The sequence below is a fragment of the Luteibacter sp. genome, from assembly GCF_036500425.1.
In the GTDB taxonomy this organism is placed as follows: domain Bacteria; phylum Pseudomonadota; class Gammaproteobacteria; order Xanthomonadales; family Rhodanobacteraceae; genus Luteibacter.
The window spans coordinates 1-57671 of sequence record NZ_DASYCB010000039.1; the positions used below are offsets into that span (position 1 = coordinate 1).

At 65.5% G+C, this 57671-nt stretch carries 40 protein-coding genes and 1 pseudogene (1 of these 41 running past the window's edge); 21 read left to right on the plus strand and 20 right to left on the minus strand.

Annotated features, from left to right (window positions below):
• Nucleotides 1-99: 99 nt before the first annotated feature.
• The 4 genes and pseudogenes from VGN46_RS20340 to VGN46_RS09655 form a co-directional block, all read right to left on the minus strand.
• Nucleotides 100-519, minus strand: a complete 420-nt coding sequence (locus VGN46_RS20340; protein WP_414675244.1) for a methyl-accepting chemotaxis protein — start codon at nucleotides 517-519, stop codon at nucleotides 100-102.
• A 123-nt stretch (nucleotides 520-642) separates the two neighbouring features.
• Nucleotides 643-1422: pseudogene (locus VGN46_RS20345) on the minus strand (PAS domain-containing protein); the annotation flags it as partial.
• Between the two features lie 115 nt (nucleotides 1423-1537).
• A complete protein-coding gene (pbpC, locus tag VGN46_RS09650; protein ID WP_331643137.1) occupies nucleotides 1538-3895 on the minus strand; it encodes a penicillin-binding protein 1C in 2358 nt (785 codons plus the stop codon).
• A 13-nt stretch (nucleotides 3896-3908) separates the two neighbouring features.
• Nucleotides 3909-9920 (minus strand): alpha-2-macroglobulin, encoded by a 6012-nt coding sequence (locus VGN46_RS09655; RefSeq protein ID WP_331643138.1) that lies wholly within the window; start codon nucleotides 9918-9920, stop codon nucleotides 3909-3911.
• A 432-nt stretch (nucleotides 9921-10352) separates the two neighbouring features.
• On the opposite strand from VGN46_RS09655, the gene VGN46_RS09660 reads away from it, so the two are divergent.
• From VGN46_RS09660 to VGN46_RS09680, 5 genes are read left to right on the plus strand one after another with little or no spacing between them, the layout of a single operon-like run.
• Nucleotides 10353-11363: a sensor histidine kinase gene (locus tag VGN46_RS09660; RefSeq protein WP_331643139.1), complete on the plus strand. Its 1011-nt coding sequence runs from the start codon at nucleotides 10353-10355 to the stop codon at nucleotides 11361-11363.
• Nucleotides 11364-11423: 60 nt separating this feature from the next.
• The gene (locus VGN46_RS09665) at nucleotides 11424-11852 is read left to right on the plus strand and encodes a YciI family protein (protein ID WP_331643141.1); all 429 of its coding nucleotides are present in this window, start codon (nucleotides 11424-11426) and stop codon (nucleotides 11850-11852) included.
• Nucleotides 11853-11877: 25 nt separating this feature from the next.
• Nucleotides 11878-12339, plus strand: coding sequence for a VOC family protein (locus VGN46_RS09670; RefSeq protein ID WP_331643144.1), 462 nt, complete (start codon nucleotides 11878-11880; stop codon nucleotides 12337-12339).
• Nucleotides 12340-12351: 12 nt separating this feature from the next.
• Entirely contained in the window at nucleotides 12352-13122 is a 771-nt protein-coding gene (locus tag VGN46_RS09675) for a YciI family protein (RefSeq protein WP_331643146.1), read from the plus strand.
• 51 nt (nucleotides 13123-13173) lie between these two features.
• Nucleotides 13174-14439: an RNA polymerase sigma factor gene (locus VGN46_RS09680; protein ID WP_331643148.1), complete on the plus strand. Its 1266-nt coding sequence runs from the start codon at nucleotides 13174-13176 to the stop codon at nucleotides 14437-14439.
• 12 nt (nucleotides 14440-14451) lie between these two features.
• On the opposite strand, the gene VGN46_RS09685 is transcribed toward VGN46_RS09680, so the two are convergent.
• The 6 genes from VGN46_RS09685 to modA all read right to left on the minus strand — a co-directional run bounded on the left by VGN46_RS09685 (nucleotide 14452) and on the right by modA (nucleotide 19207).
• A complete protein-coding gene (locus VGN46_RS09685) occupies nucleotides 14452-14928 on the minus strand; it encodes a T6SS immunity protein Tdi1 domain-containing protein (RefSeq protein WP_331643150.1) in 477 nt (158 codons plus the stop codon).
• A gap of 38 nt (nucleotides 14929-14966) precedes the next feature.
• A complete protein-coding gene (locus VGN46_RS09690) occupies nucleotides 14967-16112 on the minus strand; it encodes a serine hydrolase (RefSeq protein ID WP_331643152.1) in 1146 nt (381 codons plus the stop codon).
• The gene (locus tag VGN46_RS09695) at nucleotides 16109-17053 is read right to left on the minus strand and encodes a YbhN family protein (protein ID WP_331643154.1); all 945 of its coding nucleotides are present in this window, start codon (nucleotides 17051-17053) and stop codon (nucleotides 16109-16111) included. Before VGN46_RS09695 ends, VGN46_RS09690 begins: the two co-directional genes overlap by 4 nt.
• 66 nt (nucleotides 17054-17119) lie before the next feature.
• Nucleotides 17120-17782, minus strand: a complete 663-nt coding sequence (locus tag VGN46_RS09700; RefSeq protein ID WP_331643155.1) for an ATP-binding cassette domain-containing protein — start codon at nucleotides 17780-17782, stop codon at nucleotides 17120-17122.
• Nucleotides 17779-18453 carry a molybdate ABC transporter permease subunit gene (gene modB / locus VGN46_RS09705; RefSeq protein WP_331643157.1) on the minus strand — a complete coding sequence of 225 codons (675 nt, stop codon included), beginning with the start codon at nucleotides 18451-18453 and terminating at the stop codon, nucleotides 17779-17781. The genes VGN46_RS09700 and modB overlap by 4 nt, the downstream gene beginning before the upstream one ends.
• Before the next feature lie 7 nt (nucleotides 18454-18460).
• Entirely contained in the window at nucleotides 18461-19207 is a 747-nt protein-coding gene (gene modA, locus VGN46_RS09710) for a molybdate ABC transporter substrate-binding protein (RefSeq protein ID WP_331643159.1), read from the minus strand.
• 142 nt (nucleotides 19208-19349) lie between these two features.
• Here modA and VGN46_RS09715 point away from each other — a divergent pair, with 142 nt between their 5' ends.
• The 5 genes from VGN46_RS09715 to VGN46_RS09735 all read left to right on the plus strand — a co-directional run bounded on the left by VGN46_RS09715 (nucleotide 19350) and on the right by VGN46_RS09735 (nucleotide 26188).
• Nucleotides 19350-20339, plus strand: a complete 990-nt coding sequence (locus VGN46_RS09715; protein WP_331643161.1) for an HlyD family secretion protein — start codon at nucleotides 19350-19352, stop codon at nucleotides 20337-20339.
• The gene (locus tag VGN46_RS09720; RefSeq protein WP_331643163.1) at nucleotides 20336-21763 is read left to right on the plus strand and encodes an efflux transporter outer membrane subunit; all 1428 of its coding nucleotides are present in this window, start codon (nucleotides 20336-20338) and stop codon (nucleotides 21761-21763) included. The genes VGN46_RS09715 and VGN46_RS09720 overlap by 4 nt, the downstream gene beginning before the upstream one ends.
• Complete coding sequence (locus tag VGN46_RS09725; protein ID WP_331643166.1) at nucleotides 21760-23367, plus strand: MFS transporter; 1608 nt, start codon at nucleotides 21760-21762, stop codon at nucleotides 23365-23367. Before VGN46_RS09720 ends, VGN46_RS09725 begins: the two co-directional genes overlap by 4 nt.
• Nucleotides 23368-23510: 143 nt before the next feature.
• Complete coding sequence (locus VGN46_RS09730; protein WP_331643168.1) at nucleotides 23511-23840, plus strand: DUF2946 domain-containing protein; 330 nt, start codon at nucleotides 23511-23513, stop codon at nucleotides 23838-23840.
• A 47-nt stretch (nucleotides 23841-23887) separates the two neighbouring features.
• Nucleotides 23888-26188: a TonB-dependent receptor gene (locus VGN46_RS09735; protein WP_331643170.1), complete on the plus strand. Its 2301-nt coding sequence runs from the start codon at nucleotides 23888-23890 to the stop codon at nucleotides 26186-26188.
• Between the two features lie 3 nt (nucleotides 26189-26191).
• Here VGN46_RS09735 and lanKC read toward each other — a convergent pair whose 3' ends face one another.
• The 6 genes from lanKC to VGN46_RS09765 form a co-directional block, all read right to left on the minus strand.
• Nucleotides 26192-28870, minus strand: coding sequence for a class III lanthionine synthetase LanKC (gene lanKC / locus VGN46_RS09740; RefSeq protein WP_331643172.1), 2679 nt, complete (start codon nucleotides 28868-28870; stop codon nucleotides 26192-26194).
• 152 nt (nucleotides 28871-29022) lie between these two features.
• Complete coding sequence (locus VGN46_RS09745) at nucleotides 29023-29151, minus strand: hypothetical protein (RefSeq protein WP_331643174.1); 129 nt, start codon at nucleotides 29149-29151, stop codon at nucleotides 29023-29025.
• 203 nt (nucleotides 29152-29354) lie between these two features.
• On the minus strand, nucleotides 29355-30644 hold the full coding sequence (locus tag VGN46_RS09750; RefSeq protein ID WP_331643176.1) for a sensor histidine kinase: 1290 nt from the start codon (nucleotides 30642-30644) through the stop codon (nucleotides 29355-29357).
• Nucleotides 30645-30707: 63 nt separating this feature from the next.
• Nucleotides 30708-32078 (minus strand): sigma-54 dependent transcriptional regulator, encoded by a 1371-nt coding sequence (locus VGN46_RS09755; protein ID WP_331643178.1) that lies wholly within the window; start codon nucleotides 32076-32078, stop codon nucleotides 30708-30710.
• Nucleotides 32079-32088: 10 nt separating this feature from the next.
• Nucleotides 32089-34473 (minus strand): ABC transporter permease, encoded by a 2385-nt coding sequence (locus VGN46_RS09760; RefSeq protein ID WP_331643180.1) that lies wholly within the window; start codon nucleotides 34471-34473, stop codon nucleotides 32089-32091.
• On the minus strand, nucleotides 34470-35234 hold the full coding sequence (locus tag VGN46_RS09765; RefSeq protein ID WP_331643182.1) for an ABC transporter ATP-binding protein: 765 nt from the start codon (nucleotides 35232-35234) through the stop codon (nucleotides 34470-34472). Before VGN46_RS09765 ends, VGN46_RS09760 begins: the two co-directional genes overlap by 4 nt.
• A 423-nt stretch (nucleotides 35235-35657) precedes the next feature.
• On the opposite strand from VGN46_RS09765, the gene VGN46_RS09770 reads away from it, so the two are divergent.
• The 4 genes from VGN46_RS09770 (at nucleotide 35658) to VGN46_RS09785 (ending at nucleotide 42216) form a co-directional block, all read left to right on the plus strand.
• Nucleotides 35658-37835, plus strand: coding sequence for a glycoside hydrolase family 3 N-terminal domain-containing protein (locus VGN46_RS09770; protein ID WP_331643184.1), 2178 nt, complete (start codon nucleotides 35658-35660; stop codon nucleotides 37833-37835).
• 72 nt (nucleotides 37836-37907) lie between these two features.
• Complete coding sequence (locus tag VGN46_RS09775; RefSeq protein WP_331643186.1) at nucleotides 37908-38684, plus strand: 3-hydroxybutyrate dehydrogenase; 777 nt, start codon at nucleotides 37908-37910, stop codon at nucleotides 38682-38684.
• 140 nt (nucleotides 38685-38824) lie between these two features.
• A complete protein-coding gene (locus VGN46_RS09780; RefSeq protein WP_331643189.1) occupies nucleotides 38825-40450 on the plus strand; it encodes an alpha/beta fold hydrolase in 1626 nt (541 codons plus the stop codon).
• A gap of 20 nt (nucleotides 40451-40470) precedes the next feature.
• A complete protein-coding gene (locus VGN46_RS09785) occupies nucleotides 40471-42216 on the plus strand; it encodes an alpha/beta hydrolase (protein ID WP_331643191.1) in 1746 nt (581 codons plus the stop codon).
• Between the two features lie 6 nt (nucleotides 42217-42222).
• Here VGN46_RS09785 and VGN46_RS09790 read toward each other — a convergent pair whose 3' ends face one another.
• Nucleotides 42223-43380 carry an OprO/OprP family phosphate-selective porin gene (locus VGN46_RS09790; protein WP_414675245.1) on the minus strand — a complete coding sequence of 386 codons (1158 nt, stop codon included), beginning with the start codon at nucleotides 43378-43380 and terminating at the stop codon, nucleotides 42223-42225.
• A gap of 618 nt (nucleotides 43381-43998) precedes the next feature.
• On the minus strand, nucleotides 43999-45411 hold the full coding sequence (glnA, locus tag VGN46_RS09795; protein ID WP_331643195.1) for a type I glutamate--ammonia ligase: 1413 nt from the start codon (nucleotides 45409-45411) through the stop codon (nucleotides 43999-44001).
• A 217-nt stretch (nucleotides 45412-45628) separates the two neighbouring features.
• On the opposite strand from glnA, the gene VGN46_RS09800 reads away from it, so the two are divergent.
• The 5 genes from VGN46_RS09800 to VGN46_RS09820 all read left to right on the plus strand — a co-directional run bounded on the left by VGN46_RS09800 (nucleotide 45629) and on the right by VGN46_RS09820 (nucleotide 52334).
• Nucleotides 45629-46009 (plus strand): hypothetical protein, encoded by a 381-nt coding sequence (locus VGN46_RS09800; protein WP_331643197.1) that lies wholly within the window; start codon nucleotides 45629-45631, stop codon nucleotides 46007-46009.
• A gap of 119 nt (nucleotides 46010-46128) precedes the next feature.
• Nucleotides 46129-47949: a family 43 glycosylhydrolase gene (locus tag VGN46_RS09805; RefSeq protein ID WP_331643199.1), complete on the plus strand. Its 1821-nt coding sequence runs from the start codon at nucleotides 46129-46131 to the stop codon at nucleotides 47947-47949.
• A gap of 23 nt (nucleotides 47950-47972) precedes the next feature.
• Nucleotides 47973-49655, plus strand: a complete 1683-nt coding sequence (gene acpA / locus VGN46_RS09810; protein WP_331643201.1) for an acid phosphatase — start codon at nucleotides 47973-47975, stop codon at nucleotides 49653-49655.
• 203 nt (nucleotides 49656-49858) lie between these two features.
• Entirely contained in the window at nucleotides 49859-50653 is a 795-nt protein-coding gene (locus tag VGN46_RS09815) for an undecaprenyl-diphosphate phosphatase (protein WP_331643203.1), read from the plus strand.
• A gap of 13 nt (nucleotides 50654-50666) precedes the next feature.
• On the plus strand, nucleotides 50667-52334 hold the full coding sequence (locus tag VGN46_RS09820; protein ID WP_331643205.1) for a winged helix-turn-helix domain-containing protein: 1668 nt from the start codon (nucleotides 50667-50669) through the stop codon (nucleotides 52332-52334).
• 18 nt (nucleotides 52335-52352) lie between these two features.
• On the opposite strand, the gene VGN46_RS09825 is transcribed toward VGN46_RS09820, so the two are convergent.
• Complete coding sequence (locus tag VGN46_RS09825; RefSeq protein ID WP_331643207.1) at nucleotides 52353-53471, minus strand: serine hydrolase; 1119 nt, start codon at nucleotides 53469-53471, stop codon at nucleotides 52353-52355.
• Nucleotides 53472-53560: 89 nt separating this feature from the next.
• Nucleotides 53561-54544, minus strand: coding sequence for a LysR family transcriptional regulator (locus VGN46_RS09830; protein WP_331643209.1), 984 nt, complete (start codon nucleotides 54542-54544; stop codon nucleotides 53561-53563).
• Nucleotides 54545-54741: 197 nt separating this feature from the next.
• Between VGN46_RS09830 and VGN46_RS09835 the strand changes: the two genes are divergently transcribed.
• On the plus strand, nucleotides 54742-55944 hold the full coding sequence (locus VGN46_RS09835) for an efflux RND transporter periplasmic adaptor subunit (protein WP_331643211.1): 1203 nt from the start codon (nucleotides 54742-54744) through the stop codon (nucleotides 55942-55944).
• A gap of 6 nt (nucleotides 55945-55950) precedes the next feature.
• Nucleotides 55951-57671, plus strand: partial view of an efflux RND transporter permease subunit gene (locus tag VGN46_RS09840; RefSeq protein WP_331643213.1) — the 5' portion only. 1468 nt of this gene lie beyond the right edge of the window; the window shows 1721 of its 3189 coding nt (coding positions 1-1721); its start codon is at nucleotides 55951-55953; its stop codon lies off the right edge, out of view.

Sequence of the window (57671 nt, forward strand, 5' to 3'; positions counted from 1 at the left end):
CGGCTGGGGTGCCTGGGGTGGGGGGGTGGGGCAAGCCCCCATCGCGCGCAAGCGCGCTCCTACAGGGCGGGGTAAGGACACGGCAAGCACGCTCCTACCTCAGGCTAGTTCGGCGACGGCGCGGCGGACGGAGTCGATGCCGCCCGCCTGGGTGTTGGTGGCCTGGGCGACGTCGGAGACACGGTCTAGCAACGTGGTGACGGAGCCGAGGATGGTGCGCATCGCGTCGCCGGCCTCACCGCTGCGCTCGCTGCCTTCACGGACACGATCCAGCGTGTTTTCGATCAGGGTGCGGATATCGCGCGCGGAATCGGCACTGCGTTGGGAAAGCATGCGGACTTCCTGCGCCACCACGGCGAAGCCCTTGCCGTGCACACCCGATCGAGCGGCTTCGATCGATGCGTTCAACGCGAGGATGTTGGTCTGGAAGGCGATCGAATCGATCAGGCTCACGATGTCGGCAATGTCGCGCGCGCCATCCTGGATCGCGCCCATGGTGGCGATCACGGCATCGACCATGGCGCCGCCATCCGCAGCGGAGCGGCTGGCCTGGGTGGCGAGCGCATTGGTCGCGCGGGCCTGCTCGGCGATCGCCGGCACGGTATCGGCCAGTTCGGTCAGCGAAGCGTGGAGCGCACGCGTGGCGCGGGTCTGCGCGGTCACGTCCGTCGCGTATTTCACCACCTTGAACGGTCGGCCGGCCATGTCGAAGATCGGGTTGTAGCTGCCCTGGATCCACACCTCGCGGCCCTGGCGATCCATGCGATGGTAAAGGCCCGAATCGTATTCACCGCGGCCGAGCTTTTCCCAGAACGCCCGGTACGCCTGGCTCTCGCGCTGGGCGCGATCGACGAACATGCGGTGGTGCTCGCCGACCACTTCATCGCGTGTGTAACCCATGGTGTCCAGGAAGTTGTCATTCGCCTCGAGGATGTGCCCATCCAGGCTGAAACTGATCACTGCCTGCGCCTTGTCGATCGCCGCCAGACGCCCTTCCATATCCGCGGCGCGCAGGCGCTGCTCGGTGACATCGGTGGCGAATTTCACGACGCGTACGGGGTGGCCGCGGCGGTCGAGCACCGGGTTGTAACTGGCCTGGATCCAGACCTCACGGCCGCCTGCGCCGAGGCGGCGGTACAGCCCCATGTCCGGCTCACCCGAACCCAGGCGCTTCCAGAACGCGGCGTATTCGGGGGTCTCTGCTTCGGCGGGATCCAGGAACAGGCGATGGTGCCGCCCCACGATGTCACGCAGGGAATACCCCATGGCATCAAGGAAGTTCTGGTTCGCCGAAAGGATCGTCCCATCGAGCGAGAACTCGATGACCGCCTGGGTCTTGTTGAGCGCATCCATCTTCCCGCGCACACCTGACCGGCGGGCGCCCACGAAGGCGCGAAGACTAGCGATGATGCTGGATGCCATTGCCGTGTCGCTCCCCTGGTTGACCCTCAGGGGCTACTTATCGTCGCGACGAGGTGTGTGCTGAATAGCCGATGCCGAATTTACCCAACGATTTCGCGACGCGTATTCGGGCGGGCTATTCGACCGCGCCGATACCGAGTTCCCGGGCATCGGAAGCGCCACGATCGTCCACCACGCGGACGAGGAAACGGCCGGTACGCTCCGGTGTCCACATCCAGGTCTGGCCGGCAGGAACGCTGCCGACGTAGGCGTTATCGACGAACCAGTAGAGGGTGCGCGCACCGGCGTCGCTCGTGGCCGTGAACGCGACCTTGTCCTGGCCAAAGCGGGAGACCCGGACCTGGTACGTGCTGCCTTTGAGTGGCGACGTGATCCGCGGCGGGTCGCCGGGAGGTTGCCCGCCCCCCTGGCAATCCGGCAACGGTGGTGGCGTACGCCGTGGCATGCCCGCCTGGGCGAAGACGCGCGCCAGGTCGGAGGGCCAGTACTCGAAGACCTCGGTATGCGTCGTGTCTGGATCGAACGGCGGACATGCCGGTTTCCCGCTGCGGTTATCCACGACGACAGGGCGGTGCACGTTACTCACCTTGATGGGCGACTTTCCGGGAATGAACCAGGTGCTGCCTACCTGCGGACACCAGGCGTTGGGCAGGTCGCCGCTGGCAAGGCAGATCGCGACACGGCGCAGGTTCGGCGGGTTGCGCCGGATCGGTTCGGCGAGCCCCGGGCGCTCCGCACGCAAGGCATCCGCGATGCGGAAGAACAACGGGGCCGCGGCATCGACGCCGACGAATGCGGGGTTGCCCGTGCTATCGAAGTTACCGATCCAGACTACCAACACGTAAGGGCCGAACGATCCCGCCGTCCACGCATCGCGAAAGCCCCACGAGGTGCCGGTTTTCCAGTAGACAGGCAGACGCGACGACTGCGCCGCCACGGCATCGTCCGGGCGCGGATTTTGCCGCAACATGTCCATCACCATGAAGCTGGCTTCCTCGCTGAGCAGACGCGTGCCTTTTGTCACCGGCTGCGTGGCGTCCGTGCGCAGCGGCCGTAACTCGCCGCGGTTCGCCAGCATGGCGTAGAGCCCGGCCAGTTCCTGCATGGTGACTTCACCGCCACCGAGCACCAGGGCGAGGCCGTAGTGTTGTTCGGTCTGCATCCGCGAAATACCGGCATCGCGCAGGAACTGATAAAGATTCGGGTTACCGAGACGCGCAGCGACCTGCACGGCCGGAATATTGCGGCTGCGTACCAGAGCCTGCGTGGCGGTGACCGGGCCGAGGAAGCGGCCATCGAAGTTTTCCGGCGTATACGGGCCGAATGCGGACGGCACATCGCGCAGCACGGTCTCCGGGTGCAGGATGCCCTGGTCAAAGCCCAGGGCATAAATGAAGGGCTTGAGTGTCGAGCCCGGCGAACGTTTGGCCTGGGTCCCGTTCACCTGGCCAAAGATCGCCGGATCGAAATAATCCGCCGAACCGACCATGGCCTTGATGCCCATGTCACGCGTATCGACCAGCAACGCAGCAGCATTGCGAATGCCGCGGCCGCTCGTGTGTTCCACGTACTGGCGCACCTGGCGTTCAAGGCTGTGCTGCAGGCCTAGATCAAGGGTCGTGGTGACCCGCATGTCATCGCCACCGCTAAGTCGGCGCTCGGCCAGCACCTGTTCCACGAAATGCGGTGCCTCGAATGGCAGGCGCGAGAGCGGGCGCAGTCGCAGTGGCAGGTCGAACAACGCGCGGGCGCTGGCGTCATCCGGGTGGCGCTCGACCCATCGCGCGAACAGTCGATCGCGCGATGCGCGCAAGGCCTTGTCGATGACGCTGGTGCCGTTGATGTTACCGGGCACACCGCGCGCGGGCTCTTGCGGGATCACCGCCAGAGTCAGCGCCTCCGGCAGGCTCAGCCGGGCCGGTGGCTTGCTGAAATAGGCCAGGCTGGCGGCGCCGACGCCTTCGACATTACGGCCATACGGCGCCGCGTTGAGGTACGCCTCGAGGATATCGTGCTTGGAGAATTGCAGTTCGAGCTGCACGGCATGCATCGCTTGCCGCAGTTTGCCGCCGGGGCTGCGTGTATCCAGATGCCATAGCAAGCGCGCCAGCTGCATCGTCACGGTCGATCCGCCCTGCGGGTCGCCGTGACGCACGTAAGTCACCCATGCGCCGCGCAGCAAGCCCCACGCGGATACGCCTGGATGCCAACGGAACCAGCGGTCTTCGTGGAGCAAGACACCCTCGACGAGTGAGGGCGAGATGTCCTCCAGCGGCACCCACAATCGATAGCGATCGTCGCTGGCCAGGGTCAGGCGCAGCAGCTGGCCGTGGTCGTCGTATATGGCGGTGGACGAAGGCAGCCATGCACGCAACGGATCGTGCGGCCACCACCGGCATGCCGCCGGCACGGCCGCGACCAGCAACAACGCCACGAGGACGTTGTGCCAGCGCGGCCAGCGAAGGCGAGACAACCACCGCTTCACGTCAGGGCTTCGACTCCACCGTCAGCTTGCCGCCGCCCGGTGCCGTGCCCTGCGTGCCACGGTCGTACAGCGATTCCACCTGCGCTGGCGGGATCACGAACGTGCCGGCATTGGTTGCCTTGATCCGGTAGATGAACTCCTGCACGTCGCTCGAGGCGTAACCGTAGACCACGACGCGATCCTCGCGCACATCGGCGTACTCCGGCTTCCAGGTCGAGCGCGGATCGCCGATAGGCGAATGCCAGGCAGGTGTCGCATCGCTATCACCTTCTGCATCACCGTCAGTGTCACCTTCGCTGTTGCCGTCGTCCGTATCCGAGGTCGCTTCTTCGGACGTTGTTGCAGCCTGATCATCCGGCGAAGGCGGGGTCTCGGTATCGAGCACGGGCTCGAAGCCACCGGGCAGCAGGTCAGTGATCGCGATGTTGTCCTCGCCATCGCCCTTGGTGGCACGCACGCGTACATGCACGTCGACCTCATCGCCCACCGCGACCTTGCTGATCGCGTTGCCTTTCGTATCCGTGTAGCTGCGGGTGATCTCCAGGCCATCCTTGCGCGTCTGCGTGGACGGTGTGCGGTCGAAGCCCGCCTGGGTCACCGCGTACCACGCCATGCTATCGGCGTCGTTGACGAGACGCAGGCGTTGCGCGGCGGCAGGGAAATGGGCATCGAGCACGACGCCTTGCGGCGTGCCGATCGAAGTGACCGTGCCGTCTTTCGCGACGGAACCGATCGACAGCTTATCGACGACCGCACCGCCGTCCTTCGCCCAGGCATCCAGCGCGAGAATGATCATGCCCGACGACAAGGTGTTGTAGTGGCCCTTGCCCAGCGGGCGCACCAGGGTGTCGACCACGCTGGGCGACAGATCCTTCGCCTGTTCCGGGAAGTGTTTTGCCAGCAGGTAAAGCACCGTGGCATCACGGATCGCCGGGTCGTAGTAGTCACCGTAGGCGTATGTCTCGTCGCTCTTCCTCAGCAGTAGCTTGCGTGGACCCGCGATCAGCTCACTGGCCACCTTGTCCTGGTGCAGCAGGCGATACGACGCAGCAAGCCACGCCGCGGCCGCATCGTCCTTCCAGGTCGTGGCATAGGCCTCCTGAAGCCGCCGCTGCACGGAGGCGAGGTCGTTGGTGGTGACAACGCCCTGGCGCGTCAGCAGGTAGATGGCGTAGGCGCGTTGGCGCATCTCGGCCAGGCTGTCGCCGCTGTCATCGGCGGCGATCTGGCGCAAGGCCTTGTTCGCGGCATCGAGCATGTCGCGCGGTACCGCCACGCCACGGTCGCTGGCTTCGATCAAGTAATGCACGGCGTAGTCGGTAGCGAAGACGTGCGTATCGGGCGTCGCCGTCCACAGGCCGAAACCACCTTGCCCGTTCTGGCGAGCGCGCAGCGTATCGAACAGCGCGGCCACCGGATCCACCGTGGTGGTCGTACCCGACGGCATCTGCGCAGGCTTCACGTCACCAAACTCCGGACGCTTACCAAGGATCAGCGCGGGCATCGCCGCACTGATCACCTGCTCCGTGCAGTAGTGCGGGAAGTCCACGAGGTAAGCCGCCAGGCCACGTGCGAGCACGACCGGCACCGTGGAGAATGCCGCGTCACGACGGGCGTACGCATCGAACATGTCGCGCAGGCCGGTGACGTCGGTGCGGCCGTGGGCATCCACATGCCCAAAGGCCAGTTCAGTGCGCATCGCCGATGCGGGACGCACGGAGAGATCCACGCCCTGTCGCGCGGATTTGCCATTGGCGCCCGCCGTGAAGGCGAGGTGGCCCGAGCCGAGCTTGTCGGTGGCGCGCACGCGGAAGATCGCGGCGCCCTCGCGCATTTCGCCTAGCTGGAGCGTCTGCGTCGACTCGCCCACGACCTGCAGTTGCGGGCCGGTCTTCAGGGTGACCGCTACCGGAATGGTCTTACCACCCAGCCCCGTGAGGTTGTTGGCCACGCCGACGCTGACTTCAGCTTCGTCACCCGGCGCCAGGGTCGTCGGCACGTTGGGCGAGAGGACGAAGTCACCGCGTACCGTCGTAGCACCCTCGAAGGTACCGATGCGTTCGGGTGACACCGCGACCGCCATGACCCGCAACTTACCATTGAAGTAGTCGGGCACCTTCCAGGTGAGGTCACGCGCTCCGTCCACATCGACGATGCCGGACCAGAATGCCACCGGCTTGTCCTGCTTGCGCCGGAACGGGTTGAGCTGGCGACCGATAGCACCTTCCGCGTCGCCGCCGGGGGCAGCCAGCGTGGTGAGCTTGGTGAAGTCCGGGATGATCAGGTCGAGGATCTGCGTCGTCGTGACTTCGAGCATGCGCTTGCGGAAGAAGTACTGCAGCGGATCGCCGAGCTTATAGCGAGCCACTTGCAGTATGCCTTCATCCACGGCAAACACGACAGCGCGCGTCGGCGCGGATGAGGTGACATGGAAGGTCAGCGTGTCGCCAGGCTTGACCAGGTCCGGCGTCTCCACGCGCAGGCCTTCCTTGCGCGCATCCATGTTCACCGAGAACGGTACGACGCCAAACGACAGCGGGCTCATGAAGATCTCGTCAGATGACGGATCGCGCACATACTGCACGTTGATGTAGCCGTTGCCCTCGAAACCTTCAGGCACCGTGATGTGTTGAACCGAGCTGGTCGTATCCGCGTGGAACCACGCGTGCGCATAGACCTTGTCGCGCTCGATCGTGATCAGGCCGCTACCGGCATACGGTGCGCGGATCGCGATATCGACGGACTCGCCGGGGGCATAGTCCTTCTTCGACAACGCAAGCTGCAGTTCCGCATTGCGCTCCAGCGAACGCGAGACGTTGCCTTCGCCCGCGACAGACCAGGCGACGCGATTCACTTCCTTGCCGTCGGCGTTCTTCACCACCAGCGCGAAATTGCCGGGCTTGCTGGTCGGCAGCGCCACGTCGAGGCCAGCCGCCGGAATCGTGAGCGGGGTTTCCGTGAGCGTCGTTTCACGCGCCTTCGATTCGTATTTGTAGACGCCCGAGTCCTGCTTGGTCAGCACCGAGACGTAGCGCGTTTCGACGATGGCCTGTTTCAGCCCGGCGAGCTCCATGCGCTTCGCTTCGGGGTTGATCGCCACCAGGTTCACCTTGCGCTCGGCATCGCGCGCCACGTATTCGAGGTTGTCCGGGGCACGGTAGCCCACCAGCCAGTCGTTCGACGAGACCATGCCCTGCGTGGCGGCGGCCACACTGCGGCCCCCTTCCGCCTCATAGGCCTTGGCCAGGAAGTACAGTTGGTAGGTGGCGTCGGCATAGCGCGACAGATCGAGCGGGAATTCCGCGTGGCCCTTGTCGTCGGATTTCTGGTCCGCCAGCTTTTCCTCGAACCCATCCTTGGCGCGGCGGATGTCGTAGAAGTGATAGTCCTTGAAGCTGGGAAACGAGGGGAACGCCGGGCGCAGGGTTAGCGACCCTTCGACGCGACGGCCTGCCGCGGGCGTTCCGAACAGGTTCTGCACATCGACAAGCGCCTTGAGCTGCGTGGGCTTCACCCAGCCTTCGGGCACGGCAGCGGACAGTTTTGCCGAGACCTTCATGCGATCCGGTTGAAATTCCTTGACCTGCACGGTGGTGTCGCCGATCTGCGAGTACGGCTTGCCGTCCTTCGCGATGTACAGGTTCACCGTCCAGTTGCCGGTAGGCGAGGTCTCTGCCGTGGTGTAGTCGAGCTCGGCGAAGCCGGCCTGATCCATCGTGACCGGCTGCTGGCGTACCGTGGTGCCACGCGGGTCCACGATCTGGGCGACCAGCGGAATCCCGGCGACGCTGCGCGTCCAGGTACTGGCACGCACAATCAGGCCGATGTGGAACTGATCACCGGGGCGGTAGATGCCGCGATCGGAGAACAGGTAGCCGGAAAGTTCGCCAGCGCTCGCCGCGCTCATGTCGCCGCCGATGTCGAAGCGCGAGAAATCGAGCTGGCGATCGCGCGCGCTGATCGGCAGGAACGAGAGATCCTCGCCCTGGCGGACGACCACCATGGCTGGCTCCTTCTCCTGCACGAAGCCGGCGAGGCCAGCGAAGTGCGCATGGCCGTCGGCGCCCGTGGCCTGGGTAAGCAACGTCGTACCGTTCTTGGCGATGACCGCTACCGTCGCCCCGGCGGCCGGCTGGCCGCTACGGATCGACTGCACGTAGATGTCGCGGCTGCCGTCGGCGGCGCGCTTGGCGATGACACCGAGATCGGTGATAACCACCAGGCGCTGGTCGCTGGGCCACTCATACGAGGTGTAACCGCCATCACGATCGAAGCGCTCACCGGCCTGGGTCGCCGCGGCATCCGGGTCACCACCGGCTTCGCGGCCCGCGGCTTCACGCGCCTGGTCCATCGCCTTGTCACGCAGCTCCTTCTCGTGCGCGGCGTCGTAACCCTGCAGCTTCAGCAGGAACACGCCACGCTTGCCGGCCGCCAGGTACTGGCCGACATCGAACCCTTCGTAGTGCGCCTTGCCCGGACCTTCATCAGCGATCGGAATCTTCTTGACGAAGCGCTCGGTAATGTTCTCCTCGCCGATGCCGTACAACTCCGGCTTGGCGTAGGTGCCACTCCCCAGGGTCACCAGGTGCTGCAACTGATCAGGCAGCACGCGGCCCACCACCACACGCAGGCCGGGCATGTTGCGCGACACGATCGAGACGCGGTGGTCGCCCGAAAGCGACAGCAACGCACCATCGGACATGAAACGCAGCAGGCGCGGGTATTCGGGAACCGCGAGGATCTCGGTGTACGCCTTCGGCATCACGTAGCCGCCGAACGAAGTCATGCCCTTGTCGACGCGAACGTAGAGCCGATCGCCCGGCTGTGCGTGGAAGCGGAAGCTCTGCGTTTCCGACCAGTCGTTCTCGGTGGGGACCACACCCACTTTCACCGAGGTCCAGCTGCGCAACGCGGCGTCGCTGACCTGCTCCGGATTGTGGACATCCGCGTTGGCGGGCACCACCCAGGCGTGCACGTGCCTGGTCAGGTCCGCATCGCTCACCGCGTTCGCGAATGCCATGGTCACGACCTGCTCCGGCTCGAAGCGGTCGTTGTCGACCAGCGTCGCCTGCATCTCGTTGATCTTCAGGCTGTACAGGCCGGGCACGCGCACGCTGGTTTCCAGCGCCTTTTCCGTCCCATCGCCGCCGCGGCTGCTGCGTACGCCATCGGCCAGCTTCATGCCCACGGCGCCATCGTCGCGCGGGAGCTGCAACGGCATCGAGTGGACGAAGGCGTTCAGGTGGTGCTCGTCGTACGTGACGCTGAACTTGAGGTCGGCGCCGTGCTTCTGGTCATGCTCGCGCAGATCGAGCGCGATGCGCTTTTCCAGTTCCGCGGCATCCACTGGATAATTGAAGGCCAGCTGGATGATGGTCTTGCGCCGGGTCGGGTCCTGCGGATCCTGATAGAACTCCCCGTTGGTCACGCGGGCGGTGAACGGTGCCGTGTTGAACGTGGCGTCGTCATCCGCCAGGAGCACATGCGGTGCGAAGACCTTGGCCTTGTCGAAGCGCACATCGAACTTGCGGCCGACCGGCCAGTCGGTGGCGGGCGTGAAAACCAGGGTGCGATCGTCCTGCCATTTCCATTGGCCGGCCTGGCGTGGCTCCATCGCGATGCCATCAGTGACTGGCTTGCCCAGCGATTCGATGCGCGCGGCGGAGCCGGAGAAGCGGATCTCCAGCGCATGGATGTCCGGGCGCGTATCGCTGTAGTCGGTGACCGCAGGGGCGGCCACTTCGAACGTGATGCGATTGGGCTCAGCGGCGCGTGGCCGGTTCTGCCACCAGTGCCAGCCAAACCATCCTGCGGCCACCAGTACCAGGACGCCGGCGATGGTGCCGGTGAACTTCAGGGGGTGTTGGCGGGCTGCCTTGCCTGTTGCCGGGACCCATGCGGGGGCCGACCAGGCCACGTTGCCAAAGAGGGGCCGCAGCACCAGGCCGAGCAGCCAGCCAAGGCCGCGCAGCAGGCGTACCGGGAGCATCGCGAGGAAGCGCAGGAGATCCATGTGCCGTTCCAATCCTTTCACGTAAGGCGGGTGGCCGCCGGGGGCCGGGGTACACGCGGGCCCGGCCGCTCAAAGGCGGTCGCGTGGCTCGCGGTTGTCCCCAGACATAGCTTGCGCGTCACCCCTGTCGCGCTGGCGACGGGATTCTGACATATCAGCGGCATGGATCGGCCAGTCCGGCGACGCCGAGGCAACGCAATACGAGAATTCTGAAAAAAACCACGCATTCGCCATCGCGTGACCGGCCGCACGGCATGCTGCGCCGCGATGCATGTGCCTCGCCAAACGCGCTATCGTCGGCAGGCTTCGTCGCGTGGTCGGCGAAGAGGTCCTGGTGCGATGGATCGCGCGGGCCACCATGGATGACCCGCGCCGTGGGAGCAGGAGGCGAGGCTCGGGTGGAAACGGTGATATGCGATGAGCGAGCACGCCATGAGTCCGTACGATCGCGCCCCTACCTCGGACCACGAGTTCCGCGAACTGGCCGATTTCGCACCGGTCATGATCTGGCGCGCCGGCACGGACAAGCGCTGCGACTGGTTCAACCAACCGTGGCTCGACTACACCGGCCGCAGCATGGCCGAGGAGGTGGGTGAGGGTTGGGCGGACGGCGTCCATCCCGACGACCTCCAGCGCTGCCTGGCCACGTATATCGGCGCCTTCGATGCCCGCGAGCCTTTCTCCATGGAGTACCGCCTGCGCCGCCGGGATGGCGAGTACTGCTGGATGCTGGATAACGGCGCGCCTTTCTACCGTGACGGCCATTTCGCCGGCTACTGGGGCAGCTGCATCGATGTGACCGCGCACCGGGAGGCGCAGCGTACCCAACGGATCATCATCAGCGAACTCAACCACCGGGTGAAGAACACCCTGGCGGTCGTGCAGGCCATGGCGATCCAGAGCTTCCGTGGGCAGCGCCCGGTGGAGGAATCCCTGGCCCAGTTTGAGAGCCGGCTATGTGCGCTGGCGGGAGCTCACGATCTGCTCGTCGCGCGCGCCTGGGAAGAGGTCGCCCTGCGCGGCATCGTGGAGGCGACCGTGGCCCCTCACGATCCAGGGGGTTCGCTCGTAAGCATGCAGGGCCCGCCCCTGATGCTGCGGTCGGAGCCGGCCGTCTCCGTGGCGATGGCCCTGCACGAACTACTGACCAACGCGATCAAGTACGGGGCGCTCTCGGTCCCGGGCGGCACGGTACGCCTGACGTGGAGCCACGTGCCCGCGCGCCACGCCGTTCGCCTGGAATGGAAGGAGAGCGGCGGTCCGCCCGTCGAACCGCCGGTCCAGCGGGGGTTCGGTACCCGCTTCATCGAGCGCGTGCTGGCCGCACATGCAGGTGGTACCGCGGCGATCACCTTTGCCGCGGACGGGGTCCACTGTGTCTTCGAGGCGGAGGCCCGATCCGGCGCCGAGATTTCTTTTCCCCCACATGTCGATCAGGCGTAACCCCGTTCGACGTCTCCATGAAGGCCCGGACTACCTGGGCCAACGATAAGGAGAGGGACGATGCGATTCATGGTCATGGTGCGTGCTAACCCGACATCCGAGTCGGGCGCGATGCCCAGCGAGGCCCTGCTCACGGCCATGGGCCACTTCAATGAGGAGCTGGTCCGCGCGGGGGTCTTGCTCGCCGCCGAGGGCCTGCACCCCAGTGCCCAGGGGGCGCGGATCCGCTTTAACGGTGACCGCCGCGAGGTGATCGACGGTCCTTTCGCCGAAGCCCGTGAACTGATCGCCGGGTTCTGGCTGATCCAGGTACGCTCCCTGGACGAAGCCCTCGAATGGATGAAGCGCTGCCCCAACCCGTTCGAGGATGGGGCCTCCGAGATCGAGATCCGCCGGGTTTTCGAGGCTGAGGACTTCGGCGCCGAGTTCACTCCCGAAGCCCGCGCGCAGGAAGCACGCCAGCGTGCCGACCTTGCCGGTCGCCACTAACCCCCACCGCCACGAGGATCCACCTATGAAGATCACCCCGTACCTGCATTTCAAGGACAACTGCGAAGAAGCGTTCACATTCTACGAGCAGGCGCTCGATGGAAAGATCGCGATGGTGAGCCGGTTCAAGGACATGCCCCTGCCGCCGGAGGGTGCTGAAAAGAACGAGGGCTGTGGACCTGGCGCCATGGACATGTCCAGCATGGGCGAGAAGATCATGCACATCCGCCTGGTGGTCGGCGACGCGATCCTGATGGGTTCGGATACGCCGCCGGTATTCGAGCACAAGGGCAAGGTCGAGGGCTGCACCATCGCGCTGGGCTTCGATACGGGTGCTGAGGCCGAAAAGGCGTTCAACGCGCTGGCAAAGCGCGGCAAAGTTACCATGCACATGGCCGAAACGTTCTGGGCTGACCGCTTTGGCATGCTCGACGATGCGTTCGGTGTGTCGTGGATGGTGAATGGCGGTGAGAAGGCCGCCCCGTAAGGAGAAAGAACGATGCGATTCCTGATCGTCCGCAAGGCGGATGCCGATACCGAAGCCGGGGCCCCGGTGACCCAGGGCCTCGTCGATGCCATGGCCGAGTACTGCGACCAGCTAGCGTCCAAAGGGCGGTTCCACGCAGGTGAAGGCCTGAAGCCCAGCCGAGAAGGCGTGCGGGTCAGCTTTACCGCCGGGCGGACGCCAGTGGTCGTGGATGGTCCATTCGCCGAGGCGAAGGAGCTGGTCGCCGGCTTTAGCGTCATTGACGCCGACACCATCGAGCAGGCGGTCGACTGGGTGAAGGGCTGGCCGGCGGAGGATGCCAACGGCAACGCCGAGATCGAGGTACGGCCCATCGGCTGCCCAGGTGGGCTCAGCAACTTTGGCGATCCTGCCGAGGACGACTCGGAACGCCCGCGCTACATGGTGATGCTCAAGGCCAACGCGCGCAGCGAAACCGACTGGAATCCCGGCCCCGAGATCCTCGGGCGCATGGCCGAAGCCAACCGGGCCGGCCACGAGGCCGGCCACCTGATCGCCGGCAATGGCCTGTCCTCAAGCGCGCATGGCAAACGCGTTCGCTTCAGCAAGGGCCAGCCGCAGGTGTTCGACGGGCCGTTCGCCGAAATCAAGGAGATGGTGGCGGGCTTCTGGATCCTGCGGGTGGATAGCCTGGACGAGGTGATCGCGTGGACACGCACCTACCCGTTCCCTGATGGCGATGACGCGCGGCTCGAGATCCGCCCGCTGTACAGCATGAAGGAACTACTCGCCCCGCTGGCCTGATGCGGCAGCGCGGCTTGCCTGTCATGGCGGCGGATGGTGTCATCCGTCGCCATGACCGACCCTGCCCATCGCGCCATCGATGCGATCTGGAAGATCGAATCCCCTCGCCTCATCGCGACCATCGCACGCATGGTCCGCGACCTCGACCTTGCCGAAGAGCTGGCCCAGGATGCGCTGGTTTCCGCGCTTGAGCAGTGGCCGCGCGATGGCGTCCCGCGCAATCCCGGCGCCTGGCTGACCCAGGCCGCCAAGCACCGCGCGGTGGACCGCATCCGCCGGGAGCGCATGGCGGGCCGCAAGCTCGAAGCCCTGGGCCAGGATATGGAAGGGCTCCTGGAGTCCCACGATGAGGCCTTGATCGACGCGCTGGATGACGATATCGGCGACGACATGCTGCGGCTGATCTTCACCGCCTGCCACCCGGCCCTCTCCATCGAAGCCCAGGTCGCACTGACCCTGCGTCTGCTCGGAGGCCTTGCGACCGATGAAATCGCACGGGCGTTCCTCGTACCGGAAGCGACCGTGGCGCAGCGAATCGTGCGCGCCAAGCGCACGCTCGCGGGCGAGGCCGTGGTTTATGAAGTGCCGCGCGGTGATGAGCTCAAGGAGCGCCTGAGCGCGGTGCTGCGTGTGGTGTACCTGGTATTCAACGAGGGCTACGCCGCCACGGCGGGCGACGACTGGATGCGCCCCGGGCTGTGTGAAGAAGCGCTGCGACTTGGCCGCATCCTCGCCGAACTCATGCCACGCGAAGCCGAGGTCCACGGCCTCGTCGCACTCATGGAGATCCAGGCCTCACGCACCGGTGCACGCACCCGGCCCGATGGCGAGCCCATCCTGTTGATGGACCAGGACCGCGGCCGCTGGGATCGTTTGTTGATAACACGTGGCCTGAAGGCGCTGGACCGCGCCGGCAAGCTCGGTGGCGCGCATGGACCCTACGCCCTCCAGGCGGCCATCGCCGCATGCCATGCCCGCGCACCGCGCGGCGAAGATACCGACTGGCAGGGCATGGCCGCACTGTACGCCGAGCTGGTCGAGGTGATGCCATCGCCGGTCGTCGAACTCAACCGCGCCGTGGCGGTATCCATGGCCGAAGGTCCCGCACCCGCCCTGGCGATCGTGGAATCCCTCGCCGACGAGCCCACGCTGAAGGGTTACCACCTGCTCCCCAGCGTCCGCGGCGACCTGCTCTACCGCCTGGGCCGGTTCAACGCCGCGCGCGAGGCATTCCTGCAAGCCGCAAGCATGACCCGCAATGAACGCGAAAAAACGCTATTGGAAGATCGCGCTAAAACCTGCAGCGACCATTTGTAGGAGCGCGCTTGGTCAATGGGTGATGTCGATATTGACGTTGGTGCCGTCGGGAACATCCTGCAGTTCATGCAGCACCGAGCCGGTGATCTCAAAATGCTCGCGCGCCGGAACCGGGTTGAAATTCTCGACGGTGTATTCGCCTTCAGCAAATACCGGCAGCGTGACGTACGTGTAGCATTCGCCATCGGCACACACCTTGCCGGCTTCGATCAGTGCTTCAACCAGCGGCGGTAGCAGCCATTCATCGGCGATCTCTTCGCGCAGCAGTTGGTTGAACGCCTCGACGTTATCCGCCACACGCTCCACCTCACCCGTGCCTGTGTTCAACCAGAACACACCGCCTTCGTCCGTCTCGTAGAACATGTCGCCCAATGCCGTAAATAGCAGGGGCGTGAATGTGTCACCGATGCACCAGTCCCAGGAAGCCGCAAGTGCGTCGATCGCTTCCTTGTCGGGCGTGCAGGTCAGTTCTTTCCAGGTGAGGGGCATGGGGGATGGCCGGGGTGGGGGTACGCGGATTGTACCCCTTACGGGTTAGCGTCGATGGCTCGCGTTACCGCCCGTACGAAATCGCCCCGCGCTTTTGCCTGCGCGTCGTCGGTCGCCACAGGCCATGCGGCCAGTTGCACGATCACCAGATGGCGCGTGGGGTCGACGTGTAACAGCTGGCCAAAGATGCCGATGCCCGCGAAGGCACCGCTATCCCAGGTCCACCACTGGTAGCCGTAGCCGCGGCCCTGCGTGCCGATATCCGCATGTTTTTTCGTGGCATCGGCGAGCCAGCCTTCGGCTAGTACGGCTTTACCACCCGCGATGCCGCCATCAAGCAGGAACTGGCCGAGCCGGGCATAGTCACCGAGCGTCGCGGATACGCCCGAGCCACCCGCCTCGGTACCGTCCACATCATCTTTCAACCACAGCGCGTCGCTGGCCATCCCGTAGGGGCGCCAGATCTTCTCCGAGAGATAGGCGGCGAGGGTCTTGCCCGTGGCACGGTTGATCAGGATGCCGATGAGATCGGTCTCGCCTGTCTTGTAAACCCAACGCTCGCCTGGCGCGAATGCTCGCGGCAACGGTGCCATGTACGTCACGAGCAACGGCTCGCCAGGCACGCGGCGGCCCTCGTACATCTGTGCCACGTCCGAGTGCGGATCGCTGTAGTCCTCGTTCCAGCGCACGCCGGATGTCATCGTGAGCAGCTGGCGCACCGAGACATCGCGATACGCACCGGCCGCCAGTTCCGGGATGTAGCGCACCACCTTGTCGTCGAGCGAGTGGATGGCGCCATCGCGCAGCGCGGCACCCACCAGCGTGGAGGTAAACGACTTGGCGACAGAGAACGAAGTCCAGCGCGTGCGCGCGTCGGCCCCGAGTCCATAGCGCTCCAGCCGGACCTTGCCGTCCTGCACGACCATGATGCCGGCGACGTGGTGGTCTGCCATGTACCCATCGAGTGAGATGCCGTCATCAAACGCGGGAACGATGGGTTTGCCCGCCGGCAGCGGATGCGCCACGCCATGCTTCACCACGTTGCTGGCGTACTGGGTGTCCATCGCCCGGAAATTCGCCTCGCGTTGGGCCTGGTTCCAGAACAGCACATCGGTCCGACGGGCATGCGGCGTGGCACAACCTGCCGCAAGCAGCGCAACGAAGGCGAGGGACAGATGTTTCATGTGGTTTTCCGTGCGCGTCGGCGAATCTCGAATCCGCCCAGCGCGATCGAGGCGAGGATGAACGGACCGAAGCCGTAGATCACCCGATAAGCGAGCAGCGCGGCTAGGACCTGGGCCCGTTGTTCCTGCGGGAACGCAGCGAGGGTCAACGCTTCGAACGCACCGATGCCACCCGGCGTATTGCTTAGAATACCGGCGAGAACCGCGCCTACGTAGATCGGCGCAAAGTCGAGGAAACTACCGGCAATCTCCGGTGGCAACAGCAGGTACATGGTGAGGATGGCACCGATCATCTCGATGACGCCGATCGCGATCTGCGAGGCGGCGGAACGTGCCGAGGGCACCGGCGTGGTGAACTTCCACACCTTGAGTTCGTCGTGCTTACCGGCCAGCCAGTGCAGCAACAGGACGAAGGCGACGACCAGGCCCATGCCGAGCCAGCGCCCCCATTCATTGGCGATAGAAGGTTCCATGACCAGCGCGATGCAGGTCACCGCGGCAAAGCCCATACCGACCGAAAAGCCGACGAGGCCGACGATGCGCGCGACATCCGGCGCACGGACGCCTTGCGTCGACAGCACGCGGTAGCGCAATGCGGTACCGGTGATCGCGTGGAAGCCCAGTGCATTGCAGATCGCATGCGTGGTCGCGCCGGAGAAGATCTTCATCTTCATGGATACCTTGCCCGGCACCACGGTCTCCACGGCGAACACGTCGTACGCCGTCAGGCAGGCCCAGCTCGCCAGTGCCGCGCCGATCGAACCCACCACGTGCCAGCGGGGAATACGCGCCAGCGCGTCGCGCACGTCGTGCCACGCCATCTTCGCGATATAGCGATGTAGCAGGAACGCCGCCGCGCCCACGATAGCCAGCGTGACGCCGTATTTCAGCGCACGGATGGCGAGGGTTTTTCCCCGGGGGGGCTGGCCTGGAGCGCTCAACGGAACATCCGTGCGGTAACGGTGGTTGCCGATGATAGCCGACCGCCCGAGCGCAGGGCGCCCGGACTATACGACGTGGCCGTCGCGAATTTCGATGGTATGGCCTTGCAGCGCGTCCACGTCCGCAGGGTCGTGGGTAATGACCAGCAGTTGCAGGTCGAGCCGCTGTTGCAAGGCCAGGAGCTCCGCGCGCATGCGCCCACGCAGCACCGGGTCCAGCGCGGCGAACGGTTCGTCGAGCAAGACAAGGCGAGGCTCAGCGGCCAGCGCACGGGCCAGCGCCACGCGTTGGCGCTGGCCACCCGATATACGCGAGGGGTAACTGTCGGCCACGCCACCGAGTTCAAACAGGTCGAGCAGGTGCGCCACCCGGGCATTGCGCCGGCGCCGCGCCGGGTTTAACCAGCCGCGCGAAAGCGAGAAGGCCACGTTCTGCGCGACGGTCAGGTGCGGGAACAGGGCGTAATCCTGGAAGACATACGCCACACCGCGGTCGCGCGGCGGCAGCGCGATCGCGGCGGTCGCATCGAATAGCGTGTGGCCATCCACGCGGACGTGGCCGGCGTCGGGTTGCAGCAGGCCGGCCATGGCGCGCAGGGTGAGACTCTTACCGGCGCCGGACGGGCCGAACAGGACGATACGCCGCGCTTCCGACGCGAAACTGATATCGAGGTCGAAGTGGCGGTCATCGTCACGCAGCGCCTTGCGGATCGATACATCGACGCTCATGGGCGACTCCGGCGCAGGTGGTCCGGCGCCAGCCAGCCCGCCAGCAACAGGGCGACGATGCAAGTGATCGAGGTGACCGCCACCATGATCGCGGCGCCATGATCATCCCCGGCCTGCACCGCCGCGTAGATCGCCACGGAAAGGGTCTGCGTGCGGCCGGGCAGGTTGCCCGCGATCATCAGCGTGGCACCGAATTCGCCCATGGCGCGCGCGAAGGCGAGCAGCGCCCCAGCCGTAATGCCGCGTGCCGCCAGCGGCAGCGAGACACGGAAGAACACGGCCGCCTCACGCAGGCCTAGCACCCGGGCTGCGCTCTCCAACTGCGGATCCACTGCTTCGAAAGCGGCACGCGCGGCCTTCTGCACCAACGGAAACGCCACCAGGGTGGACGCGATGACGGCGCCTTGCCAGGTGAAGACCAGTTCAATGCCCATCTGGTCCAGCCACGCACCGAACACGCCACGTCGGCCCAGGAGGACCAGCAGGTAGTAGCCGAGCACCGTGGGTGGCAGCACCAGCGGCAAGGTGAGGATCGCATCGACAACCTCGCGAGCGTGCGAACGCCAGCGCGACAAGCCGAATGCCACCGCGACACCGAGCACGAGGTTAAGCGCAGTCGCCCACAAGGCAACCTTCAACGTGAGCAGAAGCGGAACCCAGACCGTATCCACGCCAGGCTTACGGTGCCTCGAAGCCGAAGCCGGACAAGATTCTGCGACCTTCCGCCGACTGCACGAACGCCTCGAATGCGGCGGCATCCTTCGGTTGCTTCGAACCGGCCACCACGGCGATCGGGTACGTGATCGGCTTTGGCGTGGGCACCGTCGCGGCGACCTTGACCTTGTCCTTCATGATCGCCGCGTCGGTAGCGAAGACGAAACCGGCATCGACTTCGCCCCGGGCCACGTAGTCCAGGCTCTGGCGCACGTTCTGGGCCAGTACGCCCTTGGCCGAAACGGCATCCCACAGGCCTTGTTGTTCTAATGCCGCCTTGGTGTAGCGCCCGACCGGCACCGATGCCGGATCACCATACGCCACGCGCTTCACCGCAGCGTCCTTCAGGTCGCCCGGGCCGTGGATAGCGACCTGGCTGTCATGCGGCACCACGAGCACAAGACGGTTGGAGGCGAAGTCCTTGCGTGTGGCCGGGTCGATCGCCTGGGCGGCGGCGGCCTTGTCCATCGCGGTCTGGTCGGCGGAGGCGAAGACATCGGCGGGCGCGCCGCTGGTGATCTGCCGCAGCAGCACATCCGATGCCGCGAAATTCAGGACGACATGCGTGCCGGGGTGCTTCGTCTCGTAGGCCTTGCCGACCGCCTGGAAGGCATCGGTGAGGCTGGACGCGGCCGACACCACCAGGTCGGCGGCCGATGCCGTCGATACGCCGGTGACGAGCAGTAATGCAGCGAGCAGGCGAAGGCGCATGGCGGTGTATTCCGGTAAGGGAGGCTGAATGACTATACGCGGGGGTCGATGACGCGCAAACCGCGAGGCGCGGACAAGGATCTCCAAGCCAGCCCCGCGTGAGGGTGGCAGCGTGGCCGGATCGAACAAGGGTACGGCCTACATGAAACTTGCCTTGCGCATCATCGGCGCCTTGTTGGTGCTCGGCACCCTCGTCGTCCTGCTCTTTGCGTGGCTGGATCGCACCGAGATGACGACCGATGCCTATGTCACCGGGCGGATTCACCCGGTGGCGCCGCGTGTGACGGGTACGGTGACCGCCCTTTACGTGAACGACAACCAGCACGTGAAGGCCGGCGATGTGTTGTTACAGCTGGATACGCGCGATTTCGATGTGCGCGTGGAGCAGGCGCAGGCCGACATCGACCGCGCCAGGGGCCAGGTCGCCAGCGCCCAGGCGCAGATCGCGGAGGCCGACGCCACCATCGTCGCTGCGGACGCCAGCGTGCGGAAGACCGGATTCGACCTCACCCGCGCCAGCGAACTGGTCAACGAAACCCCACGCGGCATCTCAAGGCAGGAGTACGACGCCGCGCGCGCCGCCGCGGACTCGGCCAGGGCGAACAAGACCAGTGCCGAGGCGCGCAAGGTCGCGGCCATCGCCACGCTGGAATCGTCAAAGGCACAGGTCGCCACCGGCGAGGCCTCGCTGCATGACGCACAACTGGCGTACGGCTACACCAAGGTCATTGCACCGGTGAGTGGCTACGTCGGCCGGCGCACCGTGGAAGTCGGCGCACGGGTCAGTGCGGGGCAAACCCTGCTGTCGATCGTCTCCGACGATGTCTGGGTAGTGGCCAACTACAAGGAGACCCAACTGCATGGCATGAAACGCGGCACGGAAGCGCGCATGACCGTCGACGCCCTGCCCGACCTCACCTTCGTCGGCCATGTCGACAGCATCTCGCCTGCCTCGGGCTCGCAGTTCGCGCTGCTGCCGCCGGATAACGCCACGGGCAACTTCACCAAGGTCGTGCAGCGCGTGCCAGTCAAGATCCTGTTCAGTGAAGATGACCTGCGCCGCTACCGCGAGCGCCTGCCGCCCGGGCTGTCGACCATCGTGAAGATCCGGGCCGGGGAGGCCTCGAAGTGAAGCGGGCGCGCACCGCGATCCTGCTGTGCGCGGCTGCGCTGGCCGGCTGCGTGCTTGGGCCGGACTATCAGCGCCCCGAGCGGCCTGCGCCTGCCGCGTGGGAGCACCCGACGGGCGCCGATAACAGCGTGCCCGGCGACTGGTGGACGTTGTTCGGCGACGCGGAGCTTGGCCAGCACATTGAAGCCACCCTGGCGGCGAACCAGGACCTCGCCGGGGCGCTGGCTCGCTACGATCAGAGTCGCGCCCTACTCGGGATCGCGCGCGCGGATGAATTTCCGCAGGTGTCGCTGGATCCGGTCGTCCAGCGCGCTCGCACCTCAGGACGGACCGCCAATACATTTCCCCACCTTGAGACCACCCTCTACGCGGTGCCGGTCGACGTGGCCTACGAGGTCGACCTTTGGGGCCGGGTGAGGCGCAGCGTGGAGGCGGCCCGGGCCGATGTGGAAACCGGCGCCGACAGTATCGCCGCACTACGCCTTAGCCTCGCCGCCGCCACGGCGTCGACCTATTTTTCCCTGCGCACGGCGGATCGCGATATCGATGTCCTCGGCCGCACCGTATCGCTGCGTGAAGACGCCCTGCAACTCGCCGACCGCCGCGCGCACGCGGGCGTGGTCGGTGACCTGGATGTGTTGCGCGCTCGCGCCGACCTTGCCCAGACCCGCGCGGATCTTGCGGAGGCCCACCGCCGCCGCGATAACCTTGAAAGCGCGCTCGCGGTACTCGAAGCGCGCGACGCACCCGACTTCCACGTCGCGCCGAAACCCTGGACCCCCACGGTGCCGGAGATCCCGGCCGGCGTTCCCTCGACCCTGCTTACCCGGCGCCCCGACGTGGCCGCCGACGAGCGCTCCCTTGCCGCGGCCAGCGCCCGCATTGGTATAGCGCGCACTGCGTTTTTCCCCTCCGTTCAGCTCACGGCGTCGGCTGGCCTGGCCAGCGACAGTACCGGCGACCTGACCGCGCGCGATAGCCGCCTGTGGAGCCTCGGGCCTCAGGTACATCTGCCCATCTTCGAAGGCGGACGCAACCAGGCGAACCTGGAAGCCGCACAAGCCGCGTATCGCGGCGCCTATGCACGCTGGCGCCAGGACGGGATCGGCGCATTTCGCGACGTGCAGGATGCGCTGAGCGATGGCGCGTGGCTGCGTGAGCAGGGCGTCGCGCTGGGGGCCACCGTGGAGGCGGCGACCTCAGCCGCCAAGGTCTCGCGCTCACGATATGACCGTGGCCTCGCTGGCTACTTCGAAGTCGTGGATTCGGAACGCCAGGCGCTCGCCAGCCAGCGCGCGGCGATCCAGAACGACCAGCAACGCTTGCTCGCGGCGATCTCGCTGGTGAAAGCCCTTGGCGGCGGCTGGAAAGAGGGTGACCCCGTACCACGCCAGCCCGAGGCCAGCGCGTCGGTGTCGCCATGAATGCGGTCGCCGTGCCCGCACCGGTGCCGGCCACGGCGCCCCTGCCCTGGCTTGGCATCGTCGCCGTGCTGCTCGGCGCTATCGCGACTACGCTCACCTCGCGCCTCACTTCCATTGGCCTGGCCGACGTGCGTGGCGCGGTCAGCGCGGGCTTCGATGAAGGCGCCTGGATCTCCACCGCGTTTTCCGCGTCGCAGATGTTCATCGGCCCGCTCGCGATCTTCCTCGGCCGCGCGTACAGCCCCCGCCGCGTGTTGATGGTCGGCGCGGTGGTTTATGGCGTATCCGAACTGCTGATACCGTTCGCTCCCGACCTGCGCAGCATGATCGTGCTGCAGTGTGTAGCCGGTTTGGGTTCGGGCACCTTCATCCCGCTCACCGCATCGTTCATCCTGCTTGGCCTGCCACGCAACCTGTGGCCATGGGGTCTGGCCGCGTATGCGATGAACATCATCCTGGGCCTCAACGTCGCGAGTTCGCTCGAGGGCTGGTACGTCGAGCACGTGACCTGGGACTGGATCTTCTGGCAGAACACGGTGGTCGCCATACCGATGTTCTTTCTCTACTGGTTTGGCCTGCGTCGCCTCCCGATCGATCGTGAGTACCTGCGCGGCGGCGACTTCCGCGGCATGCTCACCGGGTCTATCGGATTTACGCTGGTGTTTATCGCCCTGGACCAGGGCGACCGTCTCGACTGGTTTTCCTCACCGTTCGTGGTGGGCGTGCTTGCGGCGGGTCTCGTCGCACTGGGCCTGTTCCTCTTGCTTGAAACCACCTTGCCGGCGCCGAGCGTTGATTTCGGCCTGTTGATACGACGCAATGTATTCCTCTGCATCCTGCTGATCCTGGCCACACGCTTCCTGGTCACCTCGAGCAATACGCTGGTCGCCAATTTCCTCATCCAGGTGCGCGGCTTGAGGCCGCTCGAAGTGGGTAATGCCCTGCTCTGGGTCGCGCTACCGCAGCTCATCATCGCGCCCACCGTGGCATGGCTGCTCAATCGCATTGATGCACGCTTCGCGATTGGCGTCGGCTTCACGATCGCCACCGCTGGCTTTCTGCTGGCCACCGGCATCACCTCGGAATGGGCTGAGGGTGACTTCAAGGTGGCGTTGCTCTTGCAGGCGGTGGGCGAGACGCTCGAACTCACCGCCGTGATCTACTTCTTTGCCCACCACATCGGCCCGGCCGATGGCATCACTTTCGGCGCGATCATCCAGACGGCGCGCCTGTTTGGCGGTGAACTGGGAACGTCCCTGTTGATCTCGTTTACCCGCAAAGCCGAGCAATACCATTCCAACCTGATCGGTCAGCACGTGTTGAACGATTCGCCCCTGACCGATGCACGCATCAGCGCTTACGCGAGCGCCGTCGGCCCGCTCACGCAGGGCACCGGCGGCGCCGAAGCGCGAGGGGCCGGGCTGGTGGCCGCCGCGGTGCGCGGCCAGGCTTACACGCTATCGATCCTGGACGGCTTCCTGCTGGCCAGTTGCATCGGCACCGCCGCCGTGGTCATTGTGCTGTGCCTCCGCGAGCCCCCGGGCATGCCGACACCGCCGGCAGTCCCGCCGCTGCCGGTACCCGCCACTGCACGACGCGCCTGAACCGCACGGCCGGGCGGGGGCGACACCGTGTCGCATACCGTTCACCGTACGCCATGGCATCATCCCTGGACCCATGTCCGGGGTTGCATTGAAGGGGACGCCAGGTGCGTCGTGGAGCGGCCAGACTGCGTTGGTTGGGATGGATGGCGATCATCGCCGTCTGGCTCACCGCGCTTGCCCCCACGGTCTCCCGCATCAGCGTCTGGAACTTCCCCGATCTCGGCGCCTGGTGTGAGCCTGCCGATGTGCACCACGCCGGTGACGGGATGCAGGGCCACGGCGACGGCGATGCCGCCTGCGGCTACTGCACGCTGTTCGCCCACCATCCAGGCCTCGCCGGCAGCATCCTTGCGGTGGATGTGCCCCGGGTCGCCACTGAGGCCGACGTATCGGTACCGACATGGCGCGCTTTCGTCCCACGCGCCGCCTTCCATGCCCATCCACGAGGTCCGCCGGTCGCCGCGCACGCCTGATCGCTACCGATCCCGCCGTACGCCAACGACCCACGGACTTTACGACCATGCCTTTCCTTGCCACTGAGGGACGCGCGCTTGCGCGTGCCATCGCCTGCGCCATCGCGGCGGGAGCGTGCGCAGCCCACGCCACCGATACACCCGAGCAGCCGCCACCGCGCACCACCGACCTGCACGAGGTACGCGTCTCCGCCACCAGCCACGGGGCCGCGATCGACCCCGACATGCCCGCTGCGGTCGAGACGATCACCCCCGCGAAGCTCGCGCGGCTGAACATCGTCAATACCGAAGATGCTCTGAAATACCTGCCCGCCTTCGGCATCCGCAAGCGCTTCGTCGGCGATGAGAACGCCACGTTCTCCGTGCGCGGCACGAGCAACGCACAAAGTGCACGCGGACTGGTTTATCTCGACGGCCTGCTCCTGTCGAACCTGCTGGGCAACAACTGGGCCAACCCGCCGCGCTGGTCCATGGCCTTCACGGACAACCTTGCCCGCATCGACGTGATCTACGGCGCTTATTCCGCGCTGTACCCGGGTAACAGCATCGGTGCGACCGTGGTCATGACGACGCGCATGCCCGACAAGCTCGAGGTCACCGGCGATGTGCAGGCCTTCACCCAGCACGTGCACACCTACGGCGTGGATCGCGATTACGGCGGCAGCAAGCAGACTGCGACGATCGGCGACCGTAGCGGCCCCTTTGCCTTCCTGATCGGGGTATCGCACCTGCAGTCGAACGGCCAGCCACTCGTGTACGCGGTGCAGAACCGCTCGGCCGCCCCCGGCGCGAACCGCCCCGTGACCGGCGCAATCGACGACACGGGCACCACCGGCCTTCCACGCGAGGTATTGGGCATCAACGCGGAAGGCCAGGAAGCCACCCGCCAGGATGAAGCCCATGCGCGCTTCACTTATGACCTAACGCCCGAGCTCACCGCGGCCGCGACCCTGGGTTATTGGAAGCAGGACATGGCGCACCGCATCGAGACCTTCTTGCGTGATGCAAACGGTAACCCCGTGTGGTCGGGCCCGGTAAGCATCGATGGCCGTCAGTACACGCTGCCCGCCAATTTATTCGCGCCGGGTACACGGCAGAGCCGCAACTACCTCTACGGCCTGTCACTCGGCACGCACCGTGACACGGGCTGGAACGTCGAAGGCAACGTGTCGTATTTCGACATGGACCAGAACCGCGATCGAACGGCGGGCGCCGTCACCTACGATGGTTCCGGCCTGCTCACCGCCGGCGACGGAAGCCGATGGCGCACCCTCGACCTGCGCGCCAGCCACACGCCGGACGTCACCGGCCCGAATACCCATACCGTGAGTTTCGGTTATCACTACGACGGCTACCGGCTCGACAATGCGACGTACGCACTAACGAACTGGCGGCGCGGTGATGCGGGTGCGCTTACTACGGCCAATGGCGGCAGTACGCAGACCCAGGCGATTTACGTGCAGGATGCGTGGCAGTTCAATGAGCGCTGGCGGCTTACGACGGGTGCGCGTTACGAACAATGGCGTGCCTTCAACGGCACCCGCGCGACGGCGACGGCAAGCACCGGCTACGCTGAGCGCAAGGAGACGCATACCTCACCCAAGGTCTCGCTGGCTTACGCTGCGACCGATGCCCTGACGCTTCGCCTTTCGGGCGCACGGGCATACCGCTTCCCTACCGTCAATGAGCTGTTCCAGGGCACGTTCAACGGCATCAGCCTGATCAATAACGACCCCTACCTGAAACCCGAGAACGATCTGTCGCGTGAACTCTCCGCCGAGTGGTATCGGGCCAATAGCGTCACGCGCTTCACGCTGTACCGCAGTGATACCCGCCATACGCTGTTCAGCCAGACCGACACCACCGTATTCCCGAACGTGACCAGTGTGCAGAATGTGGATCGGGTTCGCACGCGTGGCGCGGAGGCGAGCTATGACAGCCAGGGCGTGTGGGTATCCTGGCTGGACCTCTCCGCCAACGCGGCCTATACACAGGCAACGACCGTGCGTAACCACCGCAACCCTGCGTCGGAGGACAAGCAGTTCTACCGCATCCCCCGCTGGCGGGCGAATCTCGTGGCCACGCTGCATGCGCGCGAGGACATCGCCCTGACCCTGGCCGGACGTTACTCCGGGCGGCAGTACAACACGCTGGATCACAGCGACATCGATCCCGATACGTTTGGCGGCGCCAGCGATTTCCTCACGTTCGATGCCAAGGCAGCCTGGACGGTTAGCGAACACGTTGAACTGAGTGTCGGTGTGGATAACCTCACCAACCGCCGCTACTACGTGTACTACCCCTATCCGTCGAGGACATGGCTGGTCGAAGCGAAGTTCCGCCTGTAGCCCTTACGCCGCCACGCAGCGTCGCTGCGTGGCGGCCGGCAGGTCCTCATCGAGCATGAAAGAAGCCGAGCCTCCCTGCTCAAGGCGGCTGAAGAAAGCGGCGACGCCCGCGTTGCCGGTGCTGAAATCGCAACTGATCCTGACCAGCTCGGCGCCCGGCACAGCAAGGGTATCGCCGCGGAGTAGCAGGAAGGGTTCGATGCCACAGGCCACGCGCTGCGCACGGTCGTGATAAAGCGCGGCGCGATCCGGCAGGAAGGTGGCGAGATCGAGCAAGGTTTCGCCGATTCCCGCGAGGCCATCGTACAGGCCGGGGCGAACGGCATGGCGACGGAACAGGTCACGCTCCGCCGCGAGGATGGCGCTGCGATAGCGCATGTCTTGTGTACAGGCATACATACGTGCCGCCACGGCCAGCACGCCCGCGGTTCCTTCTCGCAGATAAGGCAATACGGTCGCGGAACCCACCCAGGCTGGCCACGACGGTATGCCGTCAAGCCCCGGCGCAGCATGCCCAAGATCGAACTCAAGCGCCCCGCGCGCGGCGGTGAGGTAACGACCTTCGCCGGTGGCAAGATGCAGGTGAAGCAAGAACAACGCAATCCCGCTGGCCCCCTTGCCGAGTCCCAAAGCCTCTCGCTTACCTGTTGGCCAGTGCAGGGTCCTGTCGACCGCCTCCGCATGCGCCAGCAATAGCGCGCCCGCACGGTCCGCCGCCTCAAGGAACGACGGTTCGCCGGTCACGCGCCATGCCTTCAGCCGGGCAAGTCCCCAGCCCGCCGCGCCGTCGTCTAGCCCGGACGTCTCACTGACCGCTCCCTCGAGCGGGGCGGCCTGGAGCAGTCGCGTGGCAAGGTGCACTTCGCCCGCGTCAAATAGGGTCCATGCGATGCCCGCATCACCGCCCATCAAACCGCCACCGCGCTCGTTTCCGCCGTGCGCACCGGCGCACAACCATGAGAGAAGGTTCAGCGGTGGCTGGCGCCTGCTACGCTGGTAGGCATGAAGCACACCGGCCGCACCGTGCGCGACTCCATACGGGTGAGTGTCGAACACCTCCGGCCCGGCAGGTACGAAGCGATCGGTTCGCGGCCGCTCCGCGTGTTGTTCAAGGTAGGCGAACATACGCTCGGCGATGCCGGTTGCCGGAACGGGGACGCGCAGACGGTGCGCTACCGCAGTGCTATCGCGTGGCATCGCGGCCACGGTCGCGCGAAGCGCGAGCATCGCGTCGACCGGATCCGGACGTGCCACGGGCGCAGGGTCCATAAGCGCCGTGACGATGTCTGCATACGCTTGCGGGTAGCCCATATCATCGACGTACTGGCGCAGGAAGCGCGACGCCGCCACGGGGTCCAGGGGCAGCAAGGCGTTGACGGGCGCGCATGCCGCGAAGAGGTTGGCGCCGAAGGCATAACGATCAACGGCGATCGCGGCCTCGTGGGTGTCGCGAGAGGTGTGCGCGGGTGCGAAGCCGGGCGTCCATGCATCGGCGACAGGATCCATACCATGTTCGACCGCCGTCTCCAGGTCGATCAGGCGCACCGTTCCCGCTGGCTCGACGATGACGTTGTGGAATGATAGGTCGCCCACCGAGACGCCTGCATCGTGCACACGACGCAGGGTCATGGCGAACTGCGTGAACACGCTGACCATGTCGTCGAAGAAAGCGGCTACGTCGCGGCGCGATGCAGCCGTACGCAAGGCGGGGTATCGTCGGGCCAGCCACATGCGGAGCGTATCGCCCTCGAGCATTTCTTCGGCCAGAAAGCTGTGTTCCCACTCGCGGAAGTACGCTATCGGCCGGGGTGCGACCGAGAGCGGTGCTACGAGGCGAAGCAAGCGGAACTCCTTGCGCAGGCTTGCCGTCACCAGCTCAGCGGCACCGATGTAGGGGCGCGCCTCCTTGATAACCACGCGGTTGCCTTCGTGGAGGTCATCGGCGAGGTAAACACCCCCTGCCGCGGAAAACGCGAGGGCTTTAAGCGGGCGGAAGCGGCCGCCGCCCAGCAGGGGTGCCTGTTCGGTATCCTGCCCACCAGGGTCGCCTAACGGATCGGCAAGCCAGTCGGGGACGCGATAGCGCGGCTCGCGGTCATCCGGTTCGGTCCCGCCATCGGGCCGACGCAGTAACCACTCGCGCTGCCCGCGTGCGTCGATACGGTAGTCGCTGTGCATCCCGCCGAACCGGTAGGAAACGATCGGACACTCGGGGTGACGACGATCGGTCAGGATATGCGGGCCGACGTAACCCCCGAGCGCGGCGGCGAGGTCCTCAAGCAAGCGACGAAAGGTTCGCAGGTCGGCCGGGTAGATCGTGATGAACTTGCCAGCACCGCCGCGTGGCCAGCGCTTGCCATTGATGGCACCTAGCAGACGCAGGTCGCCCGCGAACTTGAATGACACCTGGTTTGCGATAAGGATAGCCGCCGTGATCGCGAGCACGATCCGTGCGGTGGCCGCCACGGATGACACATGGATCTTCCAGCCCTGCATCGGCAGGCGACACCCATGGGTCTGGGCCTGGAGCCAGATACCGGAGCGGTGCAAACCCCAGTCGGGGGGCAACTGCTGGCGAACGATGTGCTCGAAATCGTCTGGCTCAATACGGAGTTGCGCAAAGGGCTCGAAGAATTCACGATCGACCGCCGTATACGGCCACAACTGCCTGTAGCGTTCCATGCGTATCCCATTCTCCCAGCCGGCCTGCCCGGCACCTGCGCCGACCCGGACGTCGACACAGGTGCCTTCGCCTCCCGTTTTCTTTACGAAGCACGCGCGCCCGGGGGTGCCTGGCGGCGGACTGACTCGTACCGAAGCGGACGATGTACCCGTTACCCTTCGCCCGTGTCCGCCAGGCCTGCGATGCACGCGCTGGCGCTGAACGAACTGCCCATGTTGGTTTCGATACCGATCTCGCTCGGGTCTTCCATGAGGTGCTGCAGTGCAAGGATGGGATGCATCTTGGATCTCCGTCAGCGGTTCGCGCACGCCGCGGGAAGTGCGGGTGCGTTTCGAATCTAGGTTGGGTCGACCTATGCGAACAATCCGACGGTGCGGACTACACGGCCTTCGGGGGCGCCATGCACTCACTTTTCACATCCCCGGTCCGATACCGATCACGCGTAGCGTCCGGATCCGGACGTGAGTGTCCGCTTTCGGACAACTAAGACACGAGCTTGAGGCGCACCGTGGCTACCGCCCCAGGAAGACCTTCGCGGTTAGCCAGGCTCACGGTGCCGCCACGGGCTTCCACGATGAGGCGAACCAGGCTGAGGCCGATGCCGGAGCCCTCTGGCTTGGTCGTAAAAAAGGGTACGAACAGCGAATCGGTAAGCGGAAGCCCGATACCTTCATCGATCACCCGCACCCAGGCCTCACCGCCGTGCGTGTGCCAGTCGATGCGAACGCCTCCGCCCGTGAGCAGCGACGATTCGGCCGCATTGCGCAGGAGATTCAGAAACACCTGATCGAGCTGATCTTCATCACCATCGACCTGAATAGCCACGTGCCCATCGATCGCTACGGGAACACGCTGCTCGAACCGTGCGATGCGTGCCAGGGCCATGTCGAGACGGAAGGGCTGCACACATAGCGGCGGCAGGTGCGCCAGCTTGCCGTAGCCTCCCACGAAGCGCGCCAGCGCTTCAGATCGCCTCGCAATGGCTTCGAGCCCATCTTGAAGCTCACCCCGTGGCATGTCGGCGCCATGCCTCACCAACAGGCTGGATAGCGTTTCGGCCAGGGAGCCGATCGGCGTCAGCGAGTTGTTCAGTTCATGGCTGAGCACGCGGATCAATCGTTGCCATGCGCGGTGCTCCTCTTCGCTGAGCGCGATACTCAGGTCGTGCAGCATCAGCAACGTGTGTTCCCGGCCTTCGCTATACCAGGTGGCACGCCGCACCGCCCACCGACCATGGGCCGCCGGAAAATGGTGCGTGAGAATGCTTCCATCGGGCGCCGCCATCGCTTCGGAAAAGCCGAGGTCGGCAGTGTGGCTACCTACCACCGACTTGCGCTCCGCGCCGACAAGGCGCCTGGCCGCCGGGTTGATCATGCGGAGCACGTCATGCTCGTCGACCACAATGACCGCGCTGTGCAAGGCCACCAGTGTCTTGCCGAGGAAACGCGACGTCTCTGTGCGAGCGCGACGGCCATGCCGCAGTTCATCGGAAAGGTCGTTGACGCCCGCGATCAGCCCTTGTAGCGGATCGTGGCCGGGACGCACATGCCCGCGCAAGCTGTAGTCACCTTCGCGCAGTGCACCAAGGAGATCCGACACGGCTCGCAACGACGCCAGGATACGTCGCCCCCCAATCCAGCCCACCAGCAGTGAGCCACCGATGCCGGCCACCAGCAACGCCGCGCGGACGGCCGGCGCAGGGGGCGGCCCCCACGCGAGCGCCAGGGCAGAGGCTGCCGCGGGCGCAAGGAATCCGATACCCCATAGGGCCACCCCCGCCCCCGGCGATGGCCCCAGGCTCGACGGAGGCCGCAGGCTAGCCACGATGCACCCGGCTCATCCGACCGGCTCCGCCGGATCCTTCGGCCGTCGCTTCCCGAGTCGCCGGTAGAGTGACTGCCGTGAGATGCCCAGCGCATCCGCTGCGCGCTGCAGGTTGTTGTCATGGCGTTCCAGCGCCTGGGTAATCAACAGGTCCTCGGCCTCGGGCAGCGTGAGGAAATCGAGCACCAGCGGCGCCTCCTCACGGGGGCGCAGGGCCAGGGCATCGATATCGATCTCGCCGCCGCTGGTAATAAGTACGGCACGTTCCACCACATGCTCCAGTTCGCGGATATTGCCGGGCCACGGGTAGCTACGCATGGCGCGCTCGGCCGATGGCGCGAGCCGCGCCGCCTCGCGTCCGAGGCGGAGGCATTCCCGTAACAGGAAGTGGCGCGCGAGCGGGATGATGTCTTCCGCGCGCTCACGTAGTGCTGGCAAACGCACCTGAATCGCATTGAGGCGATAGAGCAGGTCCAGGCGGAAACGGTTAGCGCGCGAGGCGGCCTCCAGATCGGCGTTGGTCGTCGATATCACACGAACATCGACACACCGGGTCTGCCCGGAACCGTGTCGTTCCAGTTCACCTTCTTCAAGCACGCGTAGGAGCTTCGCTTGCTGGAAGACCGGGATCGTCGACACTTCTTCGATCAGCAGGCTTCCTTTATGCGCGAGTTCGAAGCGGCCGGGGCGTGCACCCGATTCTTCGCCAAACATATCGTCCATGAAGCGCGACTCAGGCAGGCTACCCATGTCGATTCGAATCAGCGGATGCATCGCGCGTGGCGAGCGCATGTGGATATCACGTGCCAGCATGGATTTGCCGGTGCCGTTCTCGCCGAGGAGAAGCACATTCGCATGGCTGCAGGCAACGCGCTCGGTCAGTTCGAGCACGCGGCGCATCGCAGAGGATTCCGTGACACAGAGGCCGCCCGGACCCTCGCGGTTGAGCAGGGTCTCCGCACGGAGCCGACGATTCTCCTCACGTACCGAATAGAGGTGCACCTGGCTCCATACGATATTGAGCAGGCGTGGGCCCTTCCAGGGCTTTTCAATGAAATCGGCGGCACCTCGGCGCATCGCCTCCACGGCGAGTTCGACGCTTCCCCAGGCGGTCATGACCACGACGGGCATGGTGGGCGCGAGCTCGCGCAACCGTGATACCAACTCGAGCCCCTCGTGGCCTGACGTGGTGTCCGCCGTGTAGTTGAGATCGATAACGGCGCAAGACAGCGCCTGGCGCGCTGCCAGTTCACTGGCGGCGCCCGGCGAAGCCGCTTCGATCGGCTCCAGCCCTTCGCTTCGCAACATCATGCAGAGTGCGAGGCGCACGTCTGGATGGTCATCGACGACCAGGATGGGGGCGTGTAACGACGGGCGATTCATCGCGGGTACCTCACGCGTTTCTCAGGACAAGCCAGGGTGGCGTTGTCGCGGAATGCCATGCCGGTGGTAACGCCACTGCCGTGGTGAGCACGAGCATGCCCACGGCCACGATCAGGGCGGTGCCCATGTCGAGGGACAAGGCGGGTGCGAAGCGGGTGGGTGGCCAGCGACTCCACGCGAGCGCTGCCGCCAGGCCAAGAGACACACCGAGTGATGCCCGGGCGACGCCTCGGGCGATACACATGCCAAGCATGTCGAGCGGCGTTGCGCCCAGGGCGACGCACAAACCAAGATCACGGCGACGCGATGCGACCTCGACGCGTTGCGCGGAATACATGCCGACGAGGCCAAGGCCGAGACCGATGCTGGCAAATAACGTGGACAGCCAGGTATCTCGCTCGATCTCGGCACGGGAATCGCGCCACACGCGTGCCAGCGAGCGTGGGCGCTCAAGCACTAGCCACGGCGCGACCTCGCGCATGGCTTCGATTGCGTCACTACCGGTCATCACGGCGGCATCCTTGCCGCGGAGCACCAGGTAGTACGCGAGCAGGCTGCGGTAGCTCTCGAACTCTGCCTGGGGCAGCTGACCAAACGGTGCGATGGCCCATGGGCGGGATGCTTCGGCGGGCCCGGCATCGCGTGTGTTAGCGACTACTCCCACGATTCGGAGGTCGCGCTCACCCAGGCTTTGCGACACCTTGCGCACCATACCGCCCAGGGACGCGCCCGGGATGCGGTCGAGGAACGCCTGGTTCACCACCAGGACCGCGGGCGCGCTGGCCGTGTCGTTCATGGTGATATCACGACCTGCGATGAGACGCATGCCGAGTGCACCTCGCGCACCCGGCGTGTGCAATACGAACTGGGTTTCGACCGCGCGGCCCCCTGGTGCCGCAAAGGCTGCGCTGAAGCTCGTTCCGAACGGTAGCTGGGTGGTCACGCCGACGCTGACGACACGGGGCAAGCGTGCGGCCCTCAGCTCGATACTTCCGACGGCGCCAGCTACCTTGTCGATGCCGTTCAGGTGACCGGGGTCCGGACGGAAGCGGGCGGCGGTGGCATCGGCAGCATCGAAACCCGGAAGCACGTCTTGCATGCGCCATGCCTGCATTCCGCGCACGACGCATAGCGAGAGCAGGACGGTGGCCAGCGCCAATTGGAGCTGCACCATGACCACGCGGATACGGCCGGCTGTCACGCGCTCGGAGGGCGGGCGGCCTCCGCCGATGTAGTCACGCAGCAAGGCATCACCCTGCTCGTGCAGCGTCCCGCCGACGGCGGCGAGACCCACCACGACGAACGCCACCAGGGTGCTGGCTACATACACACGGGGGCCAATCGTGAGCGCGCCCGCGGTGATCCGCCAGGCGTCAGGGATGTAGTTCTCGCCTGCCCTGACCAGGGCATGTCCCAACAAACAGCCTGCGCCAAGGCCGATCACACCCATCGATAGCGCTTCGATCGCCGCCGTGGCCCAGCTATCCCAAAAGCCGGCGCCCAACGCCCGGCGCAATGCGGTTTCCTGACTGCGACCCAGGGCGCGCGCCAGCATGAGGTTGGCCAGGTTGCCGCAAGCCGTGGCGAGAACCAGGGCGGCGCAACCCAGCAAGAGCCATAGCGCGGGAGCGCTCGCCTCCGTAAGCGCATCGTCCAGCGGCGTGATCCCAAACCGCCGCGCCGCGTCCTTACCGTGGATTCGCCCTGCTGCCGCCTGGACCCGGGTAACCATGCCGTCCACCGACGCACCGGGCGCCAGCCTCGCCACGGCCAGATAGTTGGGCACCGCGGCGGCAGCCCCCGGCGCCGTGCGCAATGGCAGCAGGATATCCACGTCATCGAACAGTCGGTAAGTCGAAGGAAGAACGCCAACAACGGGCAGCGGGCGTCCGTCTACATAGATCTCGCGACCCAGCGCTGCCCGGTCACCCGCGAACCACGCCTGCCACAACCGCCACGACACCAGCAGACCATCGCGACCCGCTTGCTCGAGTACGAGGCTGCCTTCAGCAGGTTCCACGCCAAGGGTGGGAAGGAATCCCGGGTCCACCCGCTGGACGGCGAGAACCGCGGCGTGATCACCCCCTCTTACGCCAGCACGTTCGACGGCGCGAGCCAGGCCTCGCGAGAGCACGCCAGGAGGAAGCCCCACCGCGTTGTACACGGTGGCCGATACATTTCGCGGCGACAAAGGGCGCACGATTTCGCCGTACAAGACCACATCGCGGGAATACTTGAAGGCGGGTGGCGTGAACACGAACGCATCGACAAGGGCGAAGGTTGCGAAAAACATGCCCACGGCAAGTGCGAGCGTCGCGGAGCCGAGAAGCAAATGCGCCGGATGTCGAAGAAGCGCCCAGGTCGCGCGCTCCGCTCCTGCGAAACGCGGAATCATGGAAAGATCTCCGTCGTCCGGCGTTCGTCGATGCCACATTCAGCTTCGCGCTTGAGCTGCCAGAACGTGGCTTCGTCCACGACGCGCCCGTCGAGCAAGCGCAAGGTACGATCGCAGGCGGCGCTAAAGCGATCGTCGTGGGTCACCATGCAGATCGTGGTGCCCGCCGCATGCAAGCGGCTGAGCAAGGTCATCACGGTTTCCCCGTTGCGCAGGTCGAGGTTGCCGGTGGGCTCATCCGCCAACAGGATCGCCGGCTCACCGACGACCGCGCGGGCCACCGCGACCCGCTGCTGCTGGCCGCCCGATAATTGCCCCGGATAGTGGCTCATGCGGTGGGCCATGCCCACGCTTGCAAGCGCGTCGGCCGCGCGAGCGATACGCTCACGGCGGCCCATGTCCCGGCGGAATGCGAGGGGCAATGCCACATTTTCCGCGACCGTCATATCGGCGATGAGGTTAAATGCCTGGAACACGAAACCGACGTGAGCATTGCGCAAGGCCGCGCGTTGGCGTCTTCCTACGCCCGCGATGTCCTCGCCAAGGAATAGCAAAGCGCCGCCCGTAGGCGTGTCGAGCAGGCCCATCAACGACAGCAGGGTGGTTTTTCCACAACCCGAGGGGCCAGCGATCGCGACAAACTCCCCGCGCCCGATCACCAGGTGGATGTCGGTCAGGGCGTGGTTTTCGATAGCGCCTGCCAGGAACACCTTGCCGACACCGTGCATCTCGATGACCGGCGTGCTCTTGGGGGAACGCATGAGTACCTCGTCGGGGCACGGGCGTCGGGGTGGCTACCCGCAGCTCCACCATAGGACGTGTGGCGTCTACGCGTACGTTGTGCGAAGACGGAATCCGCACTCTTGCCGAATCGGCGCAGCAGATACCCCTAAGACCTTCATCCTTGACGGGATTCTCACAGCAGGCCAGGCGTCTTTTAACAGGCGGTCGAGGAAGCGCCCGCCCCGTCGCGACGCAAGCGAGGCTGCGCGCTACCATCGCCCGCGCACATGCCGGCCGTTTTTCTCCTCCGCGCCTTTCACATCGGCAAATCCTTTGGGCGCCAAGGCCGTAATCGTTTACGTGTAACGTCATTTACGTGCCCACGACACGGCCATATGCCGGTATCCTTCCCCGCCGTGGCACCCGCTGGCGCCGCACGCCATTCCCCGCAAGGCAAGCCCATGACCCGCATTCCCCGCATCGAAGACCTGATCGCCCGCATGACTGTCGAGGAAAAGGTTGGCCAGCTCGGCGTCTTTGCCGATGCCGTCCGCCCGTTCGCCCCGGATATCAACCCGGAAGCCAACGCCCGGGGTGCTGCCGAGGTGCTGGAGCAGGTGCGCGCGGGTCACGTCGGCTCACTATTCAATGGCGTGGGCGCGGCTGAAGGTCGCGAGGCCCAGCGCGTGGCCGTGGAAGAGAGCCGGCTCGGCATCCCGCTGATCTTCGGCTCCGATGTGATTCACGGCATGCGCACCGTGTTCCCGATTCCGCTCGGCGAAGCCTCCACGTTCGAGCCGGATCTCGCCGAGCGCACGGCACGCGCTACAGCGGTCGAGGCCACGGCTGCGGGCATCCACTGGACCTTTGCACCGGCCATCGATATCGCGCGCGACCAGCGCTGGGGTCGCGTGGCCGAAGGTGCCGGCGAGGATGTCTTGCTGGGCTGCGCCTTCGCCGCCGCGCGTGTGCGAGGCTTCCAGGGCCCCGACCTGAAAGCCGACGACGCCCTGCTCGCCACGCCAAAGCACTTCGCCGCTTATGGCGCCGTGCTCGGCGGCATGGAATACAACCAGGTCGATATGGCGCCGCAGACCTTGCGCGACGTGCACCTGCCGCCCTTCAAGGCGGCGATCCATGCCGGCGCGCTCACCATCATGAGCGCGTTCAACGACATCAACGGCGTGCCCGCGTCGGCGAATCGCGAGCTGATGACCGATATCCTGCGCGGCGAGTGGGCGTTCAAGGGCTTCGTCGTTTCCGATTACACCGCCGACATGGAGTTGATCGCCCACGGCTTCGCCGAAGACGAACGCGATGCCTCGCGGCTGGCGTTCCTCGCTGGCGTAGACATGAGCATGCAGAGCGGCTTCTACGCCGCCAACCTGCCCGATCTCGTGGCGAAGGGCGATGTGCCGATGGCAGTGCTCGATGAAGGGGTTCGCCGCGTGCTTACGGTAAAGGACGCCATCGGCCTGTTCGACAACCCCTACCGCTCGCTCGACCCCAAGGTGGAAGCGGACACCTCGAAGAACGCGGAGCACGCCGAGCTGGCCCGCGACGCGGGGCGTCGCTCCATCGTGATGCTGAAGAACGACGGTGTGTTGCCGCTGAAGAAAGCAGGCCAGAAGATCGCATTGATCGGACCGTTCGGCTCCGACGTGGAGAACCTCGAAGGGTGCTGGACCCTGTTCGGCGACAAGGCGCGCCATGTCGCCATCGACACAGGCCTGCGCGGCGCGCTCGCCGATGCGGCGTCGCTCGAGGTGGTCGCCGGCAGTGGTTTCGAGGACGCGATCGATGGCGGGATCGATGCCGCGGTGGCCGCCGCAAAGCGCGCCGACGTGGTGCTGCTCGCCATCGGCGAGCCGCAGACCTATTCGGGTGAGGCACAGGCCCGCACGCAGATCATCGTGCCGCCCGCGCAGCAGGCACTGGCCGAAGCCGTCGCCGCCGCCGGTACGCCGGTCGTGGTGCTGCTGAAGAACGGACGCGCGCTAGCCCTTACCGGCGCGGTGCGCGAAGCCAACGCGATCCTCGTCACCTGGTTCCTCGGCAGCCAGACGGGCCCGGCGATCGCCGATGTCGTGTTTGGCGACTACAACCCCTCGGGCCGCCTGCCCGTCAGCTTTCCGCAAGACAGCGGGCAGCAGCCGTATTTCTACAACCACCCGCGCACCGGCCGTCCCGAGCTCGCCGACCAGCCGCCGGCGTTCAAATCGCGCTACCGCGAGGTCACGTTCGAGGCGCTTTACCCGTTTGGCCACGGCCTCAGCTACACCACGTTCGGGTACGGCAAGCCAACGGTGAAGGCGCAGGTGGGTTGGAACGAAACCATCATCGTCACCGCCACCGTGACCAACACTGGCGATGTCGCGGGCGAAGAAGTCGTGCAGCTGTACACCCACGACTGTGTCGCCAGCCGCGTGCGCCCGGTGCGCGAACTCAAGGCGTTCCGCAAGATCCTGCTCGCGCCGGGCGCGTCGGAAGAGGTCTCGTTCGAACTAGAGCGCAGCGATCTCGCTTTCACGCACCGCGACGGGCACACGTTCGAAGCGGAGCCAGGCACGTTCGATGTGTGGATCGCCGGCTCGTCGGCGCAAGGTGAGCCCGCGTCGTTCGTGCTCGGCAAGCCCTGAGCGCACCGCCATGCAACGCCCCGTCGCGTGACGGGGTGCATACTTCGCTGATCACGCCAGCGGAGTAACGACATGCATGACCTGAACGGCAAGGTGGCCCTGGTCACCGGCGCGGCCAGCGGGATCGGTCGCGCCATCGCGGAAGCCTATGCGAAGGCCGGTGCACGTGTCGCGGTAGCGGACATCGCGGCGGAAAAGGCCGAAGAAGCGGCGAAGGCCATGGGCTCGCGCGCGATCGGCCTGGCCATGGACGTCACCGACGAAGCCCAGGTCGATGAGGGTTTCGCGCGCACGGCGCGCGAGCTCGGCCCGGTCGATATCCTGGTCAGCAATGCCGGCATCCAGATCATCTCGCCCCTGGCCGATCTCGCCTTCGCCGACTGGAAGCGCATGCTCGCGATCCACCTGGATGGCGCCTTCCTGACGGCGCGCGCCGCGATGCGGCAGATGATCGACACGGGCCGCGGCGGCTCCATCATCCTGATGGGCTCGGCGCATTCGCACGTCGCGTCGAAGTTCAAGGCGCCATACGTCACCGCCAAGCACGGCCTGCTCGGCCTGGCTCGGACCATCGCGAAGGAAGGCGCCCCGAGCGGCATCCGCGCCAACGTGATCTGCCCTGGCTTTGTGCGGACACCGCTTGTTGAGAAGCAGATTCCCGAACAGGCGAACGAGCTAGGCATCAGCGAGGACGAAGTGGTTCGCACCGTCATGCTGCGCGACACGGTCGATGGCGAGTTCACTACGCTGGAGGATATCGCCGACACGGCTCTGTTCCTCGCCGGCTTCAACTCGAATGCACTGACGGGCCAATCGCTGCTTGTAAGCCATGGCTGGCATATGCAGTGAGTGCGCCTACACCGCATAGGGACATAGCCTTACGAGCATTCCATCGTCACGACGACAGGTAAGTTGACCTCACCTCCGTAGTCTTACTCGTCCACGCGCACTGTGACGTGCGCTGCCGACAACACGTAAAGGACTACAGGATGCTGACTCCCCTCGCCCACGGTGTGATCGCGCTTGCCGCGGCGATCTCCTCTACGCCGCCCGATCACGAGCGGCCCGCGCAACTGGACTGGGCGGAATGTCCCGAAAGTGCAGGCATCGGCGATTGGCCCGAACTGGGCGCCCGTCTACGCTGCGCGCAAGCGGACATGCCGCTGGATCACCGGCAGCCGGACGGTCGGACCGTCATGGTCGATATCGTTCGCGTGCTGGCCGCTGACCCGGCGCGCCGTGAGGGCAGCATCTTCTTCAACATCGGCGGACCCGGCGGCTATCCGGGCGCGGCGCTGCCGTCGCTGGCCGCCGGGTGGCTGGACCCGGGCCCCGGGGGCACGCCCGAGCGGGACAAACAGCGCCTTGCCGAACGGTTCGATCTCGTCGCGGTCGTGCCGAGGGGCCTTGGTGCCGCATGGCGTTATGACTGTCTCACGCCCTTGCAACCAACCGCGCGTTTTCTACCCACGCACCGCGATGATGCGAACTGGCAGCGGACCCTCGATGACGCGCGGCGAGAAGCCGCGGCCTGCCGCGACACGCTAGGTGCAAGGTCCATCAATACCGAACAGCACGTCCGCGACATGGACCATGTACGCCGCGCCATCGGCGATGAACGCATCCACTTCTATGGCATTTCCCACGGCGCACTGGTCGGCGCCTGGTATGCGGCGACGTTCCCGGCGCATATGGGCCGCATGTTGCTCGACTCACCCTTTTATTTCCGCCACAACTACCAGACCGCCACCGTGCTGTCGCTGGAAGCCGAGCGACGCCTGTTCGAACGCGACATCCTGGCTCCGGTCATCGCAGCGCCCGCCGCGTATGGTCTTGCGCTGGAGGGTGACGACATCCAGCCTACGCTCTGGCGGATGCCGGGCGAGTTGCGCGAGGCCTGGCATGACCGGCTGGTATCACCCATGCACCTGGCCACGGCGCTGGCGATGCAGGCGTGGGTCGCCCATGATGGCTGGAAGGGCTGGGTGGCGTTATCCGCCATGGCGGAGCGGCGGCCGTTCGCGCGGGACCCGGTGCTCAGCGCGTCGCTGCGCACCGCCGCCCGGCAACTGCTCATGCCTGCCAGCGCGCCCGGGCCCATGCTGCCGCCCTACCGCTTCAGTGCCCATCATCGCGCGAAACGACCCGCAGGCGTGCTCATCGGAGCGCCAAGCGATTCCGTGTGGATCGCTACGCTATGCAACGATGGACCGTGGTGGGGAACGGAGGCGGCGATACGCGCGCGCGCCGACCATTTCGCCCTCAACTTCTGGGAAGCCGACGGCACGGATATCGCGCCATACCTGGTGTGCAGTCGCTGGGGCGGGCATGCCGTGGACAAGCCCGACATGGACGTGATCGCAACGGGGCCCGCATTCCTCATGCTGCAATCGGAGGACGATGTGCCGACGCCCGCGCGAGGGAGCGAAGCGCTGCTCGCGTACTACCCGAACGCCCACCTCGTGATGGCACGGGGCAGTGACCTGCACGGCCTGTTCAATGCCTCTGGCACCCCATGCATCGAGCGCGCGGCGGCGCGCTTCCTGCTCACGGGCGAACTGCCCAATGCACCCGGCCGCCGAACCGAATGCCGCATGGATGCGGTCACCCCCTGATCCCCAAGCAAGGACGCGACATGACCCGAAACCTCTTCCTTTGCCTCGTCGGAGGCAGCCTGCTCTTGCAGCCCGACCGTTCGGAGGCGGCCCGCCCTCTCGAAGGCCCGACGCCATCGCTCGCATGGAGCGCGTGCGCCGCCAGCGACTTCGGTGACGCGGATGTGGCGGTAGGCGCATTGAAGGCCCAGTTGTTCGCGCACCTGGGTGACCGGCTGCAGTGTACGAACATGCCGGTGCCACTGGATCATTACTACCCGGATGGGCCGAAGATCAGTGTAGGTCTCGTACGGGCGAAGGCGCTGGATCCGGCGCAACGCAAGGGCGCCTACTTTTTCCATATCGGCGGCCCTGGTGGCAATCCGCGCGACTTCATCCTGTCGATCGGCGCGAAGTGGGCCACGGCTGAGGCGAGTGACCCTATCGCGGGATGGCAGCGCACGTTATCCGAACGCTACGATCTCGTCGCAGTGATTCCTCGCGGGCTCGATGGGAGCTACACCTTTCGCTGCGGCAGCATCGACGATATCCGGATGCCGCCCGATGCCTTCAACGATTGGGCATCCACGCTGGATGCTGCCCAATCCATCGCCTTCGATTGTGCGGGGAACCCTGCGACACGCTGGATCGGCACGGAGCAACACGTGTTCGACCTCGAACAGGCGCGACGATCGCTTGGCGATGATGTCCTCAACTTTGTCGGGTACTCGTATGGCGGGATGGTTGGCGCCTGGCACCGGGCGATGTTCCCCGCCAGGGCGGGTCGCATGTTGCTGGATTCCAGCATCGACTTCACGGCAAGCCTGGACGATGCCGACCTCGCCACGTTGCGTGAGCGCGACCGAGAGTTCCGCCGCCGCGCGCTGCGGCCCATGCTGTCGAAGCCCGAGCGCTATGGAGTTACCCAGGGCGAAGAAGCCACCATGCGCACCATGGTCGCCATGCACCCGCGCGCGAAGCACGCCTGGTTGCCGAAGATCGTCAGCCCCGTCTCGCTAAAAGCGGCCCTCACGCTCGCCCCGGTCGTCGCCGCCTCGCCCTGGATCACGGAGACCGATTTTCGCGCGGCCCTGGCCGGCCTGCGCTTCTCGCCGGATGAGGCTGTCGACCGGAAGGTCCGCGAGCGTGCCGGCACGCTGATCAACTGGTTCTTTGGCGACGATACGCAGGTGGTCGATGCGGTAGACCCGGTCGATACCGACGGCGAAGCCATCCATGCGCCTGCCTGGCCGACCCGCCTGCTGCCTAACCGCGAATCGGTGATGCTCGCCACCCGGTGCAACGACAACCCGTGGAACCCCACTCCGACCTATTGGCGTGATGTCGCCCGCCAGCGCGCGCGCGAATACCCGGTGAGCCAGCAAGGCATCGAGTTCTTCGCGCTCGTCTGCTCGGTGTGGCAGGGACGCGTCTCGACACGTCCCTCGCTCGAGCCTGTCCAGGATACTGCACCGTTCCTCTTGATCCATGCGGAATACGATGTGCGCACGCCGCTCGACGGCGCTTCGCGCATCGTAGAGCGCTTTGGCAATGCGCGCATGGTGGTCGCCCGCGGCGTCTCGGGGCACGGGATCGTGGCGGGCTCGCGTACGCCGTGCATCGAGGAAGCCGCCGGACGCTTCCTGCTCGACGGCATCATCCCCGCCGCGATAATCAACGGGTGCCCGTATGTGTCCCGACCCAAGCCGCCTCGTGAGCCCAGGGCCGATACCACGGCACCTACCGATGCCGGTGAGCTCATCGAGGCGATCCTGGGGGCCAGCTAGCCCACGTCAGAACATGACCTGCGCACGCACCTCGAAGATATGCGGATCGATGCGCAGGTCACGGCGGTCGCTGAAGGCGCGCACGTAGTTGCCCTGTAGCTTCAGGTACTTCGTGAGGTACCAGTTGGCGCCGAGCGTCCAGTCGTGCTCGTTTCCACCCCGGGTCGTGCCGTCGTCGAGATCGAGGGTGCTGTAGCGCACCAGCATCTCGACCGCGCCCCACTGCCCCTTCGGCACCACATCGGCCACGTTACCGGCGCTGTACGAGCGCGATTCGCCGGTGAGCACCCAGCTGCCGAAGGTGTACCAGCCATGCGCCTTGTACGCCGGCTTGCCGACCAGCTTCACCTTCGCATCCAGGTATTCTCCCTGCACGCTGTACGGCCCCTCGATCCACAACGCCTCCGCGCCGCGCCGGTCGATATGGCTGGCGGGCGACAACACACCGGAGTCGATGAGGCGCTGGGTGATCAGGCCCGCCTCGGGCAATGCACGCAGGCGCGCCGAAGGCACGTTGTAGTGGCCGCGACCATCCCAGGTGCCCTTGGGATCCTCGCGTGACACGGAACCGCCGAGGTGCAACACGTGGCCAGGCGCATTGTTCGGCGTCCACGCCGCGCGTGCCGCGACCATGCGGCCATCCAGGTCGCCCTGCAGGTTGCCGCCGTTGTAGTAACCCAGCTGCACCAGGTAGGCCTTGCGGGCAAGCGCCCAATCCACACCGATGCGACGGTTGGCGTACACCGCCTGCATCGGCAAAGACGTTTCCAGGAACGAGGTCGTACCCGTGCTCGTGTTGCCTTCGAAGCCCACGGGTGTCTTCATGAAGCCCACGCGCACGGCGCCGGCATCGTCGCCCAGCAGCGCCTTGGTCTGCAGGCGGAAGAACACGTCGAGCCACGTTTTCGACTGGAAGTCGAAGACCGCCGTGGCGTCGTACACGCCCTTCTTGCGTATGAAGAAGCCAAACTCCTTGCGGCGGTTGGTCTGCGCGTCCTCGTAGGCGTCCTTGTCGTTGCTGAAGCGATCCAGGTCGAACTGGTACTTCACGGACAGGCCGAGGTCGGTGCCGTCGGCGAACACGTAGTGCGTCGGCCAGTTGTTGCGCCAGTCGTACGTGTTGCGCGGCGCGTCATCGGCCATGGCACAGGCGCTGCCGGCCATCGCCAGCAAGGCGAGGAAAGTCTTCTTCACGCGAGTAACCCCTTCCAACCCGCCCTATGGCGGCTTCAGCAAAAAGTAGCAGCCCACGCAGGTTCCTGCGTGGATGATTCAGCCGAAACAGTCACAAAACTGTCATCTGGCGCCTTCTGCATCGGCCGACAACGCATTCGCTTGAGCACGAAGACCCAAAAAAAAGGTTCTTCGCGGAAGTCCGGGGACGAGTCGTACATCGCGCCTTCGAATCGGTTCATTCGCTGGGGCGAATGCATGTGACCAGCGGCTTGCGCCGCCTCGCTTTTGATTGGTTGAGGAAGCTGCGGATGGGCAGGCCCTGGCGGCCGACATGAGCGGAGGGCCGCGGGACGCAACGATTTTCGCGACGGGGGAGCTACGGCCCGGTCCGCAGGTCCGCGACTGGCGGCCGCCAGGGCCTGACCGCTCCCGATCCCGCGACGCAACCAGCCTAGGGCGGCGCACGCCGCTCAGTACACGCATTCGCGCCAGCGAATGAACCGATGACGAGGCGTCGATGCACCTGACGACCCCGGTAATGCGCGAAGAACCAAAAAAAAGGGGAGCCGAAGCTCCCCCTTCCTTCCTCACCCCGAGGAACTGCGATCAGATCGCGTAATACATCTGGAATTCCAGCGGGTGCGTGCTCGCGCGGTAGCGGGTCACTTCCTGCATCTTCAGCGCGATGTAGCCATCGATGAAGTCATCGGTGAACACGCCGCCCGCTTTCAGGAAGTCACGATCCTTATCGAGCGACGACAGCGCCTCATCGAGGCTGGCACACACCTGCGGGATGTTCTTCTCTTCTTCCGGCGGCAGGTCGTACAGGTCCTTGTCGGCCGGCGCACCCGGGTCGATCTTGTTCAGGATACCGTCCAGGCCGGCCATCATCAGCACGGTGAAGGTCAGGTAGCCCGACTGCATCGGATCCGGGAAGCGGATTTCGATGCGGCGGCCCTTCGGGCTGGCCACGTACGGGATACGGCAGGAGGCCGAACGGTTACGTGCCGAGTAGGCAAGCATCACCGGTGCTTCGAAGCCCGGGACCAGGCGCTTGTAGCTGTTGGTGGTGGAGTTGGCGAACGCGTTGATCGCCTTGGCGTGCTTGAAGATGCCGCCGATGTACCACAGGGCGATCTGCGACAGGCCGCCATAGAGGTCACCCGCGAAAAGGTTCTCGCCGTTCTTCGACAGCGACTGGTGCACGTGCATGCCCGAACCGTTGTCGCCCACGATCGGCTTCGGCATGAAGGTCACGGTCTTGCCGGCCTGGTGGGCGACGTTCTTGATGACGTACTTCATCGTCATCAGTTCGTCGGCCTTCTTCACCAGCGTGTTGAAGCGGGTGCCGATCTCGCACTGGCCGGCGTTGGCCACCTCGTGGTGGTGCACTTCGACGACCTGGCCGAGCGACTCAAGCACCTTGCACATATCGGCGCGCAGGTCGCCCAGGCTATCCACCGGGCTGACCGGGAAATAGCCGCCCTTCACACCCGGGCGGTGGCCGGTGTTGGTGCCGTCGTACTTGTAGCGCGACGACCAGGCGGCTTCTTCCGAGTTGATCTCGTAGAACACGCGGCCCATGTCGTTCTGCCAGCGGATCGAATCGAAGATGAAGAACTCCGGCTCCGGGCCGAAGAACGCGGTATCGGCGATGCCGGTGGACTTCAGGAAGGCTTCGCCGCGCTTGGCGATCGAACGCGGGTCACGACCGTAGGCCTGCATGGTGCTCGGCTCGAGCACGTCGCAATGCAGGATCAGCTGCTTGTGCGCGCTGAACGGATCGAGGTGCGCGGTATCCGGGTCCGGCATCAGCACCATGTCGGATTCGTTGATGCCCTTCCAGCCGGGAATCGACGAGCCATCGAACATCTTGCCGTCTTCGAAGGTGCTCTCATCGATCTGATGGGACGGGAAGGTCACATGGTGGTGCTTGCCGAGCATGTCGGCGAAACGCAGGTCGACGAACTCGATTTCCTCGTCCTGGATCAGGTTCAGCACTTTCGAAGCGGCGGACATGGGCAAAACCTCGGTGTTAGGTGTTGGGGCGCAGGGCTTATAGCAATCGCTATGCCAGCGGCTCCGCGGCGGAAGACCGGCCTGGATCAAGCCCCGGCATCATAGACCCGCCAAATGACATGTGCAGGTTTGCACCATGGTGGTGCGCCAGAGTCACTGATGCACCAAACTGGCAGCGATCCCGCGTATCTTGCCCGGCGGACCGGTACGCTGGAACATGCCCCGCAACCTCAACGTGAATCGAACCGCAGATATGGCCACTTCGCCGCCCATCCGCGCCACGCTGGATCCCGAAGTCGTAGAGGCCTGGGGCGGCGCACTCGCCGCTTACAGGAAACGCTTCGGCTGGCTTTACGTCGTGGGCGGCGGCGGCATGGTCGTCGGCCTGGCGGGCCAGTGGCTCGCGGGCAAATGGATGCTCCTGGCCGTCATACCGGGCATGGCTGCGTTCGTTGCGGCAGCCATAACGGCCAGAACGGCCGCTCCGAAGTGTCCGCATTGTGGCGAGTTGCCTTATCGCCCTTTCGAGCGCGGTGTCGATCCCTACTCCGTCGAGTGGTGCGCGCACTGCCTGTACTGGTTACGCAAGCCCTGGTGACTGCACTACTGGCCGCGCAAACCTTGTGTTGGCAGGCCGATTCTAGCCATGAAGCCCCGCAGGCGTAACGCGGTTTACGCTGGCACCATCAAGGCCTCGCTCGACCCAGGGGTCATCCCATGCCGCGCTTTGTCCCGCTCGCCGCCCTACTCGCCGTCCTCCCCCTCTCCGCAGGTGCGGCCCAGCACACCTACGCCAACCCGCTCGACATCGACTACCGGTACAACTGGGAGGTGATGAACGACGGCGTTTCGTTCCGCACCGGCGCGGACCCTACGATCGTGCGGTACGGCGATGCGTATTACCTGTTCCAGACCCTCGCTGATGGATACTGGATATCGAAGGATCTGCTTCACTGGGACTTTGTCAGCCCCGACCACTGGCCATTCGACGGCCCTGTCGCACCGGCTACCCTTGTCGCGGACGGTAAGCTATTCCTGATGCAATCGGCGTTCGCGCCGAAGCCGCTGATGGTGTCGACGGATCCGGCCCACGGGAAGTGGACCTTCTGGACGCACCAGCTGCCGCCCGTGCCGGGCGCGACGCGATACGACCCCGCGGGGAATCTCGAGGTACGTGGGCCGCTGCCCCCAGGCCCGTGGGATCCAGGCTTGTTCCGCGATGACGATGGCAAGGTCTATCTCTATTGGGGCTCGTCAGACACGTTCCCGTTGTACGGCGCACAGCTGGATATGCACCTTGATTCAAAAGAAGGCGAAGGCAAGCGCCTCGCGTTCGTCACGCAGCCGGCAGCGCTTCTTCGCCTCGACCCCGCCAATCATGGCTGGGAACGCTTTGGCCCCGACCACACGATGGGCGACAAGCCGGCGTATATCGAGGGCTCGTGGATGAACAAGCACGGTGGACGCTATTACCTGCAGTACGGTGCACCCGGCACCGAATACAACGTGTATGGCACCGGCGTGTACGTGGCGGATGCTCCACTCGGGCCCTTCACCTATGCCCCGTATAACCCCGTCGGCTACAAACCCGGTGGGTTCGCCACGGGCGCGGGGCATGGATCCACCTTCGACGACGCGTTTGGCAACCCGTGGAATACCGGCACGACATGGCTGGGCGTGAACCAGACCTTCGAACGGCGCATCGTCATGTTCGCTGCAGGCTGGCATGTCGATGGCGAGATGTGGGTGGACACGCGCTTCGGCGATTTTCCCCACCGCTTACCCGATCACGCGCTGCGTGATGGCGAAAGCACCTTCACCGGGTGGATGCTGCTTTCGTACCGCAAGAAGGCAACCGCATCATCCGCGCTTGCGGATCACCCTGCGTCCGCGCTCACCGACGAGAACCCACGTACCTTCTGGGTCGCAAAGGACAACCGCGCCGGCGAAACCGTGACGCTGGACTTGAACGGCACGCCGACCGTGCGCGCCATCCAGATCAACTACGCGGATTACCAATCAGACCGTTACGGCGATGCGCCCGACCTGGTGACGCAGTTTGTCCTGGAAGGATCGACCGATGGGACGCGCTGGATAACGCTCGCCGACCTCTCGCGTTCCGACCGCGATCGCCCCAACGCATACATCGAACTGGAGGCGCCCACGCCGCTGCGCTACATCCGCTACGTGCACAAGCACGTCGGAGCGAAGCATCTTGCGATCTCGGATATCCGCGTGTTCGGCAATGCAGATGGCCCAGTGCCCCGCGCCCCGACGGGCCTTATCGCCACGCGCGGAGCCGATACGCGAGAGGCCACCATCACCTGGAAGCCCGTACCGGGCGCCGTGGGCTACAACGTGCGCTGGGGCCTCGCGGCGGATCGCCTGCACTCGACCTATCAGCGTTTTGTCGATCAGCCCACATCGTTTACCCTGCGTAGTCTCAACAGGGGCGTCCGCTACGTCGTGGCGGTCGAGGCTTTCGACGAGCATGGCGTCTCCGAACTTTCTCAAACCGTGGAGCTTCCCCCTCGATAGCTCCACGCCCACGGTTCGCAGCGATGACCAAGAAACACGATAACGACACCCCCGACAGCGGCCGCCGCCGCCTTCTTGGCGGCATGGCCACCACCGGCGCGGTCCTCGCGCTGGGTGGCGTCAGCGAGGCGGCTAACGCTGCGGCAGCAAAAGGTGGACCCGCTCCTGCCGCACCGACGGGTGCTGCGCTGGATGCCCTGCTTGAGAAGCACATCCAGAACGTCGTCGTGATCTACGCGGAGAACCGCAGCTTCAACAACCTGTTCGCGAACTTCCCGGGCCTGCGGGATCCGCTGAAGGATGTGCCGCCCGAGCGCTATATCCAGCGCGACCGCGACGGCACGGTGCTGAAGACGCTTCCGCCGATCTGGGGTGGCCTGGTGCCGCACGAGCAGACCGTGGACCACCGCACCTACAAGATCGCCGAGAAGGACATTACCGGTCTCGCGAATGCGCCCTGGGCGCTGCACACCGGCGACGGCACCCCACTACCGCATGGCGTGGTCACGCGCGATCTCGTGCATGCGTTCTACAACAATCAGCTGCAGATTAACGGCGGCAAGAACGACGGCTTCGTGGCCTGGGGCGACAACGGTGCGCTCACGATGGGTCACTACGCCGATACGCCGGTGCACCTGCGCCTGTGGCGTCTGGCCGAGCAGTTCACGCTGTGCGATCGTTTCTTCATGGGCGCATTCGGCGGCTCCTTCCTCAACCACCAATACCTCGTCGCCGCGCAGCCGCCGTTCTATCCGGATGCAGACAAGAGCCCGGCGCAGTTTGGGATCGCGGTGACCGAAAGCGGCAGCGCCACCGACTATCGCCTGAAGATGGACGAGAAGTCGCCGAAGAGCGCAATGGATGGCAAGCCGAAATTTGCCCACCACAACCAGCTGACGCCTGACTTCTATGCGGTGAACACCATCGGTCCGCCGTACTCGCCCGGCTTCAACGTGGATCGAAAAAGTCCGCTTCTCGCCGATGCCAGTAGCGCGAACACCCTGGTGCCGCAGAAGCACAAACAGATCGGCGACATGCTCTCGGCGAAGGAGATCGATTGGGCCTGGTACGGCGGCGGCTTCCAGGCCGCGCTCGATGGCAAGGGCGATAGCGACGATGGCACCTTCCCGTCGACGCCAAACTTCCAGCCGCATCACCAGCCGCTGAATTACTTTGTCTCGCTGGCACCCGGCACCGACGCGCGCGCGAAGCACCTGCGCGATGGCGGTGTCGGCGAATCGCCGAAGACCAACACGTTCCTTGCCGACGCGAAGGCCGGCAGGCTGCCCACGGTGGCGTACTACAAGCCACAGGGTGATCTGAATATGCACGCCGGCTATTCCGACGTGGAAGCCGGCGACCGCCATATCGGCAGCATCGTGCACCAGCTGCAGCAGAGCCCGCAGTGGAAGTACATGCTCGTCATCATCACCTTCGACGAGAACGGTGGCTGGTGGGATCACGTGGCGCCACCTAAGGGCGATCGCTGGGGTCCGGGCACGCGTATTCCCGCACTGGTCGTCTCGCCGTTCGCGAAGAAGGGCCATGTCGAGCACACCATGTACGACACCGGCTCGATCTCGCGCTTCCTCACCCGCCGTTTCAAGCTGGAGAAGCTCGCCGGCCTGCAGATGCGTGACGATGCGATGGTGAAGGCCGGTGGTCCCGCGCCGGGCGACCTGACCGAGACCCTGGCTTTCACCTGACGGCACGCTGGGAGGGTAGCGACAGCGCGGGCCGGGGCCTGGCGCCGCGGCCGGTCGTCGTGAAAGTTTTTGCGAATCGGCGGGGCGCGACGGTCCGCCCGTGACGCGGTCGAAGGTATCAGCGCCCCGCGCGGGCGCGGCATGACGGCAGTCATGTAGGTCGGGCTAAGCTATGCCGCCGTCCCATCTGGAACCCAAGCCACGTGAACGACCTGATCAGCGCCATCCTCCTCGGTATCGTCGAAGGAATCACCGAATTCCTGCCCATCTCGAGCACTGGCCACCTGCTCATCGCCGAACGCTGGCTTGGCGCACGTTCCGACCTCTTCAACGTGGCCATCCAGGCCGGCGCGATCCTCGCGGTCACGTTCATCTACTGGCGCACGCTGTGGAGCTTCGTGCTGAACTGGCGCCGCCCCGAGACGCGCGACTACATCGCCAAGCTCGCCGTGGCCTTCCTGATCACCGCGGTGCTCGGGCTGATCGCCACCAAGATGGGCTTCAAGCTGCCCGAAACGATCACACCCATCGCGTGGGCGCTGATCATCGGCGGTATCTGGATGATCGGTGCGGAGCAGGTCGCAGCGAAACGGCCCGACCAGGTGAAGATCACCTGGCGCGTCGCCATCCTCGTGGGGCTCGCGCAGATGATGGCGGGTATCTTCCCGGGTACCTCGCGCTCAGCGGCTACCATCTTCGTCGCCATGCTCGCCGGTACCAGCAACCGTGCCGCGGCTACCGAGTTCGCCTTCCTCGTCGGCATTCCCACGATGTACGCCGCAACCGGGTACGAGCTGCTGAAGACGTACCAGCACGGTGGCGCCGCCGGTGAGGACTGGACCGGCCTGGGCGTTGCCTTCGTCGTCTCCACCATCGTCGCCTTCATCGCGGTGAAATGGCTGCTCGGTTACATCCGTTCGCACCGTTTCACACCGTTCGCCATCTATCGCATCGCGCTCGGCATCGCCCTGCTGCTGTTCCTGCCGTCTGGCGTCTGACCGGACCTGACCCGTGCCACGCGTTCGCCTCCTCGATCTCACCATCGACCTCGACCGCCAGCTCGTCGAGCGCGGCGGCGACCGGCTCGATGTGTCGGGACTGAGCTTCCGCTTGCTGGCCTGCCTGGTCGAGCGCGGCGACCGCGTCGTGACCTTCGATGAACTGATCGAAGCGGTGTGGGCGCCCGCGGTGGTGAACGAAGAAACGATCACCCAGCGCGTGCGCCTTCTGCGCCAGGCGCTCGGCGATGACGCGCGTGCGCCGCGTTATATCCGCACGGTGCGTAGCCGCGGCTACCAGCTTGGCGCGCCTGTGATCCCGGAGCTCATCACCCCAGGCCGCCGGCGCCTCGCGATCTGGCCCGCGCTGGCAGCCGTGGGGGTCCTCGCGGTCACCGCCCTGGGAGCCAGCTTCCTCGCACGCGAACAGAAGCCCACGCCCAGTGCCGAGCAGCAAATACTCGAACGTGCACACTGGTACGCGCGGATGGGCCAGCGCGACAACAACGAACGCGCCCTGGCCCTGTATGACCGGGCATTGCACGAAGCGCCCGATGATGTGGAAGCGTTAGCCGGCGCCAGCCGTACGCGCGCGGCGCGCACCTGTCTGTACAACGGTGGCACCGATGATGCGCGTGATGCCTTGCGCATCGCCGGGCGCGCGGTCGCCGTCGGATCGGACAACGCGCACGCATGGACGGCGTTGGGCTATGCACGTGATTGCCTGGGCGATATCGGCGGCGCCATCACCGCGTACGAAGCAGCTGTGCGTCTTGATCCCGATGATGACGCCACGCGTTCGTCCGCAGCGTACCTGTATCAGGAACAAGGCCGACTGGCCGATGCGCTGCACGCCAACATGGACATGCGTGGCGACCCCGCGCGCGTTCGCTACCGCGATGTGCAGCTGGCCCGCGAGTATGAACTGCTCGGTTTCGTGACCCAGGCAGGACAACGCTACAAACAAGTGTTCGAGCTGGCTCCCGATAACGTCTTCGGCAATATCGGCTGGCCGGCGTACCTGTTCGCGCACGGCCGTTTCGACGAGGCGCGTGCGGCCGTCGCGGACGCCCGTCAGCGGGATACCGCGCGTCCGGAGCTTGCCCAGCTCGATGGAGAACTCGCGCTGCGGCGTGGCGACAAGGTAGCGGCCGCTAACGCATTCGCCGAAGCCCATGCCTTGCGACCCGATGCGTCGTTGCCCGAGACGCTCGCCCTGCTCTATGCCAGCCGCCCTATCGGCGGCGAGGTGCTGAACCAGCGCATCATCGCCACTCGCAAGGCACTCGCCGACGACCCCTGGCCCGCCAGTCGCTTCGAGCTGGTGTGGCTGCTGCAAGCATCGGGCGATCGCCGCGGTGCCATTGCCGCGCTGGATGATGCCGTGGCCATAGGTTGGCGGGACGCGGGTTATCTCCGCGCCTCGCCGTTGTTCGCGCCAATCGCCGCCGATCCCGGTTTCCAGGAAGTGATCGAGAGCATCGAGCGGCGTACGCGTGCCGAGCGTGAGTGGGTGCTGGAGGCGGCGTGGTGCCCTGCCGATTTGCCCTGCCAGCGTGGATCGCGCGCAGGCGCACTCCTACAGGATCCGCAGGCACTGGTGGTGCCTCGCGGGGCGGGTCGCGTGCAAGCACGCTCCTACAGGGGTAGCGTGACCCAGGGTGACGCAGGTCTCGTGTAGGAGCGCGCTTGTGCGCGATCACCGCTTCGGCAGCGCCTTGAGCACCACGTCCCGGAACAGACCCTGCGATTGCGGATGGGCGAAGCGCTCGTTGTAGGCCTGGCTGGTGATCACGGCGACGACACCACGCGACGGCACCACGAACACGTAATTGCCACCATTGCCACTCATCGCCCACACGGGCGTGTCCACGCCATCAATGGCGAAGTGGAAACGCCACCACAAATATCCGTACTCGGCATCCTCGCGCGCCTGGGCGTGCGGCGTGAGCATCGCCGTGACCCATGCCGGCGGCAGCACCTGCTTGCCCTGCCACTTGCCGCCATCCAGGACGAGCTCGCCGAACTTGGCCAGATCACGTGAGCGATAGCGCGTGCCACCACCGCCCATGCCGATGCCTTCGCTGGAAACATTCCAGTGTGACTCGGTAATCCCAAGCGGGGTTTCCAGCACCTCGCGGGCGAACGTCGCCAGCGGCTTCTTCACCGCCCGCTCCACGGCGGCACCGGCGACGAACGATCCCGCCGTGCAGTACGCGAACGCCCGTCCATACGGCGAGTCCGCCGGCCGCTCCACCCACGGGGCATACCCGCGCACGGGCAGGTTCAACGCGAAATCCAGCCAGCGCTCGGAGACGTACATGCGCTCCTCATTGCCGCTGGAGAACTGATTCTCGTCGTCGCATTCCCAGATCGAGCTCATGGTGAGCAGGTCTTCCAAAGTGATCTTTGCCCTTCGGACATCGACCTTGTCCAGCTTCACATCCGGGAAGAAGGCATACACCGGTGCATGGACGTCCTTGATTGCCCCGCGTTGAATGGCGGCTCCCACCAGCATCGCGGTCAGACTCTTGGTCGCCGAGCGCACGTCGTTCAGCCCATCGGCCGTGCCACCGCTGAAGTAGCCCTCGTAGACCAGCCGCCCGTGGTCGGCGATGACCATGCTGGTGATCTTCTTGTAGGTCCCGTCGGCCATCTTCGCCGGCAGGCTGTCGAGGGTCGTGGTGTCCCAGCCCAGGGCGGCGGCACTGGCTACCGGCCAGCCATCCGGGCCGGGCTTGGGTGGGGCGTAAGCATCCGCCCAGGCGGCGGGAGCAGCAAGGGCGACGAGGAAGCAGGCAAGGCGAAGGCGCAGCATGGAGGGAGCTCCGTATCAAGGAGCCCCCACTCCACCGCCGGGCCGTATGAAGTGCCTGAAACGCGAATGAAGATTTATGAAGCGGCGGCTCAGGCGACCGCGGCGATCGGCGTCAACAGCTTCTTGCGTGCGGCTTCCAACTCGGCCTGTTGCATTTCCACCAGACGGCACTGCGGGTCACTGGTCCGCTGGAACAGCTCGCTGGTCCACTCAATGAAAGCCTGGACACGGGCCGACAGGTGGCGCTTCTGTGGGTAGACGATCCACAGGTTGGAGCCCGTCGAAATCGTGTCGGTCATGATGATCTCGAGCAGGCCCTTCGAAAGGGCGCACGCGGCCAGACAATGCGGTGCCTGGATCACACCAAGGCCAGCGATCGCCGCCTGGATCACCGACTCACCGTCGTTGATCATCATGTGCGCATCGACGTCCACCGAGACGCGGCCACCCGGCGAATCGAACTGCCACTGCGAGGGCTTGCCGGTGCTCGGGTGAACGAAATTGACCGTGCGGTGGGTCTTCAGGTCCTCGATCGACGCCGGGGTCCCGTGCCGCGCCAGGTACGACGGGGCGGCGCAGAGCACGTTGCTGAAGTGGCCGATCTTGCGGGCGATCAGGCTGGAATCGGCCAGCTCGCCCATGCGGATCGCGCAATCGAAGCCCTCCTCATTCAGGTCGAACGGGAAGTCACACATGGTCAGTTCGAGGCGGATATCCGGGAAACGGGACTCGAATTCGGCCAGGTTCGGGATCAGGGCGGCACGCCCTACGGCCGACGAGGCCGCCACGCGCAACTTGCCCGCGGGCTTGGTTTTAGCGTAGCCCAAGGCTTCCGTGGCCTCGGTCAGGTCAGCAAGAATCTCCTTGCAACGTGCATAGAACGCACCGCCATCATCGGTCAAACGCAGCGAACGGGTCGATCTGAAGAATAGACGCGCCCCCAGGCTTTCTTCGAGCCGGGAAATGGCGCGGCTCACCCCCGAGGGGGTCATTTCGAGGTGGGTAGCCGCGGCGGAGAAGCTCTTCGCCTCGACCACCCGAACGAACACGCTGATTGCCGAAAAGTCTTCCATCGCCAACTCCGGTTTCACCTGATTCGTGACTGAGCGTCACAGCCGAAATGATTGTAGACCCATTTTTCGCTTGACGCGCAAGACTTAGGTTACGCGTCCTGAGACGGACCGGCTTGACCTCAACCAACGTTGAGGTTGGATCCTGCGCCGCCCCGAACCCTTTCGGCCCCCTACACACACTCATCGGATCCCCCTCCATGAAGAAGAAAATCCTGTTCGGTTCGTCCGCCCTGGCCGTGGCGATCGCCTCGGCCTTCTGGCTCGGCTCGCCCACCAGCACCCACGCCACGGAACCGGCGCATGCCATGCCGACCCCCGAGGTGACCGTGGCCCAGGTCCTGCTCCGCCCGGTCAGCGACAGCAGCACCTTCACCGGCCGGGTCCAGGCGGTGGACACGATCCAGATCCGCCCGCGCGTCAGCGGCTACGTCGACTCGGTGCACTTCCGCGAGGGTGCCCTCGTGAAAAAGGGCGACCTGCTCTTCACCATCGATCCGCGCCCGTACCGTGCAGAGAGCGACCGCCTCGCCGCCAATCTCGCCCAGGCGAAGGCGGAGGCGAAGAACGCCGACGCCAACGCCGCCCGTGGCAGCAAGCTCGTCGCGCAGCACGCCGTCTCGCAGGAAGAGGCTGACCGCCTGGATACCGCGTCCGCCAGCGCCAAGGCGCAGGTCGCCTCGGTACAGGCCGCGCTCGACAACGCCCGCCTCAACCTCTCGTTCACCGAAGTACGCGCGCCGGTCGATGGCAAGGTCAGCAACGCGCAGATCACCGCCGGCAACCTGGTCACCCCGGGCGACACGCTCACCAGCGTGGTCACCACCGATCCGATGTACGTGTACTTCGACGTCGATGAGCAGAGCTTCCTGAAGCTCGATCGCTTGCGCCGCGAGAATGGCCATGCGCCGGAAGTGGACATGGGCCTGGCCGACGAACAGGGCTACCCGCACGTCGGCAAGATCGATTTCGTCGATAACCAGGTGAAGGCGGGTGCCGGCACGATTCGCCTGCGCGCGGTGTTCCCGAATGCCGACCAGGCGTTCACCGCTGGGCTCTTCGCCCGCGTGGAACTGCGCAGCGGTGCCGCACAACCGCGTGCGCTGATCGATGACAAGGCCGTCGGCACCGATCTCGGCAACAAGTTCGTTTACGTGGTCGGCAAGGACAAGAAGGTGGAATACCGCCGGGTGTCCACCGGTGCGCTGGTTGATGGCCTGCGTGTCGTCGATAGCGGCCTGAACGCCGAAGACGTCGTGATCGTGAACGGCCTGCAGCACGTACGCCCCGGCGTGGAAGTGAATGCCAAGCGCGTTGCCATGGCCTCCCTGGTACCCGATAGCGCGCGCAACGTCGCCAGCCGCAAGGCCGGTGTCGACAGCGTTGCGCAGGCGAAGGACTGATCCAAAATGAAAATCGCTCAATTCTTCGTAGAACGCCCGATCCTCGCGGGCGTGCTATCGGTCTTGTTCCTGATCGCGGGCAGTATCGCCGTGTTCAAACTGCCGATCAGCGAATACCCGGAAGTGGTGCCGCCCACCGTCGTGGTGAAGGCGACTTACCCCGGCGCCAACCCCAAGACCATCGCTGAAACCGTTGCCACGCCGCTGGAAGAACAGATCAACGGCGTGGAAGGCATGCTCTACACCTCCTCGCAGTCGACCAGCGATGGCGCGATGACGCTCACCGTCACGTTCGCGCTCGGCACCGACCTGGATAACGCCCAGGTGCAGGTGCAGAACCGCGTGGCCCAGGCGCAGCCGCGCCTGCCCGAGGAAGTGCAGCGGCTCGGCGTGACGACGACCAAGAGCTCGCCCGACCTGACCATGGTCGTGCATCTCACGTCGCCGGATAACCGTTACGACATGCTCTATCTGTCGAACTACGCCCGCACGCACATCAAGGACCAGCTCGCCCGCCTCGACGGTGTCGGCGACGTGCAGCTATTCGGCGCCGGCGAGTACAGCATGCGCATCTGGATGAACCCGGAGCAGCTCGCTATCCGCAATCTCACCACGGGTGACGTGGTGAACGCCATCCGCGAGCAGAACATCGAAGTCGCGGCGGGCGCCCTGAACGCGCCCCCGGGCCCGAACAGCAATGCGTTCCAGGTCAACATCAACACCCGTGGCCGCCTGGTCACGGAAGATGATTTCTCCAACATCATCGTGCGTAGCGATGGCGCCTCCGTGACCCATCTGCGCGATGTCGCACGCGTCGAGCTCGGCTCCAACAACTACGCGCTGCGCAGCCTGCTCAACAACAAGGAAGCCGTCGCGATCCCCATCTTCCAGCGCCCGGGTTCGAACGCGATTGCGATTTCGGACGAAGTGCGCGCCGAGATGGCAACGCTGAAGAAGGAGTTTCCGCAGGGCGTCGATTACTCGATCGTTTATGACCCGACCGTGTTCGTGCGCGGCTCGATCGAGGCTGTGGTGCATACGCTGTTCGAGGCGATCATCCTGGTCGTTCTCGTCGTAATCCTGTTCCTGCAGACCTGGCGTGCATCGATCATCCCGCTTGTCGCCGTGCCGGTTTCGTTGATCGGTACGTTCGCGATGATGTACATCGCGGGCTTCTCGCTTAACGCGCTATCCCTGTTCGGTCTGGTGCTGGCCATCGGTATCGTCGTGGACGACGCGATCGTGGTGGTGGAAAACGTCGAACGGCATATCGAGCATGGGCTCGATCCGAAGATGGCCACGCGCCAGGCGATGACCGAGGTGACCGGCCCGATCGTCGCTACCGCGCTCGTGCTGTGCGCCGTGTTCGTGCCTGCCGCGTTCATCAGCGGCCTCACCGGCCAGTTCTATCGCCAGTTCGCGCTGACCATCGCCATCTCGACGGTGATCTCGGCGTTCAACTCGCTGACGCTCTCGCCCGCCCTTGCCGCGATCCTGCTAAAGGGTCGCGACGAGCCGAAGGACAAGCTCACGGTCTGGATGGATCGCAGCCTCGGCTGGCTGTTCCGCCCCTTCAACCGCACGTTCGAGAAGGCCGCGAACGGCTATGTCGGCGGCGTGCAGAAGATCCTGCGCTTCTCGGCCGTGGTGCTGGTGCTGTACGCGGGCCTCGTCGGCCTGGGCGTGCTCGGCTTCGCCAAGACCCCGACCGGCTTCGTGCCCACCCA

What these genes read in the sequence shown, in the direction of transcription:
- VGN46_RS09700 (WP_331643155.1), bottom strand. Translation starts at nt 17,782, where the DNA reads ATGAGCGTCGATGTATCGATCCGCAAGGCGCTGCGTGACGATGACCGC.
- VGN46_RS09665 (WP_331643141.1), top strand. Translation starts at nt 11,424, where the DNA reads ATGCGATTCATGGTCATGGTGCGTGCTAACCCGACATCCGAGTCGGGC.
- VGN46_RS09775 (WP_331643186.1), top strand. Translation starts at nt 37,908, where the DNA reads ATGCATGACCTGAACGGCAAGGTGGCCCTGGTCACCGGCGCGGCCAGC.
- VGN46_RS20340 (WP_414675244.1), bottom strand. Translation starts at nt 519, where the DNA reads ATGGTCGATGCCGTGATCGCCACCATGGGCGCGATCCAGGATGGCGCG.
- VGN46_RS09805 (WP_331643199.1), top strand. Translation starts at nt 46,129, where the DNA reads ATGCCGCGCTTTGTCCCGCTCGCCGCCCTACTCGCCGTCCTCCCCCTC.
- VGN46_RS09765 (WP_331643182.1), bottom strand. Translation starts at nt 35,234, where the DNA reads ATGCGTTCCCCCAAGAGCACGCCGGTCATCGAGATGCACGGTGTCGGC.
- VGN46_RS09770 (WP_331643184.1), top strand. Translation starts at nt 35,658, where the DNA reads ATGACCCGCATTCCCCGCATCGAAGACCTGATCGCCCGCATGACTGTC.
- VGN46_RS09680 (WP_331643148.1), top strand. Translation starts at nt 13,174, where the DNA reads ATGACCGACCCTGCCCATCGCGCCATCGATGCGATCTGGAAGATCGAA.
- VGN46_RS09660 (WP_331643139.1), top strand. Translation starts at nt 10,353, where the DNA reads ATGAGTCCGTACGATCGCGCCCCTACCTCGGACCACGAGTTCCGCGAA.
- VGN46_RS09675 (WP_331643146.1), top strand. Translation starts at nt 12,352, where the DNA reads ATGCGATTCCTGATCGTCCGCAAGGCGGATGCCGATACCGAAGCCGGG.
- VGN46_RS09800 (WP_331643197.1), top strand. Translation starts at nt 45,629, where the DNA reads ATGCCCCGCAACCTCAACGTGAATCGAACCGCAGATATGGCCACTTCG.
- acpA (WP_331643201.1), top strand. Translation starts at nt 47,973, where the DNA reads ATGACCAAGAAACACGATAACGACACCCCCGACAGCGGCCGCCGCCGC.
- VGN46_RS09755 (WP_331643178.1), bottom strand. Translation starts at nt 32,078, where the DNA reads ATGAATCGCCCGTCGTTACACGCCCCCATCCTGGTCGTCGATGACCAT.
- VGN46_RS09725 (WP_331643166.1), top strand. Translation starts at nt 21,760, where the DNA reads ATGAATGCGGTCGCCGTGCCCGCACCGGTGCCGGCCACGGCGCCCCTG.
- lanKC (WP_331643172.1), bottom strand. Translation starts at nt 28,870, where the DNA reads ATGGAACGCTACAGGCAGTTGTGGCCGTATACGGCGGTCGATCGTGAA.
- VGN46_RS09685 (WP_331643150.1), bottom strand. Translation starts at nt 14,928, where the DNA reads ATGCCCCTCACCTGGAAAGAACTGACCTGCACGCCCGACAAGGAAGCG.
- VGN46_RS09670 (WP_331643144.1), top strand. Translation starts at nt 11,878, where the DNA reads ATGAAGATCACCCCGTACCTGCATTTCAAGGACAACTGCGAAGAAGCG.
- VGN46_RS09835 (WP_331643211.1), top strand. Translation starts at nt 54,742, where the DNA reads ATGAAGAAGAAAATCCTGTTCGGTTCGTCCGCCCTGGCCGTGGCGATC.
- modA (WP_331643159.1), bottom strand. Translation starts at nt 19,207, where the DNA reads ATGCGCCTTCGCCTGCTCGCTGCATTACTGCTCGTCACCGGCGTATCG.
- VGN46_RS09715 (WP_331643161.1), top strand. Translation starts at nt 19,350, where the DNA reads ATGAAACTTGCCTTGCGCATCATCGGCGCCTTGTTGGTGCTCGGCACC.
- VGN46_RS09745 (WP_331643174.1), bottom strand. Translation starts at nt 29,151, where the DNA reads ATGCATCCCATCCTTGCACTGCAGCACCTCATGGAAGACCCGAGCGAG.
- VGN46_RS09825 (WP_331643207.1), bottom strand. Translation starts at nt 53,471, where the DNA reads ATGCTGCGCCTTCGCCTTGCCTGCTTCCTCGTCGCCCTTGCTGCTCCC.
- VGN46_RS09760 (WP_331643180.1), bottom strand. Translation starts at nt 34,473, where the DNA reads ATGATTCCGCGTTTCGCAGGAGCGGAGCGCGCGACCTGGGCGCTTCTT.
- VGN46_RS09785 (WP_331643191.1), top strand. Translation starts at nt 40,471, where the DNA reads ATGACCCGAAACCTCTTCCTTTGCCTCGTCGGAGGCAGCCTGCTCTTG.
- VGN46_RS09790 (WP_414675245.1), bottom strand. Translation starts at nt 43,380, where the DNA reads ATGGCCGGCAGCGCCTGTGCCATGGCCGATGACGCGCCGCGCAACACG.
- glnA (WP_331643195.1), bottom strand. Translation starts at nt 45,411, where the DNA reads ATGTCCGCCGCTTCGAAAGTGCTGAACCTGATCCAGGACGAGGAAATC.
- VGN46_RS09730 (WP_331643168.1), top strand. Translation starts at nt 23,511, where the DNA reads ATGGCGATCATCGCCGTCTGGCTCACCGCGCTTGCCCCCACGGTCTCC.
- VGN46_RS09830 (WP_331643209.1), bottom strand. Translation starts at nt 54,544, where the DNA reads ATGGAAGACTTTTCGGCAATCAGCGTGTTCGTTCGGGTGGTCGAGGCG.
- VGN46_RS09655 (WP_331643138.1), bottom strand. Translation starts at nt 9,920, where the DNA reads ATGGATCTCCTGCGCTTCCTCGCGATGCTCCCGGTACGCCTGCTGCGC.
- VGN46_RS09780 (WP_331643189.1), top strand. Translation starts at nt 38,825, where the DNA reads ATGCTGACTCCCCTCGCCCACGGTGTGATCGCGCTTGCCGCGGCGATC.
- VGN46_RS09735 (WP_331643170.1), top strand. Translation starts at nt 23,888, where the DNA reads ATGCCTTTCCTTGCCACTGAGGGACGCGCGCTTGCGCGTGCCATCGCC.
- VGN46_RS09690 (WP_331643152.1), bottom strand. Translation starts at nt 16,112, where the DNA reads ATGAAACATCTGTCCCTCGCCTTCGTTGCGCTGCTTGCGGCAGGTTGT.